Genomic DNA, 56,093 nt, shown 5'->3' with positions numbered 1-56,093 from the left:
TCGGCGACCTGTTCAAGAACGTGAAGGTGCTGGATTCCGGCGCCCGGGGCGCCACCACCAGCTTCATCGAGCGCGGCCTCGGCGACGTCTTGCTGGCCTGGGAAAACGAGGCCCTGCTGGTGCTAAATCAGCCGGGAACCAGCGACAAGTTCGAGCTCGTGGTGCCGTCTGTCTCCATCCTGGCCGAACCCCCCGTCGCCGTGGTGGACAAGGTTGCCAAGAAGCACGGCACCGAAGCGGCCGCCAAAGGCTATCTTGACTATCTCTATTCCGACGAGGGGCAGCGGATCATCGCCAAGTACCACTATCGCCCGAGCAACCCGGCGATCCTGAAGGAGACGGCGGCCCAGTTCCCGCAGCTGGCGCTCTTTACCGTCAAGGATCTGGAAGGGGATTGGGACAAGGCACAGAAGAAACACTTCGCCCAGGGCGGGCTGTTCGACCAGATCTACCAACCGGGCCGCTGACAGTGACTGGCCCCTGTGACAACAGATAGGAACACCATGATGAACAAGATCCTTCTGGTTCCCGGTCTGCACAACAGTGGGCCGGATCACTGGCAGAGTCGCTGGCACCAGCAATTTCCCCAGTGGCAGCGGATGCTGGGCCTGCCCTGGGACAAGCCGGACCTCACCGTCTGGAGTGCCAAGCTGGCGAGCAAGCTCAGAAGTCGACGCAGCCGTGTCCACCTTGTGGCCCACTCCTTCGGCGCCCTGACGGCGATTGCCGCAGCGAGGCTGCAACCGGACAAGGTTTCCTCCATCCTGATAGTGGCTCCCGCGGATCCGGCCCGCTTCGGCATCCCGGACGAGGCGCTGGCGGGATCCATCAAGGTGTCCGCCCAGCTCATCGCCAGCCGCAACGATCCCTGGATGAGCTTCGAACGTGCCGAGTATTGGAGTCGTCAGTGGCAGGTGCCGCTGTTCGATGCCGGCGAGGTGGGCCATATCAATGCCCAGTCCGGTCATGGGGAGTGGAGTCAGGGGCTCAAGCTGCTGAACACCCTTCATCACAGGGCCGAGATGGTAGTGGATCCCGTCTCGACCGAATGGGATAGGCGGGCGGCCCTCAGCTTCCGCTGATCCTAGACCCATATGACAAGGAGAGTTCCCGCAAGATATCAGACAGGCTCGCCACCCTGATCCCATAGTCACTGTCTTTGCAGCTCAGGTTTCACCGCTCCGTTTGTTAGGTCTTTTATTTATATAAAAGACCTTTTTTTATATTTATTGCTCTAAAAGCCCTGATTTGCCGTTGTTAGACAAAAAAGTGCTTAGCAAAGGCGTTATTGGTGTTTGTTGTCCCTGGCGGTCGTGAGCAGAATCAGCGTATCGAAAGTTTTATAACAAACGGATGTGTTATGCGATTAAGTTCTTATTCCGTCCTCCCTGGTCTGGGGCCGACCCTGGGCTTCAGCCTGCTCTACCTGAGCATACTGGTGCTGTTGCCCCTCTCGGCGCTGGTGCTGTTCGCGGTAAACAACCTGACGGCCGCCGAGTTCTGGCAGGTGATAGGCTCCCCCCGGGTGCTCGCCTCCTTTCGCCTCAGCTTCGGGGCCGCCTTTATCGCCGCCCTGCTCAACAGCCTGTTTGGGCTGATCCTGGCCTGGGTGCTGGTGCGTTACAGCTTCCCCGGTCGCCGCCTGGTGGATGCGCTCATCGACCTGCCGTTCGCCATGCCGACCGCCGTTTCCGGCATTGCCCTGTGCGCCATCTTCGCCCCCAACGGCTGGATAGGTCAGTGGGTTGCCCCCTTTGGCATCGAGCTCGCCTACAACCCCATAGGGGTGGTGATCGCCCTCACCTTCATCGGGCTGCCCTTCGTGGTGCGCACCCTGCAGCCGGTGCTGCGAGAGGCGGAGACCGAACAGGAGGAGGCCGCCGCCAGCCTGGGGGCCAATCGCTGGCAGACCTTCGTGCGAGTGTTGTGGCCTACCCTGATCCCGGCGCTGCTCACCGGCTTCGCCCTGGCCTTTGCCCGTGGGGTCGGGGAGTACGGCTCCGTCATCTTTATCGCCGGAAATTTGCCGATGGTTTCGGAAATCGCGCCGCTGATGATCATGAGTCACCTGGAGGAGTATGACTATGCCGGGGCCTCGGCCATCGCCTCCGTCATGCTGCTGATTTCGTTTGTTTTGCTGTTGATCATCAACAAGTTGCAGGCCTGGAGCTGGGCACGCATCGGAGGAAGCCGCATATGAACGCATCCAACGCCAGCCTGGACCTGGCCCTCGATGGGGCCCCTGTCACTCAGGTGCGCCAGCCTGCCGTGACCCGTGAGCCCGTCTGGGTCAAGTGGCTGCTGATCAGCGTCGGGCTGGGCTGGTTCGCCGCGCTTTTGCTGCTGCCGCTGGCGACCGTCTTTATCCAGGCCCTGAGTCCGGGCCTCGCCTTCTTCTGGCATGCCATCAGCGAGCCAGATGCCCTGAGCGCCCTCGGCCTGACCGCCCTGGTGACCCTCTGCTCTGTGCCCCTCAATCTGCTGTTCGGGCTGGCCGCCGCCTGGGCCATCGCCCGCTTCCGCTTCCCGGGCCGGCAACTGCTCATCACCCTCATCGATCTGCCGTTCTCGGTCTCACCGGTGATAGCGGGTCTGATGTTCGTGCTGATGTTCGGCAGTCGTGGCTGGTTCGGTGACTGGCTTAGCGAGCACGACATCAAGATCATCTTCGCCACCCCGGGGATCATATTGGCGACCACCTTCATTACCGTGCCCTTCGTGGTGCGCGAGCTGCTGCCCCAGATGGAGGCCCGTGGTCCGGAAGAGGAGGAAGCCGCCATCATGCTGGGGGCGAGCGGCCTGCAGATGTTCTGGCGGGTCACCCTGCCCGGCATCCGCTGGAGCCTGATGTATGGCTTGCTGCTCTGTACCGCCCGTGCCGTGGGGGAGTTCGGTGCCGTCTCCGTGGTTTCCGGCCATATTCGCGGTCAGACCAACACACTGCCGCTGCACATCGAGATCCTCTACAACGAGTACCAGACCGGCGCCGCCTTCGCGGTGGCGAGCCTGCTGGCCCTGTTCGGGATCTTCACCCTGCTGGGGGAGACCCTGCTGGCCCGGCTGCGCGCTCAGCCCACCCAGTCCCATTGATATGGCCTGGCCTGCCTGCCGGCAGGTCAGCCCGGATAACCATGAATCCGGTTTAACGGTTTAGAGAGGCAGCCATGAGCATTCAGGTTCAACGACTCAACAAGCATTTCAATCAGTACGCGGCCCTGGCCGACATCAACCTCGATTTTCACGACGGTGAACTGGTGGCGCTGCTCGGCCCCTCTGGCTGCGGCAAGACCACACTGCTGCGGATCATCGCCGGGCTGGAGCAGGCCGACAGTGGCAACGTCATCATCCGCGGCGAGGATGCCTCGGATCTCCACGTGCGCGAGCGCAACGTCGGCTTCGTGTTCCAGCACTATGCCCTGTTCAGGCACATGACGGTGTTCGAGAACGTGGCGTTTGGCTTGCGGGTCAAGCCGCGTTCCGATCGGCCGAATGAAGCCAGCATCCGCGCCCGGGTCAAGGAGCTGCTGGATCTGGTGCAGCTCAGTCACGTGGCCGCGCGCTATCCGACCCAGCTCTCCGGTGGCCAGCGCCAGCGGGTCGCCCTGGCGCGCGCCCTGGCGGTGCAGCCCAAGGTGCTGCTGCTGGACGAGCCCTTCGGCGCACTCGACGCCCAGGTGCGCAAGGAGCTGCGCCGCTGGCTGCGGGAGCTGCACGACGAGCTGCACGTCACCAGCCTGTTCGTGACCCACGATCAGGAGGAGGCGCTGGAGGTGGCGGATCGGGTGGTGCTGATGAACGCAGGGCGGGTCGAGCAGATCGGCACCCCGGCCGAGGTCTATGACCAGCCCGCCACCGCCTTTGTGCACAGCTTCCTCGGCAGCGTGAACCTGTTCCGCGGCCGGGTGGCCGGGCAGGGGCTCGGCATAGGTGAGCAGCAGCTGGGGGGGCCCATCAGCTCCCAGCTGGCACAGGGCAGTGCTGCCATTGCCTATGTGCGCCCCCACGAGCTGGAGATACTGCCGGCGGATGCACCGGGAGGCATCAGCGCCACCATCACCCGCTTGTTGCCCATGGGGCCGCGGATCCGGGTGGAGTTGCGCGGGGATGGCGAGACCAGAGGCGCTCACTACGAGGCCGAGCTGAGCAAGGAGGCCGCCCGTGCCTTCGCCCCCGGCCAGGGGGTGCGCCTGGTGGCCCGGCATGCGCAGCTCTATCCCGACTACCAGATTTGAAGACGAGCCCCCAAGGCGAGACCCCTTTTCAGGCTTGCAGCCGGACTCTGATCCGGTCGCCCAATAACAAGAGGACGGTGGCAGCATCCACCGCCACTCAGCGCAGGAGGCGATGAGGTGAATTTTCAGCAATTACGCATTATCCGGGAAGCGGCGCGGCGGGATTACAACCTGACCGAGGTGGCCAATGCCCTCTTTACCTCCCAGTCCGGGGTCAGCCGCCATATCCGCGAGCTGGAGGAGGAGCTTGGGCTCGCGCTCTTCATCCGTTACGGCAAACGGCTGCTCGGCATGACGGAGCCGGGCAAGGAGCTGCTGGTGATCGCCGAGCGTATCCTGGGGGACGCCGACAACATCCGCAAATTGGCCAGCACCTTTGCCAACCGGGATTCCGGGCGGCTGCTGGTAGCGACCACTCACACCCAGGCGCGCTATGCCCTGCCCCGTGTGGTGAAGGCGTTTCGCGAGCAGTTCCCGCTGGTGCAGCTGGAGCTGCGCCAGGGCAGTCCGGAGGAGATAGTGCGGCTGGTGCAGACCGGCGAGGTGGACATCGGCATCAGCAGCGAGCAGCTCGACAAGAGCGAAGGTGTGGTCGCGTTTCCCTACTATCGCTGGCACCACAACATAGTGGTGCCGGAGCAGCACCCGCTCACCGCCGAGCGGGAACTCACCCTGGCGGCGCTGGCCCACTGGCCCATAGTCACCTATCAGGCGGGCCTGACGGGCCGGGTGCGGGTGGATGAGGCCTTCGCCGAGGCGGGGATACATCCGCAGATCCTGCTGACCGCCCAGGATTCCGACGTCATCAAGACCTATGTCGAGCTGGAGATGGGAGTGGGGATACTGGCGGACATGGCGTTCGATCCCCAGCGGGACAAAGGGCTGGTGCAGCTCGACGGCAGCCGGCTGTTTGCGCCGCACACCGCCTGGATAGGTCTCAAGCAGGGGCAGTTCCAGCACAACTTCACCTGGCAGTTCATCCAGCTCTGCAACCCCGAGCTGGCGCTGGCGGAGATCCAGGCCAGGGCCATGAGCAACGAGCCTCTGCTCGACTACCAGATCTGAGCCGAGCGGCGCATGAGAAACGGGGAGCCATGGGCTCCCCGTTTTATTGATGTCACTGCGACCGCGTTATTGTGCGATCCAGGCTTCCTGCCAGTGGGAGCCTATGCCCGGCTCATACTGGGTGGCCGTGCTGGACCACTGGCTGCACCAACCGCTGTAGGGGAAGGGCTTGCACTGATAGATCTTGCCATTCTTCGGCTGCAATACCCTGGTGCCGGCCGTATAGGACTTGAGCCCTTCCGGGAAGCTGAACTGGTAGTCGCCACCGGCCGGCTCCTTGAACATCAGATCCAGGGTCTGCTGCACCACTTCCCCCCCAGCCTTGGGTTTGCCCTCTATCACCAGCTGGTGGTGGCCCGCGCTCAGACCCGTGGCCTCCATGGTGAAGCTCTGGCTGCTGTCCTTGATGTCGGCCCCGCTCTGGCCCTTGGCGACACCGCCATGGTCATACAGGGTATTGGTGACGGCGAGATCCCCTTGCGCCGTGACGGTGAAGCTCAGGGTGACCTTGCCGTTGTCGAGCTGGTAGTCGCTCGCCAGGCCGCTCACGTTGATGCTGTTGCCCACCGGCGGTTGCTGCTGCTCGAGCTGGATCTCGACCCGTTGCAGGTTGCTGCCCGCTTTCAGGTAGATGGGGTTCTGGCCGTAGACGGGGTTGAACTGGCCATCGGCCCCCTGCTGGCCGGCGCGGATCTGGGTCTGCTCGGCATTGATCTTGCCTGCCAGGGCGTGGGCCCAGTTGTTCTTCTGGCCTTGCTCGGCGATGGCTATGGTCAGCACCGTCTGCAGGTCGGCACGCTCGCCGCTGGCATCAAACACCCGGGTCTTGGCCTTGTCACCTGCCGCAAGATCGATGGAGGGGTAGATGGTCCCGCCCTGGCTCCAGGTCAGCGGGGGCTGGGTGCCACCGTCGAAGCGGGCGTCGATCAGGTTGTAGAAGCTGTTGGCGGTATCGCCCACCTCCCAGACCCCGAGGATGACCTGATAGCCGGTGCGTGCCGGCAGGGTGCACTGATGGGTGACCTGCTTGGGGGGCTGCACCATGTTGCCGTCGATCACGCAGAACGGGTTGAGATCGAAGGCGTCACGGGTCAGGGGCTGGTTCGGGTTCCAATCCTGCTTGGTGAGGTAGTAGCGCCAGTTGCGGGTCACGTGGTTGGCGGTGAAGGTCCAGCTGATGGCGAAGGGACCGGCCTGCACATTGCGCTTGGTCCAGCGATCGCTGGTCTGGGCATTGAGCTCACCGAATTGCGGATGCCCGGCCGAGGCGATCTGGCCGTCGGCGGGGCCGCCATCGGGGAAGCCGGACGGCGCCTCCAGGCTCTGGGGCTCCCATTGAATGGCGCCACACTGGCTGTTGCCGCCGGTCTTGCACAGATAGTTGCGCCCTTCCGGTTGGCTGATGTAACCGTGGGCGAGCACGCTGCCGCTGGCCAGCAGCGCCAGCGCCGCGGCCACATGATTGAGTTGGATTTTTGCTGCCATACATTCCTCTGTTCGGTGATGTGGGCAGTCAAGTTGGCAGGGGAGTTCCCCGTGACACACCTGGGTGTGGCAACCCCGCTATCCTGGACGACATGTCTTTAGACCGGAGGCTTTGCGTCCTGGCCTTTCAACCAGTTTGCCAAATGACTACATAAAGGGTCAGGGTGCCGCCCTTGAGGACGGCGCCACCATGATGGCTTCTTTTGATTAAATTATTAAGTGTAAAACTTAACAGCTTGACCTCATCGGAGTAGAGCAATCACTTAACTCTCTGTTTTTAAAATTATATTTAATTCATCAAGTTTGGTTTTACTTCGCCCGCTCCGTCAAAAGATGCAAAATCGCGACATTTTTCATCAATGAAAAAATCCCCTGTCGGCTAGGCCGGCAGGGGATGGGACTGTGTCAGACGGTCAGTGGTGCGGGTACTGGTCTGTGCGGCGGGAGGACGAGGGGCGCGGGGCCTGACCGGTCGCCAGATCCCGGGGGAGGGCATTTCCGAGCCTGAACACCGCCAGCCGTTCGTCCAGGCTGCGCGAAAGTCCGGCCAGCAGCTCGCTCTCCTGGGCCAGCTGGGAGGCGGCCTGGGACATCTCCAGGGCCGAGTCATTGATGCCGCTGACGTTGCGGTTCATCTCCTCGGCCACCATGCTCTGCTGTTCCGCCGCCGTGGCTATCTGGGTCGCCATGTCGCTCACGTGCTGGATGTGATTGACGATGAGAGAGAGATCCTGCCCCGCCTTCTCGGACTGGCCGACGCTGCTCTCCGCCAGCTTGCGGCTGGCATCCATGGCGCTGGCGGCGGTCACCGCCCGTTGCTGCAACTGGGTGATGGTGCTCTGGATCTCCTCGGTGGAGTGGCGGGTACGGCTCGCCAGCTGGCGCACCTCGTCGGCCACCACGGCGAAGCCGCGGCCCTGCTCGCCGGCTCTGGCCGCCTCTATGGCGGCGTTGAGAGCCAGCAGGTTGGTCTGATCCGAGATGGCGCTGATGACGGCGGTCACCTCCCCTATCTGCATCACCCCCTCCTTGAGCCGATTGACCTGATGGGTGGCCTGCTCCACCTCGGTGGCGAGCGCCTGGATGCCGTGCACGCTGGCGTGGACGTCCTGGTTGCCGAGCCCGGCCTCGCTGGTGGCGTCCTGGGTGTCGCGGGCCGTGTTCTCGGCGTGACCCGCCACATCCGAGATGGTGGCGCTCATCTCGTTCATGGCGGTGGCGAGCTGGGCCAGTTGATCCCGCTGACTGTTGACCGCCTGATTGGTCTGCTCGGCGGAGGCGGCGATGCGCAGGGCGGCATCCGCCACGTTGCGGGCCCCCTGGCTCGCCTCCAGCAGGGCGCGGCGAATGGCGTCCAGTCCCTGATTGGTACAGCGGGCGACGGCCCCCAGCTCATCCTTGCCATGCACGGGTATGCTGACCACCAGATCCCCGGCCGCCACCTGAGCCATGGCCCTGTTGATCTCCGCCAGCGGGTTGACGATGGAGCGGCTGATGGCCACCCCCAGCCACCCCATCAGCAGGATCGCCAGCAGGGTGGCGCCCCCCATCAGCTGGTACTGGGACCAGATGGTGGCCTCTATGTCCTGCAGCAAGAGGCCGGAGCCCAGGATCCAGCCCCAGGGCTGGTAGCCGGCCACTAGCGACATCTTCTGGGCCGCCTCGCCGGAGGGGGAGATCCACTGGTATTCCAGGCGACCCTGATGGCCGCCCTTGCCGAGATCCACCATGCGCTGCCAGTGGGATTCGGCGGGCGTCCCGCCCATCTGCTGGCCGACCAGCTCTGGCTTGGCGGGATGCACCACCACGTGGCGGTTTTCATCCAGCACGAACAGGTAGTTGTCCCCATCGAAGCGCATGCCGTCGAGCATGGCCTTGGCTTGCGCCTGGGCCTCTGGGGCGGGCAGGGTGGCGGCCAGGGTCTGGATCCGGCTCATGGCGAGATCCAGCACCGCCTGCAATCGGGCTTCCCGCTCACTCATCAGGTTGCGATGCAGGGCACTGGCGGAGATGAGCAGCAGTGCGATGAAGCCGACCAGCGCCACCGAGAGCAGCAGCATCAGTTTGCGACTCACGGCGATATCACCGAGCTTGAACATAGTCTTTTCCTTCTTTCCCGTACGGATCTGGTGAGGGCCAGTCAGCTGGCTGGCCTTGATTGTTTTATGTTTAACATTTATTTAACTTTCAAAGGGTTGTGATGGTTGGTTGCCAATTGAGTGTGTTGGCAACCAGTATAGCCAGCAGACAGAAACCCTCGCTTTTGGTAGCGTGGTCTGGCGCATCCCGGCGCACCATTTGACGGCTCTATTTGCAAGAAGTGTGGATGAGCTGGCATTTCACCAAAAAGGAGTGGGCGCCTTCGCGGCCGCCCCATAACAAGAGGGAATTTATGAGTTCCATTGCCAGGAATTACTTGAACCAGCTCAACGCCGACTACCTGCGGGTACACAGGCGAAAGGAGGATCTCTTCTGGTCCACCTACATGGGCACCAGTGACGATCAGGCCGGTTTCACCGCCGCCGAGCAGGCCTACAAGGCGTTTTGTGCCGATCCGGCCAGGCTGCCCGCATTGCGGGAGATGCTGGCCCAGGCCGAGGAGGCGGATCTGAAGCGGGGTCTGGCGGGCTGGGCTGCCTTCTTCGAGTGCAACGTCATCGAAGATCCGGCCGCCGCCGCCCTGATGGACGAGCTGGTGGCCGCCGAGGCGGATCTCTTCGCCTGCCGCAAGGGGCTCAAGCTGACTTTACTGGACGAGCAGGGCCAACAAGTGGCCGGCAGCCTGCCCGCCGCCAGCACGGCGCTGGCCGCCAGTAGCGACGAGGCGGTGCGCCAGAGTGCGCTCGCCATGTTCCACCGCCTGGAGCAGTGGGTGGTCGGCAACGGCTTTCTCGAGGTGGTGGCCCTGCGCAACCGCTTCGCCCGGGCCATGGGCTATAACGACTACTTCGACTATAAGGTGCACAAGAACGAGCAGATGAGCCCGGAGCAGCTGTTCGCCGTGCTCGACGACTTTATTGCCCGCACCGAGCAGCGGGTGCACCAGAGCCTGGCGGAGCTGAAAGCCGCCAAGGGGGAGGCGGCGCTGCTGCCCCACAACCTGCGCTACAGCGTGAGCGGCGACGTGACCCGCCAGCTCGACCCCTATGTGCCCTTCTCCCGGGCGCTGAAGGATTGGGTCCAGAGCTTCCGCCGCCTCGGCATCCAGTATCGCGGCGCCACCCTGACCCTGGATCTGCTGACCCGGGAGGGGAAATACGAGAACGGCTTCTGCCATGGCCCTGTGCCTAGCTTCTGGCAGGAGGGGGAGTGGGTGCCCGCCGTGGTCAACTTCACCAGTCTGGCCGATCCGGCCCAGGTGGGCAGCGGCTGGAGCGGCCTCAACACCCTGTTCCACGAAGGTGGCCATGCGGCCCACTTTGCCAACGTGACCGGCAACGCCCCCTGCTTCTCCCAAGAGTTTCCCCCCACCTCCATGGCCTATGCCGAGACCCAGTCGATGTTCTGCGACAGCCTGCTGGACGACGCCGACTGGCTCAAGCGCTACGCCAGAAACGCGGCGGGAGAGGCGATCCCCGATTCGCTCATCAGGGCCATGATAGAGGCGCGCCAGCCGTTTCGCGCCTTCAACGAGCGCCAGATAGCGCTGGTGGCCTACTTCGAGCGGGATCTCTACGCCATGGCAGACGCAGAGCGCACCCCAGAGGCTGTGCTGGCATTGGCCCGTCGCTGGGAGCGCACCATCCTCGGGGTGGAGAGCCCGCGCCCGCTGCTGGCCATTCCGCACCTGCTCAATCAGGAGTCGGCCTGCGCCTACCATGGCTACCTGCTGGCGTTGATGGCGGTGGAGCAGACCCGCGCCTACTTCCTTGCGCGCGACGGCTACCTCACCGACAACCCGCGCATAGGGCCGGATCTGGCCGCCCACTACTGGGGGCCGGGCAACGGCATGACCCATGACGAGACGCTACGCAGCCTCACTGGCGAAGGCTTCAGTGCCGCTCCCCTGGCCGAGGCGTGCAACCAGAGCGTGGCGCAGGCGTGGGCAACGGCCGAAGCCTGCATGACGGCGGCGAGCCAGCGCCCGTCGGCAGGAGAGGGGACGCCGCTCGACGCCCAGATCCGGGTGATGCACGGCGCCGAGCTGATTGCCGACAACAGCGAGTCGGAGGCCAGCATGCTGGCCGACTTCGAGGCCTGGATCCGCCAGCATTATCAGCGCGAGCCCGCCACCGCCCGGTGAGGCGCTCCTCGACCAGCAAGCCCTGCCCATCGGCAGGGCTTGCTCATGTCAGCGGTAAGCAAGCCTGCCGAGGCGGGACGGGATCTTTGCCGCAGTGTGAGCCGGGGCGCAAGATGCGCCTGTTTTTTGCGCCATCTATCTGTTTTGGCTATTAATTATGGTGATGCGCAGAGGCTTTGGCTGAGCGCTGGGGAGGCGGGCCACAGATATGTTTCTCTGGATATATTGAGTATTCACGGCGATCCCATATCATGGCGCTCGCTCGCCGCCAGAGAGTGGCGACATTCAGATGATTAGCTAAATACAAAGCCCTGAAGGCTTGTCGAGGGATGGAAATTGAGAGCCGTATTGTTGTGTTTGCTGGGGCTGTGGCCCGCATTGAGTTTTGCCACCCTGTCCGCCGACATGGTGGTGGTCAAGAAGTCGAGTTATAGCCTGACCCTGATGAAGGATGGCAAGCCGGTCAAGCGCTACTGGGTCGCCCTGGGTCCTGCACCCAAGGGGCACAAGCAGCAGGAAGGGGATCAGCGTACCCCGGAAGGGCGTTACACCCTCGACTACAAGAAGAGCAATTCCGGCTTCTACAAGGCTATCCACATCAACTACCCGAATCTGGACGACATCAAGCGTGCCAATGAGCTGGGAGTGCGTCCGGGCGGCATGATCATGATCCATGGTCAGCTCAACCGCATGGGGGATCGCAGGGTGCAGCCGTCCAACTGGACCAATGGCTGCATCGCCGTGCTCAACCACGAGATGGACGAGATCTGGAACGCCATCGAGCCTGGCACTCCCATCGTCATCGAGCCCTGATCCTCGCCGTTCACGCCCGCTGCCCAGCGGGCGTTTTATTTCCTCCCTGGATGGCGTGACAGCCCCTCCCGCGCCGTGCTAGTTTTTCCGGCTCGCGTTGGAAGTCACAAGGATGATCCCATGATGTCAGGAACCCACATCGCCGCGCCCGAGCACACGGGTGCGCTCTGGTGGCGCGCCACCCTGGATATTCTCCCCCTCTCCATTTCCGTCATCCCCTGGGGGATTTTGTGCGGCGCCCTGGCGTTGCAGGCGGGCTTGAGCCCGGTGCAGGCCCAGCTGATGTCGCTGCTGGTCTATGCCGGCGCCGCCCAGCTCTCGGCTACCACACTGTTCGGGGCGGGCACCCCCTTGCTGCCCATCATGGGCTCCACCATGGTGATCACCTCCCAGCACCTGCTCTATGGCTTCACCTTCCGCCGGGACGTGCTGCCGCTCTCCCTGCGCTGGCGTGCCAGCCTCGCCTTCTTCCTGACCGACGAGATGTTCGCGGTGGCACTCAAGGACAGGGAGCGCAGCGGCCTCTTCAACCCCGCCTATGCCCTGATCGCGGGCTTCGTGTTCTACCTGTTCTGGAACCTGGCGACCCTGCTCGGCATCGCCGCCGGCCAGTACATAGAGGGGCTGGACAAGATGGGGCTGGACTTTGCCATCGCCGCCACCTTCATCGCCATGACCATACCCGCCATGAAGAACCTGCCCATGGTGGCGGCGACTGTGGTGAGCGGCGGCACTGCGCTGCTCACCAAGCCGCTGCTGGCGGAGATCCACATCATCATCTCGGCCCTGGCTGGCATGGTGGTGGGTTATGTATTGCACCGGATGAGGAGATGACCATGGGCTGGCTGATGATTGGCCTGCTGGCCCTGATCACCTTCTTCAACCGCTTCGCCTTCTTCTCGCGGCTGACCCGCTATCAGCCCGGTGCCGAGATGGGGGCCTTCCTCAGCTTCTCTGCCCAGTCGGTGCTGACCGCCATCTGGCTGCCCATCGTCTTCAGCTATGAGCCGGGCAAGGGGTTGGAGTGGGATCCCGACTACCTGGCTGCCACCCTGCTGGTGACTGCCCTGACCCTGCTGCGGCTGCCGACCCTGGTGGTGGTGGTGGTCGGCATGGGGGGCTTCTTCCTGCTGCGCTGGCAGGGGGGGCTGGCGGCGCTGCTGCCCGGGTTGGGTTGAGCCGTGATCCCGCCTAACGGATGTCTCTATCAGACATCCGTTATGTTATGAATGTCACTTCAAAAAAGGCCTCTTAAGTGTGAGGATTTAGGAATCATCCGCCAAGGAGTTTCCCATGTCCCTCACCGCCAGCTGCCAGCGCATAGTGCGCGATCCTCTGCTCTCCCCGGCTCAGAAGAGTCATGCCCTGGCGCTCGCCGCCGAGAATGCGTTGCCCTATCCCGCGCTGCCTGCCGAGGTGGCCGAGGCGATGGCGCAAGGGGTGCTCTGCGACATGTTCGAGGGACATGCCCCCTACAAGCCGCGCTATGTGCTGCCGGACTATGAGAAGTTCCTGCGCCAAGGCTCCCCCTGGCTGGAGCTGGCGCCACCACGGGATTTCGACGAGGCCCTGGATGCCCTGCGCATCCTCTATCACCATGTGCCCTCGGTCACCGGCATGCCGGTCTGGCTGGGGCGCCTCGATCACCTGCTGCTGCCCTTCGTCGGGGAGCTGGATGACGAGACCCTCCATCGCAAGCTGAAAGGCTTCTGGATCTACCTGGACAGGGTGCTGCCGGACGCCTTCATGCACGTCAACATAGGCCCGGATGACAACAGGATCTGCCGCCTGATCCTGCGCATCGACGGCGAACTCAAGCAGGTGGCGCCGAACCTCAGCCTGTTTCACGATCCCGCATCGACCCCGGACAGCCTGCTGATGCAGGGGGTGCAGAACATAGCCCTGTGCGGCAAGCCCCACATAGTCAATTACCCGATCCACAGGGAGACCTTCGATGAGCGGGGCTTTGGCATCGTCAGCTGCTACAACGCACTGCCCCTGGGGGGCGGCGCCAACACCCTGGTGCGCCTCTCCCTCAAGGGGATGGCCGAGCAGAGTGCCGACCTTGAGGAGTTCATGACGCGCTGGCTGCCCCACTACTGCGAGCAGGCCTCCCGCCTCATCGAGGCAAGGGCCGCCTTCCTGCACGAAGAGTCCGGCTTCTTCGCCAGCTTCCTGGTGGAGGAGGGGTTGATCGAGGAGGGGCGTTTCGTGCCCATGTTCGGCATCCATGGCATGGCGGAGGCGGTGAACCTGCTGATGGATAAAGAGGGGCTGGCCGGGCGCTATGGTCACGACGAGGGGGCGAACCAGCTCGGCCATCGCATCTCGGCCCGGCTCTCGGCCTGGGTGACAGCCCGACCCCAGCCCCACGCCTGGGGCGGGCGTGCCCTGCTGCACTCCCAGGGCGGGCTCAGCCTGGACAAGGGAGTCACCCCAGGGGTGCGCATCCCTTATGGGGAGGAGCCGGATCCCGCCAGCCACCTGCTGGCCCTGGCCCCGCACCACGGCTACTACCACTCCGGGATCAGCGAGATCCTGACCCTGGATCCCACCATCCGTCAGAACCCGCAGGCGCTGCTGCAGCTCTGCAAGGGAGCCTTCGCCCTCGGCATGCGCGAATTCAGTGCCAACGTGGCGGACAGCGATCTGGTGCGGGTGACCGGCTACATGATCCGCAAGAGCGATGTGGCTCGCTTCGCCGTCGAAGGCTCGCGGTTGCAGACCACCTGCCTCGGTGCCGAGGCGAGCGAGCTGACCGGTATTCGCCAGCGGGCGCCGCGGGTGCTGGGCCTAGAGGCTAGCCTGTGTGACTACTGAGGATGACAAGGGAGGGCGCACCGCGACTGTCAGCCGCTGGTTGCCCTTCTCCTGCGTGGACGGGCCGGGCAATCGGCTGGTGCTCTTCCTGCAAGGGTGCAACTTTCGCTGCCCGGGCTGCCACAACCCCCACACCATAGGGCTGTGCGATCACTGTGGCGACTGCGTGCCCGGCTGCCCGAGCGGCGCCCTGACTCCCATTGATGGCAGTGTGCGTTGGCAGGCGTCTCTGTGCACCCACTGCGACCGCTGCCTGGATGCCTGTCCCCGCAGCGCCAGCCCCAAGACCCACCAGATGTCGGTGGCCGAGGTGCTGGCCCTGCTGCGCCGCTACGGCCCGCTGCTCACCGGCATCACAGTATCCGGCGGTGAGGCCACCACCCAGCTCCCCTTCGTGGTGGCGCTCTTTGCGGCCATCAAGGCCGCGCCCGACCTGACCCACCTGAGCTGCCTGCTCGACAGCAACGGCTCCCTTGGTGAAACGGGCTGGCAGCGGCTGCTGCCGGTGCTGGACGGCGCCATGATAGATCTCAAGGGGTGGCGCGAGTCGGTGCATCACTCGCTCACCGGTCAGGGCCGGGAGCGGGTGCTGGCCTCGCTGCAACTGCTCGCGCGGGCTGGCAAGCTGGCGGAGCTGCGGCTGCTCCAGGTGCCGGGGCGCAGCGACTTTCTGGACGTCGGAGGGGAGCTGGACGCCGGGCTCGCTGCCTTCTTGCAGACCCTTGGGCCTGTGCCCATTCGTCTCAACGGCTTTCGCCATCACGGGGTGCGCGGGGAGGCGATGGGCTGGCAGGAGGCCGCCATGGAGGAGCTTGATAGGTTGTCCAACGCATTGAAGGTGAAAGGATTTGGCCCAATCGCCCTGCCGGCGCTGTGACGGGCCCGACATGTTCTGCCTCCTGAGACTCGATATGACGCAACTGTGATGTCTGTCTATTTGGTGCGCGGAAAGTGGCGGCTAGAATGGGAAAACCGCCCATCACCAACAGATACCCATGAGTGAAGCCAACGCCTTATATCGAGTGCAGTTTATTTGCCACAACGAGCGTTACGAGGTCTATGTCAGGGACGTGAATCAGGGCCAGCTGTTCGGCTTCATCGAGATCGCGAACTTCGTATGGGACAACCACACTGCGCTCATCGTCGATCCCAGCCACGAGAAGCTCAAGAGTGAGTTTGCCGACGTCAACCGCACCCTGATCCCCATGCACCAGGTGCTGCGCATCGATCAGGTGCGCAAGCAGGGGGCGGCCCGCATCACTGAGCTGGGCAACAACGTCGCCTCCTTCCCGAGCCCCATCTACACCAAGAAGCCCTGAGCCCCCCGGGCACTCTCAGGCACCCAGCTCCCGGGCGAGCTGCAGGATCCGCTGGCGGAACCAGTGCAGGGCGGGATCTTCCCCCAGGGGGCCGTACCACACCAGGCTGTGGGTCACTGCGCCATAGTCGAACGGGACGGGCCGCCTCACCAGCCCGGACGGCTCGGCCTGCCCGGCCCAGCCCTCGATGGCGGTGAGGATGAAATCGCTCTGACGCAGCAGGGCGGTGGCACTGCCAAAGTCCGGCAGGGTAGCTCCTATCTGGCGCCTTACCTGGCGCTGGGCCAGGCTCTGCTCGAAGAAGGGGTCGGCCAGCTCGCTGTCACGAATGACGATATGGCGCCAGCTTAAATAGGCATCCAGATCCCAGGGCTGATCCTGCGCCGGATGCTCCGCGCGCAGCAGGCAGACCAGCTTGTCTTCCCGCAGCGTCTCCCATACCAGGCCAGGCTGGCTGGGCAGGGGCTGGCTCTGATCGTGGGGCAGGATCACGAAGTCGAGCTTGCCCGCCGCCAGCGCAGCCAGTCCCTGCTGATCCTTGTTCCAGATGACGGGCACCAGCCCGGGTACCTCCCGCATCAACGTCCCCAGCACGGGCCCCATGGGCCAGATCATGCTGCTCTCGCGCATCGCCAGATTCAGCTCCCCCTGCCAGCTGGCGGGGTTGAAGCCCTCCGGACTGGTGAGGCCGTTCAGTTCGCTCAGCAGTCGGCGCAGGCTGGGGCCGAGCCGCTCGGCAAAGGGGGTGAGCAGCAACTGGTTGCCCTGACGGTAGAGCAGTTGATCCCCCAGCAGATCCCGCAGCTGGTTGAGGGTCTTGCTGACGGTGGAGGGAGTGGTGCAGAGGCGCTCGGCGCTGCGGGTGACGCTCTGGGTGTCCAGCAGCAGGTGCAGGGTCACCAGATGACGACCGCCCAGGCGGGAAAGCGCGATGAGATCCATAAAACCTCCCGGGATGAAGCCCGTGCGGGCGAGGATGAGGGGAGCGTCTGGCAGCCGGTATTGCCCCTCCAGACGGAGCAAACAAAAAGCCCCGCCTGAGCGGGGCATGGGGATTAACCCTTGAGCACGGCGGCCATGGCGTCCGCTACGTAGTCGACGTTGCGGCTGTTGAGACCCGCCACGCACATGCGGCCCGAGCGCACCAGGTAGACGGCGAACTCTTCGCGCAGGCGGTCCACCTGCTCCGGCGTGAAGCCGGTGTAGCTGAACATGCCGCGCTGGCTGATGAAGTAGCCAAAATCGCGGCCCGGCACCTTGGCGCTCAGCACCTCGAACAGCTTCTGGCGCATGGCCTTGATGCGGGTGCGCATCTCGGTCACCTCGCCGACCCAGAGGGCGTGCAGGCTGGCATCGTTCATCACGGCCGCGGTGATCTGGCCGCCGTGGGTGGGCGGGCTGGAGTAGTTGCGACGCACGGTCGCCTTCATCTGGCCCAGTACCCGGCTCGCCTCTTCCGCATCCTGGCAGATGACCGACAGGCCGCCGCAGCGCTCGCCGTAGAAGGAGAGGTTCTTGGAGAAGGAGTTGCTGACGAAGAAGCTGACACCGGCGGCCACCATGGCGCGGATGGCGTAGGCATCCTCTTCCAGCCCGTCACCGAAGCCCTGATAGGCGATGTCCATAAAGGGGATCAGGTTCTTCTCGACCACCAGCGCGATCACCTGGTCCCACTGGGCGCGGGAGAGATCCACCCCGGTCGGGTTGTGACAGCAGGGGTGCAGCAGCACTATGCTCTTGGCCGGCAGGGTGCTCAGGCAGTCGATCATGGCGTCGAACTGCACGCCGCCGGTGGCCGCGTCGTAGTAGGGGTAGTCGTGCACCTTGATGCCGGCTCCCTCGAACATGGCCTTGTGGTTGTCCCAGGTCGGATTGCTGACCCACACCTCCGAGGTCGGGAAGTAGCGCTTGAGCAGATCGGCACCGATCTTCAGGGCGCCGGAGCCACCTATGGTCTGGATGGTGGCGATGCGACCGGCCTTGACCGCCTCGTGATCGGCGCCAAACAGCAGGTGCTGCACCGCGGTGCGGTAGTTGGCGGCCCCTTCCATCGGCTGATAGGGGCGCGGCGCCGGCGCGGCGGCGCGCTGGGCTTCGGCCTGCTGTACCGAGGGCAGCAGCGGAATGCGGCCCTGCTCGTCGTAATAGAGGCCGATCCCCAGGTTCACCTTCTGCTCGCGGGTGTCTTTGTGGAAGGTCTCGACGAGCGTGAGTATGGGGTCGCCAGCATAGGCATCGACGTGTTCAAACATGGGGGGTCCTTGCGAAGTGGAATCCAGATGACAGAGATAAACGATCGGCGGTCATGATGGCGTAAAGCGGGCGAGGGCTCAAGTCTGAAACGGTTCCGCCCAGCCTGCTCGACGACAGTATCCTATGGCAAGCAGGCAGGGGAGCCCTTACTTCAGGTAGGAGCGCAGCACCCTCACCACCTGATCCAGATCCTCCAGCCGCTCGGCCGGGGTCGCCTCCGGCGCCCCCAGATGCTCGCGCATATGGCCTTCCAGCACCTCCAGCATCAGGCCGTTGACGGCGCCGCGGATGGCGGCTATCTGCTGCAAGATGGCGGCGCAGTCTGTCTCCTGCTCCAGGGCGTTTTCCAGGGCACCGGCTTGTCCCTTGATGCGCCTGACCCTGGCCAGCAGCTTCTTCTTGTCGTGAACCGTGTGTGACATGGGATCCTCTCGCACAATAAAACTATACTAGGGTATAGTATATTTCATCGTGGCCCACAGGAGAAATCCATGTCATCCCTGCTCTCATTCCACTGCCATCAACCCGTCGTTCATGAAGGGAATCCGCTGGCGGAGCGCAAGACCCGCTGGGCCGTGCTGCTCACCCTCATCATGATGGTGGCGGAAATCGGTGGCGGCTGGTTCTACAACTCCATGGCGCTGCTGGCGGATGGCTGGCACATGAGCTCCCATGCCCTGGCGCTCGGCCTCTCCGTCGTGGCCTATCGCGCCGCCCGCCACTTCGCCCGGGATCACAGATTCAGCTTCGGTACCTGGAAGATAGAGGTGCTGGGAGGTTTCAGCAGCGCACTGTTGCTGGTGGGAGTGGCGGGCCTGATGCTGTTCGAGTCGGTGGCCCGGCTGCTGGATCCCAGCCCTATCCATTATCAGCAGGCCATCGGCATCGCCCTGCTCGGCCTGCTGGTGAACCTGGCCTGCGCCTGGCTGCTCAAGGATGATCATGACCATCATCACGGTCACGCTCATCATCACGACCATGACCATGACCATCACCACGGCCACGCTCATCATCACGATCATCACCAGGGTCACGACCATGATGCTTACCCCCACGGCCATCAGGATCTGAACCTGCGCGCCGCCTACCTCCACGTGCTGGCGGATGCGGCCACCTCTGTGCTGGCCATCATCGCCCTGGTGGGGGGCATGCTGTGGGGGGCCGACTGGCTGGATCCCCTGATGGGCATAGTGGGGGCCGTGCTGGTGGCGGTCTGGGCCAGGGGATTGCTGTGGGACACGGGGCGGGTGCTGCTGGATGCGGAGATGGACGCTCCCCTGGTGGCGGAGATCCGCGAGGTGATAGCCGAGCTGCCTGACGCCGAGATCCGCGATCTGCACGTCTGGCGGGTGGGACAGGTGCAGTATGCGGCCGTGCTCTCCCTGCGGATGGCGGTCCCCATTCCGGCCCAGGCGATCCGCGAACGGCTCGCCATCCACGAGGAGCTGGTGCACCTGACCATAGAGATAGCGCAGGGATGAGGCCAGCCAGGGCCCCGGCGCCTGACCTCAGTGTGGCGGGCGTTCGTTTTCCCCCTTGGCCTGATCCTGCCAGAGCGAGCCCAGCATCAGCTTGAGCAGCAACCCAGGGGGATCATCCAGCAGTCGACCCGGCTCCAGCAGCAGGTGGCCGTCGGCGCGAAAGCCCAGGCTGGCGTGGGTCTTTCCCTCGTCATCCAGGATCTGGATGATGCCGACCAGGGTTCCCCGCTCACCGGGCTGACAGCGCAGCCGCAGCTCGCGCGGCTCACCCAGCAGGGTGAAGGCCCTGCAGAGGGGCGGCGTCTCTTCGTAATCGGGCCAGCTGAAGAAGTGATACTGCTCGGCGAGCCCCCCGGCCTGCTGGCAAAATTGGTGGAACAGCTGGGCAATCCCCTGATACTCCTGATCCAGCCGTTTTGCCTGCTCCTCGATCCGTTTCATAGGCCATGACTCCTTGCTATCCATTTGAACGGAAATTGATTTTTCCGGCATGAACCCCTCTCTCTGCTGGTATGGGCCCAAAGCCGGGGCGGGTCTGTGAGCGCGATCCAATTTTCGTTATGAAAACGTTATCTTGTTGAAACGGATTGGTTTTTTTTGCCTTGTTGCTCACATTTACAACAATCTCCGCTGATTAATATGGCATCGCTCGGCTACGACCGGGTACCTCGAGTATCGAGACCAACTACAGCGGGAATTATAAAAAAATGGATATGAAAAAGACCAAAGTGGCGCTGGTAACAGCCTCACTGCTCGCGCTTTTGTCAGGCTGTAACGACAACAGTTCTTCGACTCCTACCCCCACCCCTCAGGATGAGCCCGTTGCTCGTCTTCCCAACGTCCAGCCCCCGGCCGAGCTGCTGGTGGCCGGTCCCGATGAGGCCGTGATCGCCCTGGTGGATACCCAGAGCAGCGCGGCGCGCGGGATCACAGGGCCCTTCGCCAACCACAGCCTGCACCTGTGGAACAACGATGCCTGCAGCGCCATCGATAAGACCAAGGTTCCCAGCTATGACGATTGGGACAGCAAGGCGAATGTTCCAGCCGATGCGGACAGCTTCGGCCCGGCCTGGGTGGTGCCGCTGGCCAAGATGGAGGGCTGCATCAACTTCATCGCGCGCAACGGCGATCTGGCCAACCTGACAGGTGCCAACATGGAGGTCATCTTCAGCGATCACCCGGATCGCACAGTGGCCATAGTCGCGGGCAAGAACGAGATCTTCGGCAGCCGTGCCGAGGCCTTCACCGCCGCCTTCGGTGTGGCGGGGGCCAGTGCCCACCTCATCGACGGTAACACCCTGATCTGGCAAGGGGGCAAGGACAAGCCCTATGTGCGCCTCTACCACACCGAATCAGGCACCATCACCGCCAATGCCGAAGGGGTATTCGACTTCCCCTATATCAAGCTGACCCCGACCAGCCTCTCGGCCTCGCAGCAGGCCAAATACCCGCACCTCAAGGATGCCGCCGCCTTTGCCCTGCCATCGGGCGCGGATCTCAAGCCCCTGCTCAAGGGGGAACTGGTGGCCATAGGCACGGATGACGAGGGCGTGTTGCAGGGGGCTACCCTGGTGCAGAGCGCCGGTGCCCTCGATGCCCTCTATGCCGAGGCCGCCACCAAGCTGGCCTATGGCGCCATAGTGGAAGGGGGCAACGTCACCTTCCGGCTCTGGGCACCGACCGCGAAGTCGGTCAAGCTGGCGCTCTTTGACGAGCAACACAAAGCCCTCGGCGAGCGCGCCATGACACAAGACGAGGCCAGCGGCAGCTGGAGCCTGCAGGGCGGCAGCGACCTGGTGGGCAAGTACTATCGCTATGCCGTCGAGGTCTATCATCCGGTCAGCCGCAAGCTGGAATCCTACCAGGTGACAGACCCCTACTCCCTGAGCCTGGCGATGAACTCCGAGTTCAGTCAGGTGGTGGATCTCGACGATCCTGCCCTCAAACCCGAGGGCTGGGACAGCCTCAAGGCCCCCCACAGCCAGGCCAATCCTGCCGACATCACCATCTATGAGGCCCATGTCAGGGACTTGACCGGCAATGACGACTCCACTCCGGCCGAGCACCGCGGCAAGTTCCTGGGGCTGACCGACACGGACAGCGTCCCCGTCACCCACCTGAAATCCCTGGCCAAGAGCGGCGTCAGCCACCTGCATCTGCTGCCGGTGTTCGACATCGCCACCGTCAACGAGGATCCGGCCAAGGTGGCCAACATCGGCGATGACTTCAGCAAGCTGTGTGAGGTCAATGCCGAGGTCAAGAACTCCAGGTTCGCCAGCCACTGCGGCGGCGGTGAGACCATTGCGGCGGTGCTGGAAGATCTGCAAGCCAGCGACAGCAAGGAGAATCCTGTAGTGCAGGAGCTGTATGGCTATCTGCGCGGGGTGGACTCCTTCAACTGGGGTTATGACCCCTACCACTACAGCACCCCGGAAGGTTCCTACGCCACCAATGCGGAGGGGACGGCCCGGATCAAGGAGTTCCGCGAGATGGTCATGGCCATCAAGCAGAACATCGGCATGAACGTGGTGATGGACGTGGTCTACAACCACACCAACGAAGCTGGCCTCGGGCCCAAATCCGTGCTCGACAAGATAGTGCCCTGGTACTACCAGCGCCTCAATCCCGAGACAGGTTCGGTCGAGAACTCCACCTGCTGCTCCAACACGGCGCCTGAACACGCCATGTTCGCCAAGCTGATGGACGACTCCCTGGTGACCTGGGCGCGGGACTACAAGATCGATGCTTTCCGCTTCGATCTCATGGGTCATCACCCGAAAGATCAGATGGTGCAGGCCCTGGCCGAGGTGAAGAAGGTCAATCCCGAGATGTACTTCTACGGCGAGGGCTGGAACTTCGGCGAAGTGCAGGATGACAAGCGCTTCGTGCAGGCGACCCAGAAACACCTGGCCGGCACCGGCATCGGCTCCTTCTCCGATCGACTGCGGGATGCGGTGCGCGGCGGCAGCCCGTTCGACGGTGGCGAGGCCATTCGCAAGACCCAGGGCTTCGGCAACGGCGCCCTGGTGGATGCCAACGAGCTGGACGGCGTGGATCTCGCCACCGCCCTGCATCAGTCAGACCTGGTGCGCCTCGGCATGGCGGGCAACCTCAAGGAGTTCGTGCTGACCGACAAGGACGGCGTGCCGAAGAAGGGCGCCGACATCGACTACAACGGTCAGGCCGCAGGTTATGCCCAGGATCCGACCGAAGTTCAGAACTACGTCGACAAGCACGACAACCAGACCCTGTTCGACAACCTGGTCTACAAGGCGCGGGGAGGGGCCGATCTGGTGCGGATGCAGGGGGTGTCGCTGGCCACCGCCATGCTGGGTCAGGGGATTCCCTTCACTCACGCCGGGGTCGAGCTGCTGCGCTCCAAGTCCATGGAGCGTGACAGCTACGACTCCGGCGACTGGTACAACCGAGTCGATTACACCCTCGGCGACAACAACTTCGACAAGGGGTTGCCGCGCAAGGACAAGGACGAGGCCAACTACGCGCTGATCGAGCAGGTGCTCGGCCAGCACGCCAAACCGGGGTCGGCCGAGATGGCGCAGATGGTGAGCTTCTACCAGGAGCTGTCCGAGCTGCGTCAATCCTCCCGTCTGCTGCGTCTTGGCAGCGGGGCTGAGGTGATCAAGCGGGTCGACTTCCGCAACACCGGGCCGGATCAGGTGCCGGGTCTCATCGTGATGAGCGTGGACGACGGTGCGAGCGCGGGTGCGGATCTGGATACCGCCATCGACGGCCTGGTGGTGATGATCAACGCCACCAATGCCCCCCAGAGCATCGGCGACTTCCGTGACGGCAACGATCAGCCCATCGATCTCTCCGGCATGGTGCTGAGTGGCAAGCATCGCGGGGTCGACAGCATCGCCAGTGGCGCCGGCTATGACAACGGCCAGCTGACCCTCGGAGCCTGGTCCGCCGCCGTCTTCGTCAAACCGCAGAGTGGCGCCCAGGGCGCGGGTCTGCCGGTGGGCAAGAAAACGGACCTGAGCACCCTGCCCCCCTTCGGTGACACTGCGCTCTTCATGAAGGGCTTCCTGGATACCAGCTTCGGGGAGAAGAACCCGCTGACCTTCACCAGCAACTTCATGTACGAGTTCAGCGCTGAAGTGACGGCGGATCAGCTTGGCAACACCGAGCTGAAGGTGGCCGACGCTGGCTGGAACATCAACTACGGCAGCTGCAACGCCGGTGACAAGCTGGTGGTGGGCACGCCGCTGACCCTGTGTGCCGGTGGTTCAACGGGCAACGTCGGGTTGGCGCTGGACAAGGCGGGCAGCTACAAGTTCGTCTTCACCGCCATGAACAAGGAGAAGCCGACCTTGAGCGTCAGCTACACAGAGCCGGTGCAGGGCTGCAAGGTGCTGGACACGGTGGCGGGCAATCCGCTGGAACATAACCTGTTCGTCAAAGGCGGCTTGAATGAGTGGGGCGTTAAGCCTGAACACCAGCTCTCCTACAAAGGAATGGATGGGGACCTGGCCATTTATCAAGTGGTGTTTAACTACAGCGGTACTACAGAGTTCAAACTTGCCGATGAGGATTGGAAGTTTGAGTACCTGTACAACGGTGGTGGTGCCATTGAACCGGAAGTGGGTTATGCATTCGCTTATGCCAAACCCGGCTCTGGCGCAAAGAACAATAGCCTGACTCTCCCGCAGGGTTACTGGAGTTTCTTGGTGAAAGTCGATCCAACCGGTGCCAAGCCAGGGACTGGTATTGTTCAGGAGTGCACACCCAAGTAAGCCTTCTCATCGAGTCCGGGGCTGGCTCGGCAGCCCCGGGTTGAATTCCACCTCGCCAAGGGTGGGATAAACCGAGAGAGTAAGAACAAGGCGCGGACTGCCATCATCAGCCGCGCTTTGATTTTTTGGGCAAAGCCTCGGTGCCCGCATAAAGAAAAGCCGCAACCCAGGGTTGCGGCTTTTTGTTTGCGCCTGTCCGGGCCAAGTGCCTCAGCGCTTGCGCAGCAGTCGCAGAGCGTTGGCCGTCACCAGGGCGGTGGCGCCGGTATCGGCGAGCACGGCAATCCACAGACCCGTGATGCCGAGCAGGCTGGTGACCAGGAAGATGGCCTTGAGCCCCAGCGCCAGGGCTATGTTCTGGTGGATGTTGGCGAGCGCGGCGCGGGACAACCGGATCATGGCGGCCAGGCCGCCGAGCTGGTTGTGGGTCAGGGCCGCATCGGCGGTCTCCAGCGCCACGTCTGTGCCGCCCCCCATGGCGATGCCGATGCTGGCACGCTTCATGGCGGGGGCGTCGTTGATGCCATCCCCTATCATGGCCACCTTGCGGGTCTTTGCGAGCCTGGCTATCTCCTCCACCTTGTCCTGGGGCAGCAGGCTGGCCCGCCACTCCATACCGAGCTCACCGGCGATGGCCTCGGCGGCGCGCGGGTTGTCCCCGGTCAGCATGATGCTTTGCAGCCCAAGCGCCTTGAGCTCACGCAGCGCCGCGGCGGCGTCTGGCCGGATCTGGTCCCGCAGCGCCAGCAGGGCGCTGGGCGCCTCTCCCATCCGGCAGAGTAAAATCACCGTCTTGCCCTGGCGCTCCAAGGCGGCGATCTGCCCCTCGAGCGCCTCGCCTAGAGCGGGAACCCGGCTCGGGGCCAGCAGTTGCCAGAGGGCGCCGTCGATGCGCCCCTCCACCCCCATGCCGGGGAGGGCGCGCAGATCCCGGGCGTTGGCCAGGGCCAGCCCCTGCTCGCTCGCGGCAGCCACCACGGCGCGGGCCAGGGGGTGGTGGGAACCCTGCTCTATGGCGGCGGCCAGAGCCAGCAGTTCGGCCTCCGGTCGGCCATCCAGGCTTGTCAGCTCGGTCAGCTGGGGCTTGCCCAGGGTCAGGGTGCCTGTCTTGTCAAAGGCGACTGTGTCTATATGGGCCAGTCGCTCCAGGGCCGCACCGCCCTTGATCAGGGCTCCTTGGCGGGTTGCGGCGGCCAGGGCCGAGGTGACCGCCGCCGGGGTGGAGATCACCAGGGCGCAGGGGCAGCCGATGAGCAGCAGCGCCAGGGCGCGGTAGATCCACTCGTCCCAGCCCTGGCCGAAGGCGAGCGGCGGTACCAGCATCACCAGCAGGGCGACCAGCATCATGGCCGGGGTGTACCAGCGGCTGAAGCGGTCGATGAAGCGCTCTATGGGGGCGCGCTGGCTCTCGGCCTCCTCGATGAGGTGCAGGATGCGGTCGATGGCGTTGTTGCCGGGCTCGGAGACCACCTCGAGGCGCAGCACTCTATCCGCCGCCAGACTGCCGGCGGGCACCTTGTCACCCTGGCGGCGTTCCACCGGGATGGACTCGCCGGTCAGGGCGCTCTCATCAAAGGCCCCGAGGGCGTCCAGCAAATGGGCGTCCGCAGGCAGGCGGGCACCGGGGGCGATTTCGATGATGTCGCCCGGGCGCAGCTCGTCGGCCGCCACCTCTTCCCGTCTTTCACCTTCTGCGGTGGTACGAATGCGCAGCGCCTTGTCGGGCACCAGGGCCATCAGGGCGGTGACCCCGGCGCGGGCACGACCGGCGGCGTAGGCCTCCAGGTGTTCCCCCAGCATGAAGAGCAGCAGCACCATGGCCGCCTCTGCTGTCTCCCCGAGGAAGAGGGCGCCGAGCGCCGCCACCGTCATCAGGGTCTCGATGGCGAAGGGGGAGCCGCTTCTGGTCAATGCCCAGGCCTTGCGGGCGACGGGCCAGAGCCCCCAGAGTGTCGCCAGGGTAAAGAGTGGCTGGCCAAACTGGGCCGGCAGCAGGGCCGCCACCAACATCAGGGCGGCCAGGGAGAGGGGTTGTCCATATTTGCCGAACAAGTTGCTCAGTGTCGTCAGCCAGGGGCTGCGATGCTTGTCATCGGCGGCCTTGGCTCTGGCCTCGCCCTTGAGCCGGAAGCCAGCGGCAAGCACGGCGGCGGTGATGGGGTCGGGGGAGAGGTCGGGGGCGAGATCCACCACCAGCTTCTCGGTGGCAAACAGCACGCGGGCCTGCTGCACGCCGGCCACCCGACCGACGGCGGTCTCTATCTTGCGGGCGCAGCTGGGACAGTCCATGCCCAGCACCTGCCAGCTATGGCGGCGACTGTTCTGAGTCGGCGAAGCCAGGGGCTCGGGGCTGTCGGCGACCGACTGATGATCATGACCAGCATGGTCGCTATGGTCATGAGCCGGCTGCGAGTCACAGCAACCCTGACTCTGGCAACTTCCTCTGGGGGGCTCTTCATCCCCTGGCGGGTCGTTCTCGCTATGCGCCTGGTGGTCATGGGGGGCCTGGTTGGTGCAGCCAGTGACGGGCGCCGCATTATCGCAGCAGTGGCTGTCGTGCCCGTGTTCGTGTTGATGGGGTGCGGCCTTGCCGATGGCCTTGATGGGGGCGGCATGGGAATGGCTGCAGCAGGATTTGCTCATGATGAGTCCCTCTTGAGTGGATCCCGCCCCTGCGGGATCCCTATTGTCTGAGCCCAGTGTAAACCTTGGTGTTAAGTCCAAGGTCAAGCCCCTCTTTGCACCATCTCAGCGGGACGGGCGAGACAGGGCGGCAACAAATCCCTCTTGTTAGCGGGTGTTTGTCCCCTGCCGCTGGGCCTATACTGGGAACCCTGGATCCCCCATCGATAATCAAGGACCTAACATGAGCAATACCGTCACCCTGCAAGGCAACCCCGTCTCCGTCTCCGGCCATTTCCCCGTTGCCGGTGAGCAGGCCAAGCCCTTCTCCCTGGTTGCTGGCGATCTGTCCGATGCGACCCTGGCGACCTTCGCCGGAAAGCGCAAGATCCTGAACATCTTCCCGAGCGTCGATACCCCGACCTGCGCCACCTCTGTGCGCAAGTTCAACGAGCAGGCCAGCGCCCTGAACAACACAGTGGTGCTGTGCATCTCCGCCGATCTGCCGTTCGCCCAGGCGCGTTTCTGCGGCGCCGAGGGTCTGGACAAGGTGGTGAACCTCTCCACCCTGCGTGGCGTCTCCTTCCTGCAGGACTACGGCGTGGCCTTCTCCTCCGGTCCCCTGGTGGGCCTGGCTGCCCGTGCCATCGTGGTACTGGATGAGCACGACAAGGTGCTGCACAGCGAGCTGGTGGCCGAAGTGGCCGACGAGCCGAACTACGCCGCCGCCCTGGCCGCCCTGTAAGTTTCGTCTTGCCCTGATTGCCGACGGCCTGCTGATGCAGGCCGTTTTTATTGCGGGCGCCGTGGCCCTCAGGGTTGAGGTGAACAGACTGGCTGGCCCATATACCCCCACTTCTTCTCACCGACCTTTTACTTATGGGGTCAGGCTGGCTAGACTTCGCCTCCCACTTCTTCCTGCCGCGTAGCCCCATGACCTTTAACGAACTCCACCTCGATCCCGCCCTGCTGGCCGCCTTGCCTGCCGAATTGCACACCCCGACCCGCATCCAGCAGCTTGCCATTCCGGCGGCGCTGAAGGGCCAGGATCTGCTGGCGCTGGCCCAGACCGGCAGCGGCAAGACACTGGCGTTCGGCCTGCCGCTGCTGCAGGGGCTGGACTCGGCCTCCGATCGGGTGCAGGGGCTGGTGCTGGTGCCGACCCGGGAGCTGGCGACCCAGGTGAGCGCCGCGCTGCAGGGCGGTGCCGAGGCGTTGGGGCTGCGTCTCCTGACCCTGTGCGGCGGCGTGGCCCAGGAGCAGCAACAGAGCGAGCTGGCCCTGGGGCCCCAACTGCTGGTGGCGACCCCGGGGCGGCTGCGGGACTTGCTGGCCCAGCGGCTGCTGGGACTGAGCCACCTGCGCACCCTTGTGCTGGATGAGGCGGATCGCCTGCTGGAGATGGGCTTCTGGCCCGATATCCAGTGGCTGATGAACGCCATGCCGACCGAGCGGCAGAACCTGCTCTTCTCCGCCACCCTGCCAACCGAGCTCGAGACCCTGGCCACAGATCTGCTGACGAACCCGGTGCGCATCGAGGCAACCCCCCTCAACAGCCTGGTAAGCGAGATCGAGGAGCGGCTCCATCTGGTCAACAAAAGCAGCAAGGTGCCGGCGCTGATCGGCTTGCTCAAGGAACAGGAGTGGCCTCAGGTGCTGGTGTTTATCAGCGCGCGGGACGATGCCGACGCCGTGGCCAGAAAGCTCGCCAAGGCGGGCATAGCGGTGGCGGCCCTGCACGGGGAGAAGGATCAGGTGGTGCGGGAGCAGGCGCTTGCCGATTTCAAGGCGGGCAAAGTGCGGGTGCTGGTGGCCACGGATCTGATGGCGCGCGGCATCCACGTGGAGGCGTTGCCTGTGGTGATCAACCTGGACCTGCCCGCCAATGCCCCCGTCTATGTGCATCGCATCGGCCGCACCGCCCGCGCCGGACAGAAAGGCCTCGCCCTCTCCCTGGTCTGCCATGGGGAGGACGAGACCCTCGCCGCCATCCGCACCTTGACCGGTCGTGCGCTGCCGCTGGCCGAGCTTGAAGGCTTCCCGGTCACCGACCAGCCTGCGAGCGGGGAAGGCAAGCGAGCCCCCAGGGACAAGCAGGCGAATCGCCGCACCGCCAACAAGCGCAGCGTCAAGCAGTTCAAGGGCAAGGCCTGACGAACAGACCTCTTCCATGAGCCGACAGTGAACCCGGCTCATGAGGGCTCACTCAGCGCTGGTCCTGCTCCTGGCCGAAGAAGTCCCGTCGCCACTGGCCGAGCACCGCCGCCCTGTGCTGCAGCCAGCGTGCGGCACCCATGGTGTCCCGGCTTGCCGCCAACTGCTGCTCCAGCTCGGCCAACTGCTGCTGATAGCGGGCACCTTGCTCCGCTGGCAGCCACTGCGCCATGCTGACCTCGGCCCGGGGGAAGTGGCGGCTCAGGCTTCCCCGCATCGCCTCTTCCCACCCTTGCCATACCCCGCCGGGAGAGGGCTCCTGCCAGGTCAGATGGAGCAGCAACAGCATACTCAGCAGGGCGGCATAACCGAGAGGCTTGGGCATCATAAGATCCTTGTCGAGGCTCGCCGGGAGCTGGGGAACGGGATCCATTCACCCAGATTTTCGTGACAAGGAGATGAAGGGGTCAGCGGCGTGTCGGGAGGGGAAAGGGCAGCGCGTCCAGAGACGCGCCAGGCTACACGGGGGGCAATCTCAGTCGTGGAACTGATTGATCAGGCGGGAGAGGTTTTGCAGCCGCTCCACCAGCAGGGTGATGCCATCGAGGGCCTGCCTGCTGTTGTCGGCGGTGTGGCTGGCCAGCTGATGGATCTGGTGAATGCCCTGGTCCAGGGTGCTGGTCACATCCGCCTGCTGGCTGACGGCCTGGGCTATCTCGTCACTGGTGTGGGTCACCTGGGCCAGCATCTGGTTGATCTGGTCGAGCACCTCGGCGGTGGCGCCCATGTGCTGCTGGCAGAGGACAGAGGTCTGGGCCCCCTGGGTCATGCCATCGGAGAGCTGCCGTGTACTCTGCTGCAGCGCCCCTATCATGTCGCTGATCTCGCCGGTGGAGCTGCGGGTCTTCTGGGCCAGCGCCCGGATCTCGTCTGCCACCACAGCAAAGCCGTGCCCCTGCTCGCCGGCCCGTGCCGCCTCTATGGCCGCGTTGAGGGAGAGCAGGTTGGTCTGATCCGCGATCTGCCCGATCACCTCCAGGATCCCGCTGATCTTCTGGCTGTCCTGGGTCAGGCGCGCCAACACCCCCTGACTGGCATCCAGCTCCTGGTGGAGCTGGTTGACCGAGGCGCGGGTGGTCGCCAGCGCCTGCTGGCCGCTGGCTGACACCTGCTGCACCTCGCTCACCAGGGCGTTGGCCTGATGGGCGTTGTCGGCCACGTCGCGGATCGACTGGCTCATCTGGGTGATGGCGGCGGCCAGCTGTTCGCTCTGGGCCCGCTGCTGCTGCAGGTGGGTGTCTATGGTCTGAATATGTCCCCTGTCATCTTCCGCCGCCTGCAGTATCTGCTGGTTGGTGTCGGCACTGCGCCCCACCACTGCCCTGAGCTCCGCCTTCTTCATGCGCAGCAAGAGTTCGATGGCCGCCAGGCTGTCCCGCCGCCTGGCATAGAGCACCTGACAGAGGGGCGTGCCCAGCTCCTCCCCCGCCATGGCCAGCAGCCGGGCCAGCCGCTGTTGCAGGTGCCAGCCATGCCCCATCTGGGCCAGCAGGCAGAGCAGGGTGAGGCCGCCCCAGGCGGCCTGGCCCGTGATCAGGCTGGCCCCCATGCCGACCAGGGCGGTGCCCGAGAGCAGCAGGCTGAGTTGCCCCGGCTCCAGGGTGAAGCGACTCTGCCAGGGCAGCGTCTTGCCTGCCCGGATCCGGGCATAGAGCCGCTCCGCCCAGGCGATGTCGTGATCCTGGGGGCGGGTGCGCACCGACTGGTATTCGATGATCTGCTGACGTTCGTTGAGGATGGGGGTGACATAGGCATTGACCCAGTAGAACTGGCCGCTCTTGGCGCGGTTCTTCACCAGCCCCATCCAGCTCTTGCCTTGCTGCAGCCGCTGCCACATGTCGGCGAAGGCGGCCCTGGGCATGTCGGGGTGGCGTACCAGGTTGTGGGGAACCCCTTCCATCTCGGTGGCGCTGTAGCCGGCCACGTCGCAGAAGTGCTGGTTGGCATAGGTGATGTGGCTGCTGGGGTCCGTGGTCGAAATCAATGATATGTGATCGGGGAAACGGATCTCCCCTTCTTGCCGGGTGGTGGTCATTTGCGCATCCTGAATGAGCCAAGTAACTGATAAATTTGTTTTTATTGTGTGTTGTTGTTACGGCTTCATTGTAGGGGCGACCCAAGTGGCCATCTTGGCTTGGGTCAATAAATCAACACTATGACGACTGAAAAAAGTAGTAGATGAAGGGCGACTTCAGGGCGGGCTCAACTGCGGGGGGTGAAGTCGTGGATCTCCCCCGTCCGGGGCTTGAAGCGGGGATCCTGACTCTGATCGCGGGAGACCCAGGCCATGGCCTGGCAGAAGCTCTCCTGCTTGGCGAACTCGTCACGGGCCTGATCGATGGCCCGCTCGGCGTTGCGGCGCTCCATCTTGCTGGCCTTGCGATCGCTGAACTGCTTCTGCTGGCTCAGCATCCATTCGAGGAAGGCCTGGCGGCATTGGCTTTCATCGGCGGCCTTGGCGGGGAGGGCAAACAACAGGGCAAGCAGGAGCAGACAACGCATAGGGAGATCTATCTAACGGACTGATGGACGAAGAGAGGCGGCATTTTATGCCGGGAACTTGAATGGGTACAGTGCGAAGAGGGGGCCAGCCGGGCTGGCCCCCGAGGGATCAGTGTTTGACCAGGTAGAGCTGGCGGCTGTAGGCCACGTCTTCCGGGTTGTTGATGGGATAGCCCTTGAGCCAGGGCTTGATCAGACGGGCGTTGGTGTACTGGTAGATGGGGGCGATGGGCGCCTCCTCCTGCAATATGGTCTCGGCCTCGTCGAACAGGCGTGCCCGCTCGGCGGGATCCTGGCTGCTGGCCGCCCGGGTCAGCAGGGCGTCGTAACCGGGGTTGGCGAAGCGGGCCATGTTGCCGCTGTGGTGGGATCCCCACAGACCGAGGAAGGCGGAAGGGTCGTTGTAATCGGCGACCCAGGAGGAGCGGATCACCTCGAACTGGCCGCTCTGGCGGCTGTCGAGGTAAGTCTTCCACTCCTGATTGGTGAGCTCGACCCGGGCCCCCAGCTTCTGCTTCCACAGGTTGGCGATGGCCAGCGCCATCTTCTTGTGAATTTCAGCCGTGTTGTAGAGCAGGGTGAGCTTGAGGGGGTTGCCTGGGCCATAGCCCGCCTCTGTCAGCAGCGCCCTGGCCTTCTCGTCCAGCGCCTGCTGGCTGCTGGTGGAGAGCAGGTTGGGCTTGGGGACGAACCCGGCGGTCACATCCGGGGTGAAGTGGTAGGCGGGTTTTTCACCCGTGCCTAGCACTTTGTCGGCGATGAGCGCCCGATCGATGGTGTAGGAGAGCGCCTGACGCACCCGCACGTCGTTCAGGGGAGCCCGCTGGGTGTTGAAGGCGTAGTAATAGGTGCCGAGCTGCTCCGGTGTATAAACCTCCCCCGGGATCTGCTTCATCAGCTTGTGGTACTGCTCCTTGGGGAAGGATTCGGTGATGTGCAGATCCCCCGCCAGATAGCGGTTGGTGGCGGCACTCTCCTGATTGATGGGGACGAAGGTGACCCGGGTCAGCACCGTATGGGCGCGATCCCAGTAATAGGGATTCGGGGTCAGCTCCAGCTTCTCGTTCACCACCCTGTGGCTCAGGACGAAGGCACCGTTGCCGACCAGCTTGCCCGGCTGGGTCCACTGGTTGCCATATTGCTCCATGCTGGCCCTGTGCAGGGGGGAGAGGCTGGGGTGGGTCAGCAGGCTCAGGAAGTAGGGCACCGGCTGGGAGAGGGTCACCTGCAGGGTGTGGTCATCCAGGGCTTGCACCCCGAGCGCCTCGGGAGGCAGCTTGCCCTCGACTATCTCGTCCACCTTGTCGAAGTGGGCCAGCTGGGCAAACCAGGCGAAGGTGGCCGCCTCTTCGGGATCCACCAGCTTGCGCCAGCCATAGACGAAGTCGCTGGCGCGCACCGGATCCCCGTTGGACCAGCGGGCATCCGGCCTCAGGTGGAAGGTGAATTTCTGGTTCCCCTCGTTATCCCAGCGAGATGCCACACCGGGCAGCACCTTGCCGTCCGCTCCCTGGGTCAAGAGCCCCTCATAGAGATCTCTGAGCACTTGCAGCTCGGGCAGCCCGACCAGTTTGAGGGGGCTCAGGCTGGCCGGTTCGTCCTTGAGATGACGCACGACGGCCTGTTCGGCGGCGAGTTGGGTACCGGCCGGCACATTGGCGGCCTGGACACAGACACAGCCCAGCAGGGCCAGCAGGGGGCTCCATCCTTTCATGGCGAATCCTTCAAATTGTGTGAAGCGAGGAGAAAACTCGGCGAGAATTCATCGCCGGCAGACGGGGAATCATGATATCCCCTTTGCTGGTCAGACCGCCAGCGTGAGTCCCATGATATCCGGGGCTGCAACCCTATGTACGCCCGACCCGAGTGCGGGCAAGAGGAGCAAACGATGAGAGTATGGATGTTATTGGCCTGTGTGCTGAGCCAGGGTGCCTGGGCTCTGGCCCCTTGCGAGAAGACCAGTCAGGTGGGGAGCTGGTGCGAGGTGAGCATAGATCAACTGCATCCGACTCAGGGCGGGGTGGGGCAGTTGCAGGTCGACACCACAGTGGCTGAACTGGCGGACAAGAGCGAGAAGCAACTCGACAAGCTGATGAAAAAGAAAGAGATACCCGTGGTCATCGCCCCCGATGGCGGCTACTGGCTGGTGGACAGGCACCACCTGACCAAGGCGCTGTGGCAACAGGGGGTGAAGGAGGCGAGGGTCAAGGTGATCGCCCGCTTGCAGGACAGGGCCAGTTTCTGGAGCCAGATGCAGAACAACCACTGGGCCTGGCTCAAGGATGAGCGGGGCCAGCCGCTCACCCCGGAACAGCTGCCCGGCCACATCAGGGATCTGCCGGATTATCCCTACCGCACCCTGGCGGGCCTGCTGCAGGATGCGGGCTACTTCAGCAAGCAGGATCAGGTCTACTTCGTCGAGTTCGCCTGGGCCAGCTGGCTCGGCCAGCAGATGGCGTGGCAGCCGGTCAATGCCGCCAATCTGGCGGAGCGCCTCGCCGAGGCCAAGCGGCTGGCCTGCAACAGCAAGGCCAGTGCCTTGCCCGGCTATCCCGGCAAGCAGTGTCGCCTCAACCCGCCACGCAGTGGCAGCTGACGCGGGATCAAGAAGGGGCGCCCAGGCGCCCCCTCGTCACAATCCCTGGCAGGCACCTTGCCAGCGGGCGGCGGCCTGTTCCAGCAGGGCCACCTCTCCTTGCTGGATCAGCGGCAGCAGGGCCTGTACCTTGTCATCCGGCCAATCCCACCAGGCGAGCGCCTGCAGCCGGGCAATATCATCGTCGCCAAAGCGCATCCGCACCACCCTGGCCGGGGTACCCGCCACCATGGCATAGGGCGGCACATCCTGATTGACCAGGGCCCGGGCGGCTATGATGGCGCCATCCCCTATGGTGACGCCCGGCATTATCATGGCCTCCATGCCGATCCAGACGTCATTGCCGATGCGGGTATCGCCAGCGGGTCTGTAGCTGCGCTTGAGCGCCGCCACCTCGGCGAACGGGTAGGTGCTGATAAAGGCCGGGTTGTGGGTGTGGTTGCCCCCCATGATGATCTTCACCCCGGCGGCTATCTGCACGTAGTCGCCGAGATGGAGCCTGTCTATATGCCAGAGCGGCTCCCAGCCGGTGTCGGCTGAGCGGCTCCAGCTGTCGCCGTGCAGGTAACGTACGGCTTCCTCTTCGAAGGGGCCATCCCAGGCGCCCGAGTAGTAGCTGTGTCGCCCCTTGAGGCAGATGTTGGGATTGGTCACCGTCAGGTGCAGGTACTCGACCTGCGACCAATGTTGGCAGATGGTCATGGCTGTGTTCCTCGTTGAATGGATAGGTATTGGGTGCGCGATTCGGCGCAGCTAATAGATCCAGACCAGCAGGCGGGGCACACACAGGGTGGAGCAGCCCAGCGCCTGGGATGAACGGGGTCGTTGCATGAGGAAGGGCTCCCGACAGAAGAGGCCAGATGGTAAGGGATGGGGAGGGCGATGCCAAGGAGCAGGGGGAGGGGGTGGTCAAAACCTGCACAAAGGGTCTGGTTGATATTTATTCTCGATTAGCCATGATACAGGCTCCACTCGTATAGGCAGGAGAGAGGACAATGACGAATCAGAACTGGCAGCGTTACATGCTGGAGGCGGAGAATGCCCTTGGCATGGGGGCACTCGGCACGGCCATCTGCCTCTATCAGCAGGCCCTGGGGGAGGTGTACGAGCTGGCGTCCGGGGATCTGGACGAACTGGCCAGCATGCGGGTCGCCACCTGTCACCGCATGGCCGACTTCTGGCGCGCCATGGAAGAGCCCGCCTATGAGCTGCGCTACCTCAAGCTCGCCTCCGAGCTGGTCACCGCCCTGGTGCCCCAGTGCCCGAATCGGGAGTGCGAGTCTCTCATCAGCGAGCTGGGCTGCTGCCGCGCCGCCCTGCTCTCCTTCTTGAAGCGCCACCCCAACCCCGAGATCGCCAGGTTGATCCAGGTGCAGGACAAGGTGCAGGGCTGCGAACTGATAGGCCGCTTCCGCCTCAACTAGCGGTTGTGCGCCCGAGCCGCCGTGCGATGCGGCTCTGGGCTTCCTCCCCTTGCAGGGCGAGGGAGAAGGCGCGGGCCTCCAGATCGATGACGAAATGCACCGCCTGCCTGAGCTCCTGCTTGAGCAGTGCCTTGCTCTTTTGCAGTGCCTTGGGCGGCTTGGCCGCGAGCTTCACCCCCTGGGCCCGGGCGAAGGGGAGCAGTTCCTCCACCGCCAGCACCCGGTTGGCCAGCCCGAGCCGCAGCGCCTCCCCGGCGTCTATGGCCTCCGCCAGCAACAGCAGCTCAGCCGCCTTCAGGTGGCCCACGGCGCGGGGCAGCAAGAGGCTTGAGGCAAACTCCGGCACCAGCCCCAGCTCGACGAAGGGCAGTTGCAGCCGGGCGTTCTCCCCCAGATAGACCAGATCGCAGTGCAGCAGCAGCGTGGTGCCTATGCCCACCGCCGGGCCGCCCACGGCGGCGATCACCGGTTTGGGGAAGTCGGCCAGGGTGTGGAGGAACTGCAAGATGGGGTCATCCGCGTCCAGACTGCTCTTGCCCATGAAGTCCGCGAGATCATTACCCGCGGTGAAGCACTCCTGCTGCCCTTGCAGCAACACCACATGCACGCTCTCGTCCAGGGCAGCCTGCTGAAAGGCCAGGGTGAGGGCCAGGTACATCTCGGTGTTGAGGGCATTGCGCTTGTCCGGCCGGTTGAGGGTCAGGAGGAGCAAGCCATCCTGCTGCTCGGCCAGAATTGTGAGGGCCATGTCTGAATCCTTGTGTTCGGGGGCTGCCAAAAGCTTGCCACAGGGGTAAGCTTTGCTTCGTTTAACAACATCATAAAAGGATTTCAACCATGTTTAAACGTGCGTTTTATTCCAGCCTGGCCCTGCTCCTGGCTGCTCCCGCACTGGCCAAGGTCGAGGCCGTCGACGGTTATGTGCGCCTGCTCCCCCCGGGGTCGCCCAACACGGCGGCCTTCATGGTGCTCAAGAATGACGCGGACAAACCTGTGACCCTGACTGCGGCAGCCTCTCCTGACGCGGGCCGTGCCGAGCTGCACACCCATCTGCACGAGAACGGCGTCATGAAGATGCGCCAGGTGGAGAGCATCGAAATCCCGGCCAGGGGGGAAGCCGTCCTCAAACCCGGCAGCCTCCACATCATGCTGTTCGAGGTGGGGGCTCTCTCAGAGGACAAACCCTTCCCCCTGACCCTGACCCTGGACGATGGTCAAACCCTGAGCCTGAGCCTGCCGGTGAAGCCGGTCGAGCCGATGAAGGGCATGCAGCACTGACATTAATGGACGCTTGTTCAGCTTTTTACTCTAGGTATTCCTTGCTCACCGGGTAAAATGATGGTCTTTCCAGTCCATAATGGAGCTATGTAATGAAGAAGACCCTGATTGCCGGCACCCTGATTGCCCTGTTCAGCCATGCAGCCATGGCCGCCGATGACTGGCGTTTCGCGGCGGGTGCCGATATGTGGAACTCCCAGGGGGGCGGCCAGGTCAGCGGCGTCGGTGCCGATGGCAGCTACGACGACAACTACAACTGGAGCGGCTACCTGCAACTGGAGCACGGCATCTTCCTGCTGCCGAATGCCAAGTTCGAGATGTCCGATTTCAGCACCAGCGGCGGCTCCTTCAGCAACGATCTGCTGGCCTATGATCTGAGCCTCTACTACCGCCTGATGAACAACGATCTGTTCCAGCTCGATCTGGGTCTGACCGGTCGTCGCTACGATGGCGATTTCAACACCCAGCACTACTCCTACGACAAGGATGTGCTGATGGCCTACACCGGTGGTGAAGTGCGCATCCCGGGTACCGGCTTTGCCGCCTTTGGTGATCTGCGGGTGCAGGATGCCGACAACTATGACTACCGCCTGGGCGGTTCCTACAAGTTCTCCACAGTGCCGCTCAAGATCCGTGCCGGCTGGCGTGAAGCCGAGATGGACTTCGACCGCGTCGACCAGACCATCGACGGCTGGTTCATCGGTGGCGAATTCACCTTCTAATCTGACGAAGGGTGGCGATGCGCCACCCGGGCGTGTTTGACGGGCAAGGGTGAGGAGGAGAGATAATGGGCCATATCATAGTGACTGGCGCGGGCTCCGGCCTTGGGCGCGCTCTGACAATCGGACTGGTTGAGCGCGGTCATAGGGTCTCCATGATGGGGCGCCGTTATCACAAGTTGCAGGAGCAGGAGCAGCGGCTCGGCAGCGCCGTGGTCGGCATCGCCGCCGATCTGGCCCACCACGAAGAGGTGGAGATGGCCTTCGGTGCCGCCGTGGCCTGGGGCGGCTTGCCTTCCCTTGTGATCCATTGCGCCGGCGTCGGGGAATTCGGCCCTGTCGGTGTCTACACCGCCGAGCAGGTGCGCCGGGTGGTGGAGAGCAATCTGGTCTCTACCATACTGGTGGCCCAGCAGACGGTGCGCCTCATCGGCGAACAAGGCGGGGTGCTGGCCAATGTGCTTTCCTCCGCGGCCCAGACCGGCAAGGCCAACGAGAGCCTCTACTGCGCCTCCAAATGGGGGATGCGCGGCTTTCTGGAGTCTCTGCGGGCCGAGCTCAAGGGCTCGCCCCTGCGGCTGGTGAACCTCTACCCGAGCGGGATCCGCAGCGAATTCTGGGACAACTCGGATCATGTGGACCCGAGCAGCTTCATGACCCCGGAAGACGCGGCGGCCTACATGCTGGATGCACTGGAGGCGAGAAGCAGCTGCCACGTGACCGATCTCTTTATCGGTCGCAACGCCTGAGGCAGTGTCCTGCCATCCGGCTCCCGTCGTTCACGAAAGCAGAAACAAAAAGCGCGCCATCAGGCGCGCTTTTTTATGGTGGCAAGGGGGTAATTAGCGGCCCAGCTTGGCCTTGAGCATGGCGATAATCTCTTTGATCGCTACTTCCTGTTTCTCGCCGGTGCGGCGGCACTTGTACTCCACCACGCGGTTGTCCAGACCCCGGTCGCCGATGCTCTGGGGCATCGCCAGCGGGATATGGGTAATATGTTGTGCAATGGGATGTGGGAATGATTGATATATTTTAAGGCCGGCATTGTAATGTATTAATTAAGGTTGGCATTATCAAAGTGTAAAAATAAACGTTTAGAGTGAAATGACAAAGCACCTGTTTTTATAATGCGCCATCGCAACTTACCACTCCAGTGTTTAATGTTTAGAATATAACAAATGTATATCCAGCCCCCATACGGAATCATATTTAAATTCTGGAAGGGGTTAATCGTACCTGAGTGACTCATTTTTTAGTCGCATATCCCTGCAGGAAAGACTGAACTGCATGCTTTGATTTTTTGCCAAGGGTTAGCAGCAATTCAAAATCAGGGTTGAAAATGCCATGCCGGCACTCTAATTCCTTTAACAGAGCGAGCCACAGATGCGCCGTCACTTCGGCATCGGCCAAGGCGCGGTGAAATACCCCGTCATTGGGTAAATTCTGGTATTGCACCAAGGTAGCCAACTTATGGTTCGGCGCCTCGGGGAATAACCGTCTCGACAGCAGCAAGGAGCAGGCGAACTGCCCAGGATAGTGCGCCGACAGTCGCTCTATTTCAGCATCCAGAAAGCGCTTGTCGAAGGAGGCATTATGGGCAACCAGATTATCATCACCGATAAACTCGACGAAGTCCGCCATCACCTCGCAGCAAGGTGGCGCCTGTTTCAGCATGGCATTGCTGATCCCGGTATATTGCTCAATAAAGCTGCTTACGTTAAAGCCAGGATTCATCAACGCCGAAAAACGTTCACTGATGTGGCCGTTTTCAATCCGGACGGCGCCAATTTCGATCGCTCTATCACCTTGTCCTGGTGAGAGCCCGGTAGTCTCGAAATCGAGCACGACGACGGTATTGGCTAAGGCAGTGGACATAATCTCTCGGGCAATCTGGATAAAGAACGTCAGTCTAGAAAATCTGCTACTTCATGTACAGCGCAATATCGAGATGCTGCTGGCCCCTTGCTTTTGTGATGAGCAGCAGAGACAGGCAACATATAAAAAGCCCCGAGTGCAATTCACACCCGGGGCCTTTTTATCGAAAACGAAAAGCAGAATTAGCAGGCGCTATTAGCGACCCAGCTTGGCCTTGAGCATGGCGATAATCTCGCCAATGGCCACTTCCTGCTTCTCGCCGGTGCGGCGGCACTTGTACTCCACCACGCCGTTGTCCAGACCCCGGTCGCCGATGACGATGGCGTGCGGGATACCGATCAGCTCCATGTCGGCGAACATCACGCCCGGGCGCTCTTTACGGTCGTCGAACAAGACGTCCACACCGGCGGCTTTCAGCTCTGCGTAGAACTGCTGTGCCTGCTCGGCGACGCGCTCGGACTTGTGCATGTTCATCGGCACTATGGCCACTTCGAACGGGGCTATGGCTTCCGGCCAGATGATGCCGTACTGGTCGTTGTTCTGCTCGATGGCGGCCGCCACCAGACGGGACACACCTATGCCGTAGCAACCCATCTCCATGGTGACGGACTTGCCGCCCTCGTTCAGCACGCTGGCCTTCATGGCTTCGGAGTACTTGGTACCCAGCTGGAAGATGTGGCCCACTTCGATGCCGCGCTTGAGCAGCAGCTTGCCCTGACCGCAGGGGCTGGGGTCGCCTTCCACCACGTTGCGCAGGTCGGCCACTTCATAAGTGGCGATGTCGCGATCCCAGTTGGCACCTGTCAGGTGGAAGCCGGTCTCGTTGGCGCCGCAGACAAAATCGCTCAGCTGGGCAGCGCTGCGATCGACTATGATGCGACCGGCAAAGCCGACCGGGCCTATGGAGCCTGCATCGCAACCGGCGGCAGCCTTGATCTGCTCGTCGTTGGCGAAGGTCAGCGGGTTGGCAACACCCGGAAGCTTCTCGGCCTTGATTTCGTTCAGCTCGTGGTCGCCACGCAGCACCAGGGCGATGACGGCCTGCTTGCCGTGCTCGTCCGTTTCCGCCAGTACCAGCAGGGTCTTGGCGATGGCGGTCGGGGCCACGCTCAGGAAGGCGGCCACTTCGTCTATGGTATGGACGGCCGGGGTGGCGACCTTGGTCAGAGCTTTGGTTGCTGCAGCGCGCTCGCCAGCCGGCGCCAGGGCTTCGGCCATCTCTATGTTGGCGGCGTAGTCGGAGCTGTCGGAGAAGGCGATCAAGTCTTCACCGCTCTCGGCCAGCACCTGGAATTCGTGGGAGCCAGTACCGCCGATGGAGCCGGTATCGGCCTGCACCGGACGGAAGTTCAGACCCATGCGGGTGAAGGCGGCGCAGTAGGCGGCGTGCATCTTCTCGTAGGTCTCGATCAGCGAGGCCTTGTCGATGTGGAAGGAGTAGGCATCCTTCATCAGGAACTCGCGGCCGCGCATCACGCCGAAACGGGGACGCACCTCGTCACGGAACTTGGTCTGGATCTGGTAGAGGTTGAGCGGCAGCTGCTTGTAGCTGTTCACTTCGTAACGGACCAGGGCGGTGATCACCTCTTCGTGGGTCGGGCCCAGCACGAAGGGGCGGTTGTGGCGGTCGGTCAGGCGGCACAGCTCGGGACCGTAGTCATCCCAGCGGCCGGACTCCTGCCACAGCTCGGCGGGTTGCACCACCGGCATGGAGACTTCGATGGCACCAGCATTGTTCATCTCTTCGCGAACAATGTTCTCGATCTTTTTCAGTACCCGCAGACCGGTTGGCAGCCAGGCGTACATGCCGGAGGCCAGTTTACGGATCATCCCGGCACGCAGCATCAGCTGGTGGCTGATGACTTCAGCGTCGGAGGGGGTTTCCTTGAGAGTGGAAAGCAGATATTGGCTGGTACGCATCGCGGTAGACCTTAGCTAGAACGGGCGCGGGGCCCTGGAAAATTTCAAGTGCGGAATTTTAACAGGCCGGGCGTTGCTGCCCAAGGGCTAAATTTGCACAGCGGGAGAAAGCGGGGGCAGGCCCCCGCCTGCGCTAGACCCGAAACTGCGACAGCAGTCGCTGCTGCTGCAAGCTGGCCTGATGGAGGGAGGAGGCGAGCTGCAGGCACTCCTGCGCCTCCTGCTCACCGGTCTGGGCCTGCAGGCTGATGTCCGAGACCTTGTCGGTGGTGTGGCTAAGGGTGTGGGAGAGCTGGCTGGTGGCATCCGCTACCTGTTGCACCATGTCGGCTAGCTGGTCGATGGCCTCCTCTACCTTGAACAGGATCTGCTTGGTGTTGTCGGAATCCGCCATGCCTGATTCCACGGTTTTCAGGTTGCGTTGCATCATCAGATAGGCCTGCTCGGTCTGCTGCTGGATGCTGCTGATCACCTCGGTTATCTCGGCGCTGGAGGCGGCGGTGCGGTTGGCCAGGGTGCGCACCTCGTCGGCCACCACGGCAAAACCGCGACCCATCTCACCAGCCCGGGCGGCTTCGATGGCGGCGTTGAGGGCCAGCAGGTTGGTTTGCTCCGAGATGTTGCTGATGGTGGAGATGATCTGGCCAATCTGGCCAGCCTGCTCCTTGAGGGCATTGATGGCGGTGGCGCACTCGCCCACTTCCACCACCACGCGCTGCATGCCGTTGCTGGCGGAGGTCACGTACTGACTGCTTTCTGCGGTGAGCTGGCGGACCTCGTTGGCATTGTGCGCGGCCAGGCCGCAGTTGTCAGAGATGGAGGTGGCGACCCGCACCATCTGCTCGCTGTCATGGTGTAGCGCCTGGGCATGCTTGGCGGTTTGACGGCTGCTCTGGCTGATGGCCTCGACTCGGTTGACCGAGGTGTGCACGTGGTCGCTGATGTGCTGGTTGTTATCCATGGTGGAGCTGATCATCTTTTGCAGCTTCCCGATGAAGCGGTCCACGCTGCCCGCCAGCGAACCTATCTCATCGTCCCGCTTGAGATTGATCCGCGCGTTGAGATCGCCCTCTCCGGCGGCTATGTCCTGCATGCGCTGATCAACCCGCAGCAGGGGCCTGACTATGGTGCGAACCAGCCAGAAACCGCAGAGGGCGACGATCAGCAGGCTCAGTATCAGGCCACCCAGGATCAGGTTCCTGGTCTGGCCGATGATGGTATTGAGCTGGTTTACCTGATCCTCGACCGTGGCATCCCCCTTGGCCTCGACCTCCACCAGTACCTGCTTGAGCGGTTGGGCGCTGCTCTCGTACCGCACCAGCTGGCTCTGGTAATCGGTCAGGGCCGAGATCCATTCACGGGTCAGGCGACTGTTTTCGGCCAGCAGGGCACGATACTGGGTGGAGAGCGACTGGCCGGCAAACTCCCCCTCACCGGGCACATCGAACAAACCGGTTGCCAGCATGCCGTCGACCGCCTCCTGGTAGAAGCGGCTGGCCTCCGCCAGTTCTGTCTGGATGGCGGGAGTAGGGCCTTCGCTCTGCATCTTCTCCAGGGCATAGAGCCGGCGCAGGAAGCCGATGTTGGCCTCCATGCCGCCGTCGGCGGCATGCCAGCGGGTGGCGAGGCCACCGTTCCAGCTGATGGCCTGATCCGGTGACTGGGTGAGGCTCTCGACTGCGCCATCGCCGACCACTTCCAGCTGGGTGGAGAGGCGGGACATGCGCTCCGAGCTGGCGCGTAGCGCCTGATCGATCCCCGTGAAGGTGCGGTAGAGCGTCAGCAGTATCTCCTGCTGTTGCTGATAGGCCTTTTCCTGCTGTTTCAGGGTCGTGATCGCCGCCGCATCGATGAGCTTGCCTTGCTCCACCCGTTGCAAGGCGTCGGTGGCCGCACGCTTGGCCCGTTGCAGCTCGGGCTCGTCAAGGGGCATGCCTCTGAGCATTTTCTGGATATAGAGCGACTGATTGCCCAGCTCGATGGATCCCTCCATGGCGCCATCGGCCGTTTGCCAGGCTGCACCCAGCACATAGGAGAGCAAATCGGCCAGCCGCTGGCTGCCATACCAGCCGATCACCCCCATGCCCAGTGTGCAGCCGAGCAAGATAGTGAGCCCAAGATTCGATGTCGTGACAATTTTCATGATGCAGGACCTTCCATGGTTCCGAACAAGCCCACTGAGTGTTCGCTCAATGGCCAAGATGCGCCATTCCCGGTGGAAAATAAAGTGACTGCCCATATCTGCGCAGAGAGTATCAGGGTAGGCAGCCTCCCTTGCTGTCCTCCATGGCCCTATGCTGGATACTTATCCAGTTATTCTTTATGCTATGACCCAATTTGCAAGAGTCTGCGTGGCGAGGAAGAGAACATGATCGGTCGCTTGAGAGGCGTCATCATCGAGAAACAACCCCCTGAGGTGCTGATCGAAGTAGGGGGCCTGGGTTATGAAGTGCACATGCCCATGAGCTGCTTCTATGATCTGCCCGAGCTCGGGAAGGAAGCTGTCATTCACACCCACTTCGTGGTGCGCGAAGATGCCCAGCTGCTCTATGGCTTCAACCACAAGCAGGAGCGGGCGCTGTTTCGCGAGCTGATCAAGACCAACGGGGTCGGCCCCAAACTGGCGCTGGCCATCCTCTCCGGCATGACGGCCACCCAGTTCGTGATGAGCGTCGAGCGCGAGGAGATAAGTTCTCTGGTCAAGCTGCCCGGCGTGGGCAAGAAGACCGCCGAGCGGCTGGTGGTGGAGATGAAGGACCGCCTCAAGGGTTGGGTCAGTCACGATCTCTTCTCCCCTGCCGCCATCAGCCTGCCCGCCCAGGAGAGCCAGCTGCGCGCCCCCGATGCCAGTGAAGAGGCAGCCAGCGCCCTGGTGGCGCTCGGTTACAAGCCGCAGCAGGCGAGCCAGATCGTGGCCAAGGTGGCCAGCGAGGGCATGTCGGTGGAAGCCATCATCCGTGAATCCCTGCGCAGCCTGGTGTGAGGATGACAATGAAGCAAGCGGACCATCCCGGGTCACTCTACTGTGACCACGGGGATGCAGAGCGTGAGGTAGTGCATGATTGAAGCGGATCGTCTCATCTCGGCCGGTGCCGCCCGCGAGGACGAGGTCATCGACAGGGCCATCCGGCCCAAGAAGCTGGCGGATTACACCGGGCAGGATCATGTCTGCGACCAGATGGAGATCTTCATCGAGGCCGCCCGCCAGCGCGGTGAGGCCCTCGATCATCTGCTGATCTTCGGCCCGCCCGGGCTCGGCAAGACCACGCTGGCCAACATAGTGGCCAACGAGATGGGGGTCAACATCAAGACTACCTCGGGCCCCGTGCTGGAGAAGGCGGGGGATCTCGCCGCGCTGCTCACCAACCTCGAACCGAACGATGTGCTCTTCATCGACGAGATCCACCGTCTCAGCCCTGTGGTGGAGGAGGTGCTCTATCCGGCCATGGAGGATTACCAGCTCGACATCATGATAGGAGAGGGGCCTGCCGCCCGCTCCATCAAGCTCGATCTGCCTCCCTTCACCCTGATCGGGGCCACCACCCGGGCTGGCTCCCTGACCAGCCCCCTGCGTGACCGTTTCGGGATCGTCCAACGTCTCGAGTTCTACAACGTCAAGGATCTCACCGACATCGTCTCCCGCAGCGCCCGCTGCCTCGGGCTCGACATGTCGGGGGACGGTGCGCTGGAGGTGGCTCGCCGCTCCCGGGGGACCCCGCGGATTGCTAACCGTCTGTTAAGACGGGTGCGGGATTTCGCCCAGGTGAAATCCGATGGCCGCATTGATGGACCCATAGCGGCCCGTGCCATGGACATGCTGGATGTGGACAACGAGGGGTTCGACTTCATGGACCGCAAGCTATTGTTGGCCGTCATCGACAAGTTTATGGGGGGCCCCGTGGGGCTCGACAACCTGGCCGCCGCCATAGGGGAAGAGAAGGACACCATAGAGGACGTGCTGGAGCCTTATCTGATCCAGCAAGGCTATCTGCAACGTACACCCAGAGGGCGGATCGCGACACCGAGAGCTTATGCGCACTTTGGCCTGCAACGGCCAGATGAGCAGTAAAAGCAGCCTTTGAACGACAAACCGCCCCCAAGGGCGGTTTTTTATTGTCCGGGCAAAAAAAAGCCCACGGCGGATGCGGTGGGCAAAGACAATTCAGGATGGATGTTCACAGACAGTGAGTGCGTCTGCAGACCGGTCGGGAAAACACAAAGGAGCCGTCGCGAGGCCTCAGAGTCGGTTCATTTGATAGAGTTGAACGAACGAAAGCTTGTAGTAACGGATGGTCTTGGCAACAAACTTTTTCATCATTAATCCCAACAAACAGGTTCGAAATGTTCATCGAATACGTACCGGGAACCCGGAATGACCGGCCTGTATCCAGAGGTGTGCCCTCACTGCGAGGCGCATTGTAGGAGCTCTTGCCGGGCCGGACAAACAAGAAAATCTATGTGTTTCGGATTAGATAAATTAATGAATTTGCGAGGCGAGTCAATCCGCATAAACATGTGTTTTTGCTGGTTTTAAATTGATTTCATGATGGCCTGCATCATTCTTGAAATACCGGATTGATAAGGGTGAGCCTGCTCATCTCGTCTATTTGATTAACAGAATTGAAACTATTTTGACGAGAGTTAAAATTGATTTAAATCAAGTATTTACGGTTTAATGTTTTTTGTGAGCAAGCTCCCAAAATTAATGGGGAACGGCTTGTAAGTTGCCTTGAAAAGGCATGTATTGATGATGGGTTTACATTGATTTCAATCAAATAAAGATGATATAAAACAGCCATCATTATAGGCGAGAATAGAACTGCAGTTAATGTTTACCAGATGTTAAACATTAGCTTTTTTTGTTCCTCTATATTGCCTTGTTGTTAATGTGGTGGCAGTCGAATCCGGTCAGTCCGCGAGGGGTGATCGACCATTCGGGGACTTCCAATGGAAGCTTTGTCCTTAAAACTTAAAATAGCCGTGCCAATAATCGGTGAGGAAACATCATGATTGCTGAGCATGTGGTAGACCTATCGCGGTTCCAATTCGCTGCGACGGCCCTTTATCACTTCCTGTTTGTACCCCTGACGCTGGGAATGGCCTTCATTCTGGCGATCATGGAGTCTGTCTATGTGATGACCAACAACACAGTGTACCGGGACATGACCAAGTTCTGGGGCAAGTTGTTTGGTATCAACTTCGCCCTTGGGGTTACCACCGGGCTCACCATGGAGTTTCAGTTCGGTACCAACTGGGCTTACTACTCCCACTATGTCGGCGATATCTTCGGGGCCCCGCTGGCCATCGAAGGCTTGATGGCCTTCTTCCTGGAGTCCACCTTCGTCGGCATGTTCTTCTTCGGTTGGGATCGCCTCACCAAGCGCCAGCATCTGGCGGCAACCTGGCTGATGGCTCTTGGGACCAACCTCTCCGCCCTCTGGATCCTGGTCGCCAACGGCTGGATGCAGAACCCGGTCGGTGCCGAATTCAACTTCGAATCCATGCGGATGGAGATGGTGAGCTTCGCCGATCTGGTGTTCAACCCTGTTGCTCAGGTCAAGTTCGTCCACACAGTGGCGGCGGGCTATACCACGGGCGCCATGTTCGTGTTGGGCATCTCCTCCTACTACCTGCTGAAGAATCGTGATGTGGCCTTCGCCCGTCGCTCCTTCGCCATCGCGGCCGCGTTCGGCATGGCCTCCATCCTCTCCGTGCTGGTGCTGGGTGACGAGTCCGGCTACGAGACCGGGGAAGTGCAGAAGGTGAAACTGGCGGCCATCGAGGCCGAGTGGAACACAGAGCCGGCTCCTGCGTCCTTCACCCTGTTCGGCATTCCGAACCAGGAAGAGATGCGCACCGACTACGCCATCAAGATCCCTTATGCCCTCGGCATCATAGCGACCCGTTCCCTGGACGGTCAGGTGACCGGTCTCAAGGATCTGAAGAGCGAGCATGAAGTGCGCGTGCGCAGCGGCATGACCGCCTACGATCTGCTGACCAAGCTGCAATCCGGCGACAAGTCAGACGAGACCCGCGCTCGCTTCGACGAAGTGAAGCAGGATCTGGGCTACGGTCTGCTGCTCAAGCGTTACACCGCCAACGTGACCGACGCGACCGACGATCAGATCAAGGCCGCCGTGGATGACTCCATCCCGCAGGTACTGCCGCTGTTCTTCGCCTTCCGCATCATGGTTGCCTGCGGCATGTTGATGCTGGTGCTGATCGGTCTGGCCTTCTATGACAGCACTCGCCACAAGATCGGTGAGCGCAAGTGGTTGCTCAAGGCGCTGCTGTACGGCATCCCGCTGCCCTGGATCGCCATCGAGGCGGGCTGGTTTGTCGCCGAGTACGGTCGCCAACCCTGGACCATAGCCGAGATGCTGCCGACCTCAGTCTCCGCATCCAATATCCCTGCGTCCGAGATCTGGTTCTCCCTGATCGGGATCTGCCTGTTCTACACCGTACTGCTGATCATCGAGATGTACCTGATGTTCAAGTATGCGCGTCTGGGCCCAAGCAGCCTGAAGACGGGCAAGTACCACTTCGAACAGAGCAAGGCATAAGGAGAGTAACCCATGTTTGATTACGAAATGTTGCGTCTGGTCTGGTGGGTCTTGGTCGGCGTGCTGCTGATCGGCTTCGCCATCACCGACGGCTTCGATATGGGGGTCGGTGCCCTGCTCCCCTTCGTCGGCAAGAAGGATGTGGAGCGTCGGGTGATGCTCAACACCATGGGGCCGCACTGGGAAGGCAACCAGGTCTGGCTGGTCACCGCGGGCGGTGCCCTGTTCGCGGCCTGGCCCATGGTCTATGCGGCGGCCTTCTCCGGCTTCTACATCGCCATGATCCTGACCCTGATGGCGCTCTTCTTCCGTCCGGTCGGCTTCAAGTACCGCTCCCTGCAGGAAGGCGCCCAGTGGCGCACCAGCTGGGACTGGGCGCTGTTCGCCGGTAGTGCCATTCCCCCCGTCATCTTCGGGGTAGCCTTCGGCAACCTGCTGCAAGGGGTACCGTTCAGCTTCAACCAGTTCCTGATGCTGACCTACCACGGCAACTTCTTCGGCCTGCTCAACCCGTTCGGCTTGCTGGCTGGTCTGGTGAGCCTGTTCATGATAGTGACCCAGGGCGCTGCCTGGCTGATGATGAAGACCGAAGGTGAAGTGCTGGCTCGCTCCCGTACCGCCGCCATGATCTTCTCCCTGCTGACCCTGGTGCTGTTTGCCCTGGCCGGTGTCTGGGTGAGCGGCATGGATGGCTATGTGATCGTGGGCGCTGTCGCCACCGACGCCGTCACCAACCCGCTTCACAAGGAAGTGGTGGTGCAGGCCGGTGCCTGGATGCAGAACTACAACCTCTATCCCTGGATGATTGCAGCCCCCGTGCTGGGTCTGGTGATGAGCCTGCTGACCGCGCTTGCGGCCAAGCTGGGCAAGGGCTGGATGGCGTTCCTGTTCTCCTCCCTGGCCATTGCCGGCATCATACTGACCGCGGGCTTCTCCATGTTCCCGTTCGTGATGCCCTCCAGCCTGGAGCCGTCCCAGAGCCTGACCATGTGGGATGCCACCGCCTCCTTCAACACCCTCAAGGTGATGACGGTAGTCGCAGTCGTCTTCGTACCGACAGTGCTGGCTTACACCATCTGGACCTACATCAAGATGTTTGGCCGGGTGAGTAACAAGCACATCGAAGACAACCAACAATCGCTCTACTAAGAAGGTGCCCTGATATGTGGTATTTCACCTGGATCCTGGGGCTGTTGCTGGCCTGTGCGTTTGGGATCATCAATGCGCTCTGGCTGGAGCACACCGAGAACCTGGATCGTCAGATCGATGAAGACAAGTGACAGGCTCGCCCGGCTGGCCGCTCCTCTGGAGCGCCAGCCATGGCAAGGTCTGATGTTGCTGGCGGCGGCCCTGCTGGGCGTCGCCATCTTGCAGGCACCGAATCTGGTGGCCGCCAACACCAGTGACCACGGTCTCTGGCTGGCCCCTTGGCTGATGTGGGCGGTCTGCTGCGGCGTCATGCACGGACTGGGGTTCCACCCCCGCAGCCTGGTTGGCCGCGTGCTGTTTTTCCCCTGGCTCGCCTTGCCAAGCCTGTTGTACGGGCTCTGGCTGACCAGCGGGTATTACCTGCCATAAACACTGAGGGAGGCCAGACATTTTCTGCCTCCCTCTGCTTTTGTACCCCGCAGTGCGGCCGTGGTTTTGCCCCCGGCGGATCGGCCGTTATTGCCTGCCATAAAAAACAGGGGGAGATGGGATTTCCCTGTCTCCCCCTGCTTCTTTCCTATTCAGCCCTGCGCTATGATAGCCCCCCATCTGACTGTCGAATGGATCACAGATTTTTATGGGGGAAGTCTCTGAGTTTCCGGTACGTGTCTACTACGAAGACACAGACGCCGGAGGCATCGTCTACAACGCCAATTATCTCAAGTTTATGGAACGGGCTCGCACCGAGTTCCTGCGCGCCGGCGACATCGAGCAAGATGTCCTGTTGCAGGCGGGGATCGCCTTCGTGGTGAGTCGCACCGAGATCGATTTCCGCTCCGCGGCCCGCTTCAATGAACTGCTGACCGTATTGACGCAAGTGACTGAAGTGAAACGTGCTTCCATGCGCTTTTCACAGCAGATCCTGGCGGCTGATGGACGACTGATCACCCAGGCCATGGTACAGATTGCCTGTGTCAGTCATCCGCAAATGAAACCTGTTGCAATACCTGAAAAAATCAAGGGAGTGCTGTTAAGTGCACGCTGAAATTTCGTTTATTGGTCTGTTCTGGCAAGCCAGTCTGCTGGTGAAACTGGTCATGATGACCCTGATGGGCATGTCGGTCGTCTCCTGGGCGCTGATCATCCAGCGTTCCAAGGTCATCAAGGCGGCCAACCTCGCCTCGGAGCAGTTTGAAGACAGATTCTGGTCCGGCGTCGACCTCAACCGTCTCTATCAGGAGTCCTCTTCCCGCCGCGATGACATCGAAGGCATGGAAGACATCTTCTATTCCGGCTTCAAGGAGTATGCCCGCCTGCTCAAGGCCGGCGCCCGTGGCCAGGATGCGGTGATGGACGGTACCTATCGTGCCATGCGCGTTTCGCTGTCCCGTGCGGTGGACGAACTGGAATCCAACCTGCCAGTGCTGGCGACCGTCGGCTCCATCAGCCCCTATATCGGCCTGTTTGGTACCGTATGGGGCATCATGAACGCCTTTATCGCCCTGGGTCAGGTGCAGCAGGCGACCCTGCAGATGGTGGCACCGGGCATCGCGGAGGCGCTGATCGCCACCGCCATGGGTCTGTTCGCGGCCATTCCAGCGGTTATTTTCTATAACAGATTCACCAACAAGGTAGAGAAGCTGGAGAACGCCTACGCCAACTTCATGGACGAGTTCACCACCATACTGAACCGTCAGATTGCACAGCAGCAGGGTGACAAGTAAATGCAAACCTATCAGCGGATCCGGCGCAAGAAGGTCGCCGAGATCAACGTGGTGCCCTATATCGACGTCATGCTGGTGCTGCTCATCATCTTCATGGCGGTGACGCCGGTGATCACGCAAGGGGTCAAGGTGGATCTGCCCCAGGCGGAGTCCGAGCAGTTGCCCGAGGACGCCAAGCCCCCCTTCATCGTCAGCGTCAACACCGAGGGTGAGTACGTCATCAAGGCCGGTGAGGCGGATGACGAGCCAGTGCCAACTGGCACGCCCGAGGCGATGCAGCAATACATCACCGAGAAGGCCATGGGTTATCTGGCCATCAACCAGAACGCTCCCGTGGTGGTGGCGGGTGACAAGTCCGTGCGTTACGAAGAGGTGATCCTGCTGATGGTGGCCCTCAAGAAAGCCGGTGTGCCTCAGGTTGGCCTGATGACGGATCCGGTGAACTGACGGAGATGGATGTGAAGCGTGGTATTTCCGGTTATCTCGTCGCGTCGCTGCTGCTGCATCTGATCATCGGCATCATACTGCTGGTCGGTGTCGACTTCAGCAAGCCCAAGCGCCCCGAGTCGAAGGGACAGATCGTCAATGCGGTGATGCTGGACAGCGAGTTCCTGGAGCAACAGGCACAGCAGATCCAGCAGCAGAAAGCTCAGCCCAAGGCTGCCCAGCAGCAGAAAGAGAAGGACAAGGAAGACGCCGATCAGGCCCGGCGCGAGCTGGCGAAGGAGCAGGAGCGTCTGCGCATCGCCGAGACCAAGCGCAAGGAGGCCGAGGAGGCCACCCGCAAGGCCGAGACCGAGAAGCAGAAGAAGGTAGCCGAGCAGAAGCAGGCGGAAGAGCAGGCCCAGAAGGCCGAGGAAGCCCGCAAGCTGGAGGCGCAGAAGACCAAGCAGGCCGAAGCCAAGCGCCAGGAAGAGGAACTCGCCAAGGCGCTGGCGCTCAAGAAAAAGAAAGAAGAGCTGGAGAAGAAGCAGGCCGAAGAGAAAGCCAAGGCGAAGGCGGATGCGGCCAAGAAGGCTGAAGCCGACAAGAAGGCCAAGGCCGAGGCTGAGAAGAAAGCCAAGGCGGAAGCCGAGAAGAATGCCAAGGCTGAGGCAGAGAAAAAGGCTGCAGATGAAGCCGCCAAGAAGGCAAAAGCTGACGCAGACAAGAAGGCGAAGGCCGAGGCTGACAAGAAGGCCAAGATAGAGGCGGAGCGCAAGCGCAAGGCGGCCGAGGAGGCCAAGTTGCAGAAAGAGATGGAAGCCATGATGCAGCAGCAGCTGGAGGCCGAGGCCAATTCCCGCAGCCAGGCCGCATCGGCTGCGGCTCAGGGGGAAGCCCAGAAATATGCCGCCCTCATCGCCGCCACGGTGGAGCGCTATATGATTTTGGATCCCACCATGCGGGGCAAAACCTGTACTATCGGTGTCAAATTGGCCAGTACCGGCTTTGTCATCTCGGTGGACAACGGTCAGGGTGACCCGGCGGTCTGCCGCTCCGGCAAGGCTGCTGTGCTGAAGGCGAATCAGTTGCCGGTGCCGAAGGATCCTGCGGTATTCGAGCAGTTGAAGGAACTTAACCTCAAGTTAGAACCTAGCATCTAGACGTGATAAAACGGGGTCATTGACCGTGGTTGGCAGCATCTGCTGATAAAGGAATTTCACCTCTCATTTTTATTGGAACAGAGTATTTAAGCCATGATAAGAAAAGTGTTTTTTGCTTTGGTTGGCTGCCTTCTGCTAGGCCAGAGCGCTCAGGCGGCCTTGGACATCGTCATCACCGGCGGTATTGACAGTGCTCGCCCCATCGCCATAGCCCCCTTCAAGTGGGAGGGCAATGGTCAACTGCCACAGGACATCGCCGAGGTGGTCTCCAACGACCTGATGCGCAGCGGCAAGTTCAAGCCGCTGGCCCGTGGCCAGATGCCGCAGACCCCGAGCAGCAGTGGCGAGATCAACTTCGCCCCCTGGGCGTCCCAGGGTGTGGAGGCCGTGGTGGTCGGTTCCATCGCGGCGGTGGGTGATGGCACCTACAAGATCAACTTCGAGCTGGTCGACGTTCTGAAGGGCCAGCTGGCCAAGACCCAGGGCGGCGAAGCGAATGGTTACATCCTCGACAGCCGCATGGCGACCATACCGGGTGCCCAGATGCGCCAGTTCGCCCACCGCATCTCCGACATTGTCTACGAGCGCCTGACCGGTGAGCGTGGTGCCTTCCTGACCCGACTGGCCTATGTCTCCGTCCAGCAGGGCACCCAGTTCCCGTACCAGCTGCGTATCTCCGATTACGATGGCTACAACGAGAAGACCCTGCTGCGCTCCCGCGAGCCGTTGATGTCACCGGCTTGGTCGCCGGATGGCAGCAAGCTGGCCTATGTGAGTTTCGAGAACCAGAAGTCCGAGATCTATGTGCAGGACATCTATACCCAGCAACGCAGTCTGATCACCAGTTTCCGTGGCATCAACGGTGCCCCCGAGTGGTCACCAGATGGTCGCCGTTTGGCTATTGTTTTGTCCAAAGATGGGCAGCCTGATCTCTATGTTGTTGATGTTGCTAGCAAGCAACTCACTCGAGTCACAAATAACCGTACCATAGACACCGAACCCTCCTGGATGCCGGACGGTCAAACTTTGCTGTTCACCTCTGAACGTGGTGGCAAACCCCAGATTTATAGCGTAAATTTGGCGACTGGCGTCACTCGCCGGATGACCTGGGAAGGGGATTCCAACCAGGGTGCATCCATCACGCCGGACGGCAAGTCCATGGTGGTGGTGACCCGGGTTCAGGGACAATATCGCATCGCTCGCCAGGATATGGAAAACGGAGCCATGTTGGTACTGACCCAGAGTGCTCTCGATGAGTCGCCAAGTGTGGCTCCCAATGGCAGCATGATCATTTATGCCACCATCTATCAGGGTCGTAAGAGTCTTGCGTTGGTGTCGACCGATGGTCGCTTCAAGGCAGTGCTTCCGACCAGTAGCGGTGAAATTCGTGCACCAGCTTGGTCGCCCTTCTTGAATTGATAAAAAAATCGATTGTTTTTTGTTTTGTTATAAAGGTTTAAGGAAATAGCATGCAACTCAATAAACTGCTCAAGGGTCTGGCCATCGCACTGCCACTGTTCACCCTGGCTGCCTGTAGTTCTTCTTCCGACTCCGACGCCGCTGGCGCCGAGTCTGGCATGACCGACGGCATGGGCGGTGTACAAACCGGTGGCGCCAACGGCATGTTGTCCCCGGAAGAGCAGATGCGTCAGAAGTTCGAAGCTCTGCAGCGCGATAACGTGATCTACTTCCCGTACGATGGTTACGACATTCAGGGTCAGTACGCCGACCTGCTGGATGCCCATGCCAGCTACCTGCGTGAGCGTCCGAGCGTCAAGGTGTTGATCGAAGGCCACGCCGATGAGCGCGGTACTCCGGAATACAACATCGCCCTGGGCGAGCGTCGTGCCAAGGCCGTTGCCAAGTATCTGCAAACCCTGGGTGTGCAGGCCGAGCAGCTCTCCATCGTCAGCTATGGCGAAGAGAAGCCGCTGGATCTGTCCCACACCGAGGATGCCTTTGCCAAAAACCGCCGTGCGGTTCTGGTTTACTAAGGTTTGAATCGAACGAAGTTCGTTTATATGCAAGCGGCCATTTCGATGGCCGTTTTATTTGCACTAAACGCCAAGGTTTGATCCGAATGAAATCTGTATAAGCGAGCGACTATGGCGCTGGCCGTTTTATTTGCACTAAACGCTAAGGTTTGATCCGAATGAAATCTGTGTACAAGCAAGCTGTTGTTGCGCTGGCCGTATTGGTTGCTCTGAATGCGCATGCGGCGGCTCCTGTCAGCGATCTGGGCGGTGACTCGGGTGGTGGGGTTGTCCTTAGCGGCAACAACGGTGCCATAGTGCCCACGGGCAGCCTGGAAGACAGGGTCGCCCTGCTGGAGCGCACCCTGAACGCCCGTCTGCGCCTGCAGGCCGAGCTGCAACAACAGGTCGACTCCCTGCAAGGGGAAGTCTCCGAACTGCGTGGTCAGCTGGAGCAGCAGACTTACCAGATGGAGCAGTCGCAAGAGCGTCAGCGCCAGCTCTATCAGGAGCTCGACAAGGTGGCCAACAGCCAGCCTGCCGCCGCAGCGCCCGCGACTCCTGCAGCCGGCGCCACGACGCCTGCCGCCGCGGCCAACTACTCGACCAATCAGGACGAGAACCAGGCCTATGACGCAGCCGTGAACATGGTGCTCAAGGAGAAGAACTACGACAAGGCCATTCCTGCCTTCGAAGGGTTCATCAAACAGTTCCCGAGCTCCAGCTATGTTCCCAATGCGCATTACTGGCTCGGCCAGCTGATGTTCAACAAGGGTGACAGAGCCGGTGCAGCCAGCCAGTTCTCCACTGTGGCGAACAAGTACAGCAAGTCGCCCAAGCGGGCCGATGCCCTGCTGAAACTCGGCATGCTGGCGCAGCTCGATGGCAAGAAAGCAGAAGCCAAGACCTTCTATGAGCAGGTGATCAAGGGTTACCCCAATACCTCGCCAGCCCAGTTGGCCAAGCAGAGCCTCGGCAAGCTGTAACATTGCTGCATGTCACTGTTTTCGTAACAGTCTTGTAAATGCGGCTCTGCTTTGTATGCGCAGTGAGCAAACAGATTTAATTTAAGATTTTTCTATTGCGCCAGGATGATAAATCCGTAATATAGGCCGCCGTCAGAGCCGGTGCAGCAGTGCGCTCGGAACTGGTCGTGGTGAGGGTCGTTAGCTCAGTCGGTAGAGCAGTTGACTTTTAATCAATTGGTCGCTGGTTCGAATCCAGCACGACCCACCATTTCTTCACAACGGGTGAAGACAGAATTCCCAGGTCGTTTAGCTCAGCTGGGAGAGCACCTCCCTTACAAGGAGGGGGTCACTGGTTCGAGCCCAGTAACGACCACCAGTTTTAACGCGGTCTGCCACAGCAGGCGGTGACAGGTTCAAGGTGTGGGTCGTTAGCTCAGTTGGTAGAGCAGTTGACTCTTAATCAATTGGTCGCTGGTTCGAACCCAGCACGACCCACCAATCTTGACCACAGA

The 56,093-nt window shown here is 62.1% G+C and carries 51 protein-coding genes, 3 tRNA genes, 1 pseudogene and 1 riboswitch (1 of these 56 running past the window's edge); of the genes and pseudogenes, 38 read left to right on the top strand and 17 right to left on the bottom strand.

Features of this window, described 5'->3' with window-relative positions; translation table 11 throughout:
• The 6 genes from G4923_RS21070 to cbl form a co-directional block, all read left to right on the top strand.
• Positions 1–467, top strand: partial view of a sulfate ABC transporter substrate-binding protein gene (locus G4923_RS21070; protein WP_163138198.1) — the end only. Its footprint begins 535 nt before the window's first position; 467 of the gene's 1,002 nt are visible here — the last part of the coding sequence; its start codon lies off the left edge, out of view; its stop codon occupies positions 465–467.
• Positions 468–506: 39 nt separating this feature from the next.
• A complete protein-coding gene (locus G4923_RS21065) occupies positions 507–1,082 on the top strand; it encodes an RBBP9/YdeN family alpha/beta hydrolase (RefSeq protein ID WP_163138197.1) in 576 nt (191 codons plus the stop codon).
• A 278-nt stretch (positions 1,083–1,360) separates the two neighbouring features.
• Positions 1,361–2,200: a sulfate ABC transporter permease subunit CysT gene (gene cysT, locus G4923_RS21060; RefSeq protein WP_163138196.1), complete on the top strand. Its 840-nt coding sequence runs from the start codon at positions 1,361–1,363 to the stop codon at positions 2,198–2,200.
• On the top strand, positions 2,197–3,090 hold the full coding sequence (gene cysW, locus G4923_RS21055; RefSeq protein ID WP_111913669.1) for a sulfate ABC transporter permease subunit CysW: 894 nt from the start codon (positions 2,197–2,199) through the stop codon (positions 3,088–3,090). The genes cysT and cysW overlap by 4 nt, the downstream gene beginning before the upstream one ends.
• A gap of 74 nt (positions 3,091–3,164) precedes the next feature.
• Positions 3,165–4,232, top strand: coding sequence for a sulfate/molybdate ABC transporter ATP-binding protein (locus tag G4923_RS21050; RefSeq protein ID WP_163138195.1), 1,068 nt, complete (start codon positions 3,165–3,167; stop codon positions 4,230–4,232).
• Between the two features lie 117 nt (positions 4,233–4,349).
• The gene (gene cbl, locus G4923_RS21045; protein WP_025325756.1) at positions 4,350–5,297 is read left to right on the top strand and encodes an HTH-type transcriptional regulator Cbl; all 948 of its coding nucleotides are present in this window, start codon (positions 4,350–4,352) and stop codon (positions 5,295–5,297) included.
• Between the two features lie 66 nt (positions 5,298–5,363).
• Here the strand turns inward: cbl and gbpA are convergent, their stop codons facing one another.
• Positions 5,364–6,782, bottom strand: a complete 1,419-nt coding sequence (gene gbpA, locus G4923_RS21040; protein ID WP_163138194.1) for an N-acetylglucosamine-binding protein GbpA — start codon at positions 6,780–6,782, stop codon at positions 5,364–5,366.
• Between the two features lie 65 nt (positions 6,783–6,847).
• A riboswitch (cyclic di-GMP riboswitch) is annotated at positions 6,848–6,933 on the bottom strand.
• Between the two features lie 262 nt (positions 6,934–7,195).
• A complete protein-coding gene (locus G4923_RS21035; protein WP_163138193.1) occupies positions 7,196–8,881 on the bottom strand; it encodes a methyl-accepting chemotaxis protein in 1,686 nt (561 codons plus the stop codon).
• Positions 8,882–9,174: 293 nt separating this feature from the next.
• On the opposite strand from G4923_RS21035, the gene G4923_RS21030 reads away from it, so the two are divergent.
• The 7 genes from G4923_RS21030 (at position 9,175) to G4923_RS21000 (ending at position 15,977) form a co-directional block, all read left to right on the top strand.
• Positions 9,175–11,025, top strand: coding sequence for a M3 family metallopeptidase (locus tag G4923_RS21030; protein ID WP_163138192.1), 1,851 nt, complete (start codon positions 9,175–9,177; stop codon positions 11,023–11,025).
• A gap of 336 nt (positions 11,026–11,361) precedes the next feature.
• Positions 11,362–11,838, top strand: a complete 477-nt coding sequence (locus tag G4923_RS21025) for a L,D-transpeptidase family protein (RefSeq protein ID WP_106884950.1) — start codon at positions 11,362–11,364, stop codon at positions 11,836–11,838.
• A gap of 120 nt (positions 11,839–11,958) precedes the next feature.
• Positions 11,959–12,672 carry an AzlC family ABC transporter permease gene (locus G4923_RS21020; RefSeq protein WP_163138191.1) on the top strand — a complete coding sequence of 238 codons (714 nt, stop codon included), beginning with the start codon at positions 11,959–11,961 and terminating at the stop codon, positions 12,670–12,672.
• A gap of 2 nt (positions 12,673–12,674) precedes the next feature.
• Positions 12,675–13,016: an AzlD domain-containing protein gene (locus tag G4923_RS21015; protein WP_111913663.1), complete on the top strand. Its 342-nt coding sequence runs from the start codon at positions 12,675–12,677 to the stop codon at positions 13,014–13,016.
• 115 nt (positions 13,017–13,131) lie between these two features.
• Positions 13,132–14,658 (top strand): YjjI family glycine radical enzyme, encoded by a 1,527-nt coding sequence (locus tag G4923_RS21010; protein WP_163138190.1) that lies wholly within the window; start codon positions 13,132–13,134, stop codon positions 14,656–14,658.
• Positions 14,648–15,535, top strand: a complete 888-nt coding sequence (locus G4923_RS21005; protein WP_163138189.1) for a YjjW family glycine radical enzyme activase — start codon at positions 14,648–14,650, stop codon at positions 15,533–15,535. Before G4923_RS21010 ends, G4923_RS21005 begins: the two co-directional genes overlap by 11 nt.
• A gap of 118 nt (positions 15,536–15,653) precedes the next feature.
• Positions 15,654–15,977 (top strand): DUF1820 family protein, encoded by a 324-nt coding sequence (locus G4923_RS21000; RefSeq protein ID WP_106884945.1) that lies wholly within the window; start codon positions 15,654–15,656, stop codon positions 15,975–15,977.
• 15 nt (positions 15,978–15,992) lie between these two features.
• Here G4923_RS21000 and G4923_RS20995 read toward each other — a convergent pair whose 3' ends face one another.
• The 3 genes from G4923_RS20995 to G4923_RS20985 form a co-directional block, all read right to left on the bottom strand.
• Complete coding sequence (locus G4923_RS20995) at positions 15,993–16,919, bottom strand: LysR family transcriptional regulator (protein ID WP_163138188.1); 927 nt, start codon at positions 16,917–16,919, stop codon at positions 15,993–15,995.
• A gap of 113 nt (positions 16,920–17,032) precedes the next feature.
• Positions 17,033–18,229 (bottom strand): amino acid aminotransferase, encoded by a 1,197-nt coding sequence (locus tag G4923_RS20990; protein WP_163138187.1) that lies wholly within the window; start codon positions 18,227–18,229, stop codon positions 17,033–17,035.
• Between the two features lie 147 nt (positions 18,230–18,376).
• Positions 18,377–18,652, bottom strand: coding sequence for a metal/formaldehyde-sensitive transcriptional repressor (locus tag G4923_RS20985; RefSeq protein ID WP_025325776.1), 276 nt, complete (start codon positions 18,650–18,652; stop codon positions 18,377–18,379).
• Positions 18,653–18,721: 69 nt separating this feature from the next.
• On the opposite strand from G4923_RS20985, the gene dmeF reads away from it, so the two are divergent.
• A complete protein-coding gene (gene dmeF, locus G4923_RS20980; RefSeq protein ID WP_163138186.1) occupies positions 18,722–19,711 on the top strand; it encodes a CDF family Co(II)/Ni(II) efflux transporter DmeF in 990 nt (329 codons plus the stop codon).
• A 27-nt stretch (positions 19,712–19,738) separates the two neighbouring features.
• Here dmeF and G4923_RS20975 read toward each other — a convergent pair whose 3' ends face one another.
• The gene (locus G4923_RS20975) at positions 19,739–20,152 is read right to left on the bottom strand and encodes a hypothetical protein (protein ID WP_111913645.1); all 414 of its coding nucleotides are present in this window, start codon (positions 20,150–20,152) and stop codon (positions 19,739–19,741) included.
• Positions 20,153–20,418: 266 nt separating this feature from the next.
• Here G4923_RS20975 and pulA point away from each other — a divergent pair, with 266 nt between their 5' ends.
• Complete coding sequence (gene pulA, locus G4923_RS20970; protein ID WP_163138185.1) at positions 20,419–24,468, top strand: pullulanase-type alpha-1,6-glucosidase; 4,050 nt, start codon at positions 20,419–20,421, stop codon at positions 24,466–24,468.
• A 210-nt stretch (positions 24,469–24,678) separates the two neighbouring features.
• Here the strand turns inward: pulA and G4923_RS20965 are convergent, their stop codons facing one another.
• Positions 24,679–27,111 (bottom strand): zinc/cadmium/mercury/lead-transporting ATPase, encoded by a 2,433-nt coding sequence (locus tag G4923_RS20965; protein ID WP_163138184.1) that lies wholly within the window; start codon positions 27,109–27,111, stop codon positions 24,679–24,681.
• A 223-nt stretch (positions 27,112–27,334) separates the two neighbouring features.
• On the opposite strand from G4923_RS20965, the gene tpx reads away from it, so the two are divergent.
• Positions 27,335–27,835: a thiol peroxidase gene (gene tpx, locus G4923_RS20960; RefSeq protein WP_025325781.1), complete on the top strand. Its 501-nt coding sequence runs from the start codon at positions 27,335–27,337 to the stop codon at positions 27,833–27,835.
• A 188-nt stretch (positions 27,836–28,023) separates the two neighbouring features.
• On the top strand, positions 28,024–29,244 hold the full coding sequence (locus G4923_RS20955; RefSeq protein WP_163138183.1) for a DEAD/DEAH box helicase: 1,221 nt from the start codon (positions 28,024–28,026) through the stop codon (positions 29,242–29,244).
• A gap of 52 nt (positions 29,245–29,296) precedes the next feature.
• On the opposite strand, the gene G4923_RS20950 is transcribed toward G4923_RS20955, so the two are convergent.
• From G4923_RS20950 to G4923_RS20935, 4 genes are all read right to left on the bottom strand, one after another.
• On the bottom strand, positions 29,297–29,629 hold the full coding sequence (locus tag G4923_RS20950; protein WP_163138173.1) for a hypothetical protein: 333 nt from the start codon (positions 29,627–29,629) through the stop codon (positions 29,297–29,299).
• 150 nt (positions 29,630–29,779) lie between these two features.
• Entirely contained in the window at positions 29,780–31,339 is a 1,560-nt protein-coding gene (locus G4923_RS20945; protein WP_163138182.1) for a methyl-accepting chemotaxis protein, read from the bottom strand.
• Positions 31,340–31,506: 167 nt separating this feature from the next.
• Positions 31,507–31,806 carry a hypothetical protein gene (locus tag G4923_RS20940; protein WP_025325786.1) on the bottom strand — a complete coding sequence of 100 codons (300 nt, stop codon included), beginning with the start codon at positions 31,804–31,806 and terminating at the stop codon, positions 31,507–31,509.
• A gap of 109 nt (positions 31,807–31,915) precedes the next feature.
• Positions 31,916–33,520, bottom strand: a complete 1,605-nt coding sequence (locus G4923_RS20935) for a peptide ABC transporter substrate-binding protein (protein ID WP_163138181.1) — start codon at positions 33,518–33,520, stop codon at positions 31,916–31,918.
• Positions 33,521–33,694: 174 nt separating this feature from the next.
• On the opposite strand from G4923_RS20935, the gene G4923_RS20930 reads away from it, so the two are divergent.
• Complete coding sequence (locus G4923_RS20930; RefSeq protein ID WP_163138180.1) at positions 33,695–34,402, top strand: ParB-like protein; 708 nt, start codon at positions 33,695–33,697, stop codon at positions 34,400–34,402.
• Between the two features lie 36 nt (positions 34,403–34,438).
• On the opposite strand, the gene G4923_RS20925 is transcribed toward G4923_RS20930, so the two are convergent.
• Positions 34,439–35,104, bottom strand: coding sequence for a CatB-related O-acetyltransferase (locus G4923_RS20925; protein WP_163138179.1), 666 nt, complete (start codon positions 35,102–35,104; stop codon positions 34,439–34,441).
• Positions 35,105–35,397: 293 nt separating this feature from the next.
• Between G4923_RS20925 and G4923_RS20920 the strand changes: the two genes are divergently transcribed.
• Positions 35,398–35,826, top strand: coding sequence for a DUF2753 family protein (locus G4923_RS20920; protein WP_106884927.1), 429 nt, complete (start codon positions 35,398–35,400; stop codon positions 35,824–35,826).
• Here the strand turns inward: G4923_RS20920 and G4923_RS20915 are convergent.
• Positions 35,819–36,574, bottom strand: a complete 756-nt coding sequence (locus G4923_RS20915) for an enoyl-CoA hydratase-related protein (protein WP_163138178.1) — start codon at positions 36,572–36,574, stop codon at positions 35,819–35,821. The genes G4923_RS20920 and G4923_RS20915 overlap by 8 nt on opposite strands.
• An 89-nt stretch (positions 36,575–36,663) precedes the next feature.
• Here G4923_RS20915 and G4923_RS20910 point away from each other — a divergent pair, with 89 nt between their 5' ends.
• From G4923_RS20910 to G4923_RS20900, 3 genes are all read left to right on the top strand, one after another.
• Positions 36,664–37,104 (top strand): copper chaperone PCu(A)C, encoded by a 441-nt coding sequence (locus tag G4923_RS20910; RefSeq protein ID WP_111913303.1) that lies wholly within the window; start codon positions 36,664–36,666, stop codon positions 37,102–37,104.
• A gap of 92 nt (positions 37,105–37,196) precedes the next feature.
• A complete protein-coding gene (locus G4923_RS20905) occupies positions 37,197–37,826 on the top strand; it encodes a TIGR04219 family outer membrane beta-barrel protein (RefSeq protein ID WP_106884924.1) in 630 nt (209 codons plus the stop codon).
• 65 nt (positions 37,827–37,891) lie between these two features.
• Positions 37,892–38,572 carry an SDR family oxidoreductase gene (locus G4923_RS20900; RefSeq protein ID WP_106884923.1) on the top strand — a complete coding sequence of 227 codons (681 nt, stop codon included), beginning with the start codon at positions 37,892–37,894 and terminating at the stop codon, positions 38,570–38,572.
• A 93-nt stretch (positions 38,573–38,665) separates the two neighbouring features.
• Here G4923_RS20900 and G4923_RS21395 read toward each other — a convergent pair.
• The 4 genes and pseudogenes from G4923_RS21395 to G4923_RS20885 all read right to left on the bottom strand — a co-directional run.
• Positions 38,666–38,785, bottom strand: a pseudogene (locus G4923_RS21395) (His/Gly/Thr/Pro-type tRNA ligase C-terminal domain-containing protein); the annotation flags it as partial.
• Positions 38,786–39,068: 283 nt separating this feature from the next.
• Complete coding sequence (locus tag G4923_RS20895) at positions 39,069–39,698, bottom strand: 3'-5' exonuclease (RefSeq protein WP_163138177.1); 630 nt, start codon at positions 39,696–39,698, stop codon at positions 39,069–39,071.
• Between the two features lie 195 nt (positions 39,699–39,893).
• Complete coding sequence (locus G4923_RS20890) at positions 39,894–41,618, bottom strand: proline--tRNA ligase (protein WP_163138176.1); 1,725 nt, start codon at positions 41,616–41,618, stop codon at positions 39,894–39,896.
• Between the two features lie 133 nt (positions 41,619–41,751).
• Entirely contained in the window at positions 41,752–43,761 is a 2,010-nt protein-coding gene (locus G4923_RS20885) for a methyl-accepting chemotaxis protein (RefSeq protein WP_163138175.1), read from the bottom strand.
• 225 nt (positions 43,762–43,986) lie between these two features.
• On the opposite strand from G4923_RS20885, the gene ruvA reads away from it, so the two are divergent.
• The 16 genes from ruvA to G4923_RS20805 all read left to right on the top strand — a co-directional run bounded on the left by ruvA (position 43,987) and on the right by G4923_RS20805 (position 56,079).
• On the top strand, positions 43,987–44,601 hold the full coding sequence (ruvA, locus tag G4923_RS20880) for a Holliday junction branch migration protein RuvA (protein ID WP_043128860.1): 615 nt from the start codon (positions 43,987–43,989) through the stop codon (positions 44,599–44,601).
• Positions 44,602–44,676: 75 nt separating this feature from the next.
• Entirely contained in the window at positions 44,677–45,687 is a 1,011-nt protein-coding gene (gene ruvB / locus G4923_RS20875; protein ID WP_025325798.1) for a Holliday junction branch migration DNA helicase RuvB, read from the top strand.
• 937 nt (positions 45,688–46,624) lie between these two features.
• Positions 46,625–48,181: a cytochrome ubiquinol oxidase subunit I gene (gene cydA / locus G4923_RS20870; protein WP_111913293.1), complete on the top strand. Its 1,557-nt coding sequence runs from the start codon at positions 46,625–46,627 to the stop codon at positions 48,179–48,181.
• A gap of 12 nt (positions 48,182–48,193) precedes the next feature.
• Entirely contained in the window at positions 48,194–49,330 is a 1,137-nt protein-coding gene (gene cydB, locus G4923_RS20865; protein WP_042650005.1) for a cytochrome d ubiquinol oxidase subunit II, read from the top strand.
• A gap of 14 nt (positions 49,331–49,344) precedes the next feature.
• Positions 49,345–49,461: a cytochrome bd-I oxidase subunit CydX gene (gene cydX, locus G4923_RS20860; RefSeq protein WP_005331536.1), complete on the top strand. Its 117-nt coding sequence runs from the start codon at positions 49,345–49,347 to the stop codon at positions 49,459–49,461.
• A complete protein-coding gene (locus tag G4923_RS20855) occupies positions 49,448–49,759 on the top strand; it encodes a cyd operon YbgE family protein (protein ID WP_041204185.1) in 312 nt (103 codons plus the stop codon). The genes cydX and G4923_RS20855 overlap by 14 nt, the downstream gene beginning before the upstream one ends.
• 208 nt (positions 49,760–49,967) lie before the next feature.
• The gene (gene ybgC / locus G4923_RS20850; RefSeq protein ID WP_005331541.1) at positions 49,968–50,375 is read left to right on the top strand and encodes a tol-pal system-associated acyl-CoA thioesterase; all 408 of its coding nucleotides are present in this window, start codon (positions 49,968–49,970) and stop codon (positions 50,373–50,375) included.
• Positions 50,365–51,054 (top strand): protein TolQ, encoded by a 690-nt coding sequence (gene tolQ, locus G4923_RS20845; protein ID WP_025325802.1) that lies wholly within the window; start codon positions 50,365–50,367, stop codon positions 51,052–51,054. Before ybgC ends, tolQ begins: the two co-directional genes overlap by 11 nt.
• A complete protein-coding gene (gene tolR / locus G4923_RS20840; RefSeq protein WP_042064656.1) occupies positions 51,055–51,501 on the top strand; it encodes a protein TolR in 447 nt (148 codons plus the stop codon).
• 5 nt (positions 51,502–51,506) lie between these two features.
• Entirely contained in the window at positions 51,507–52,640 is a 1,134-nt protein-coding gene (gene tolA, locus G4923_RS20835) for a cell envelope integrity protein TolA (RefSeq protein ID WP_163138174.1), read from the top strand.
• A 93-nt stretch (positions 52,641–52,733) separates the two neighbouring features.
• Positions 52,734–54,059 (top strand): Tol-Pal system beta propeller repeat protein TolB, encoded by a 1,326-nt coding sequence (tolB, locus tag G4923_RS20830; protein ID WP_041206742.1) that lies wholly within the window; start codon positions 52,734–52,736, stop codon positions 54,057–54,059.
• Between the two features lie 50 nt (positions 54,060–54,109).
• Positions 54,110–54,634 (top strand): peptidoglycan-associated lipoprotein Pal, encoded by a 525-nt coding sequence (gene pal, locus G4923_RS20825; protein ID WP_005331552.1) that lies wholly within the window; start codon positions 54,110–54,112, stop codon positions 54,632–54,634.
• A 158-nt stretch (positions 54,635–54,792) separates the two neighbouring features.
• Complete coding sequence (ybgF, locus tag G4923_RS20820) at positions 54,793–55,599, top strand: tol-pal system protein YbgF (protein WP_162520034.1); 807 nt, start codon at positions 54,793–54,795, stop codon at positions 55,597–55,599.
• 174 nt (positions 55,600–55,773) lie between these two features.
• Positions 55,774–55,849 (top strand) — tRNA-Lys (locus tag G4923_RS20815).
• 32 nt (positions 55,850–55,881) lie between these two features.
• Positions 55,882–55,957 (top strand) — tRNA-Val (locus tag G4923_RS20810).
• A gap of 46 nt (positions 55,958–56,003) precedes the next feature.
• Positions 56,004–56,079: transfer RNA gene (locus G4923_RS20805), tRNA-Lys, on the top strand.
• The last annotated feature ends 14 nt before the right edge of the window (positions 56,080–56,093 follow it).

The organism is Aeromonas rivipollensis (assembly GCF_010974825.1).
Classification (GTDB): Bacteria; Pseudomonadota; Gammaproteobacteria; order Enterobacterales; family Aeromonadaceae; genus Aeromonas; species Aeromonas rivipollensis.
The sequence above is the reverse complement of the archived record's forward strand: the minus strand, read 5'-3'. Positions and strand labels throughout refer to the sequence as shown.

What these genes read in the sequence shown, in the direction of transcription:
- G4923_RS21065 (WP_163138197.1), top strand. Translation starts at nt 507, where the DNA reads ATGAACAAGATCCTTCTGGTTCCCGGTCTGCACAACAGTGGGCCGGAT.
- cysT (WP_163138196.1), top strand. Translation starts at nt 1,361, where the DNA reads ATGCGATTAAGTTCTTATTCCGTCCTCCCTGGTCTGGGGCCGACCCTG.
- cysW (WP_111913669.1), top strand. Translation starts at nt 2,197, where the DNA reads ATGAACGCATCCAACGCCAGCCTGGACCTGGCCCTCGATGGGGCCCCT.
- G4923_RS21050 (WP_163138195.1), top strand. Translation starts at nt 3,165, where the DNA reads ATGAGCATTCAGGTTCAACGACTCAACAAGCATTTCAATCAGTACGCG.
- gbpA (WP_163138194.1), bottom strand. Translation starts at nt 6,782, where the DNA reads ATGGCAGCAAAAATCCAACTCAATCATGTGGCCGCGGCGCTGGCGCTG.
- G4923_RS21035 (WP_163138193.1), bottom strand. Translation starts at nt 8,881, where the DNA reads ATGTTCAAGCTCGGTGATATCGCCGTGAGTCGCAAACTGATGCTGCTG.
- G4923_RS21030 (WP_163138192.1), top strand. Translation starts at nt 9,175, where the DNA reads ATGAGTTCCATTGCCAGGAATTACTTGAACCAGCTCAACGCCGACTAC.
- G4923_RS21020 (WP_163138191.1), top strand. Translation starts at nt 11,959, where the DNA reads ATGATGTCAGGAACCCACATCGCCGCGCCCGAGCACACGGGTGCGCTC.
- G4923_RS21015 (WP_111913663.1), top strand. Translation starts at nt 12,675, where the DNA reads ATGGGCTGGCTGATGATTGGCCTGCTGGCCCTGATCACCTTCTTCAAC.
- G4923_RS21010 (WP_163138190.1), top strand. Translation starts at nt 13,132, where the DNA reads ATGTCCCTCACCGCCAGCTGCCAGCGCATAGTGCGCGATCCTCTGCTC.
- G4923_RS21000 (WP_106884945.1), top strand. Translation starts at nt 15,654, where the DNA reads ATGAGTGAAGCCAACGCCTTATATCGAGTGCAGTTTATTTGCCACAAC.
- G4923_RS20995 (WP_163138188.1), bottom strand. Translation starts at nt 16,919, where the DNA reads ATGGATCTCATCGCGCTTTCCCGCCTGGGCGGTCGTCATCTGGTGACC.
- G4923_RS20990 (WP_163138187.1), bottom strand. Translation starts at nt 18,229, where the DNA reads ATGTTTGAACACGTCGATGCCTATGCTGGCGACCCCATACTCACGCTC.
- G4923_RS20985 (WP_025325776.1), bottom strand. Translation starts at nt 18,652, where the DNA reads ATGTCACACACGGTTCACGACAAGAAGAAGCTGCTGGCCAGGGTCAGG.
- dmeF (WP_163138186.1), top strand. Translation starts at nt 18,722, where the DNA reads ATGTCATCCCTGCTCTCATTCCACTGCCATCAACCCGTCGTTCATGAA.
- G4923_RS20975 (WP_111913645.1), bottom strand. Translation starts at nt 20,152, where the DNA reads ATGAAACGGATCGAGGAGCAGGCAAAACGGCTGGATCAGGAGTATCAG.
- pulA (WP_163138185.1), top strand. Translation starts at nt 20,419, where the DNA reads ATGGATATGAAAAAGACCAAAGTGGCGCTGGTAACAGCCTCACTGCTC.
- G4923_RS20965 (WP_163138184.1), bottom strand. Translation starts at nt 27,111, where the DNA reads ATGAGCAAATCCTGCTGCAGCCATTCCCATGCCGCCCCCATCAAGGCC.
- tpx (WP_025325781.1), top strand. Translation starts at nt 27,335, where the DNA reads ATGAGCAATACCGTCACCCTGCAAGGCAACCCCGTCTCCGTCTCCGGC.
- G4923_RS20955 (WP_163138183.1), top strand. Translation starts at nt 28,024, where the DNA reads ATGACCTTTAACGAACTCCACCTCGATCCCGCCCTGCTGGCCGCCTTG.
- G4923_RS20950 (WP_163138173.1), bottom strand. Translation starts at nt 29,629, where the DNA reads ATGCCCAAGCCTCTCGGTTATGCCGCCCTGCTGAGTATGCTGTTGCTG.
- G4923_RS20945 (WP_163138182.1), bottom strand. Translation starts at nt 31,339, where the DNA reads ATGACCACCACCCGGCAAGAAGGGGAGATCCGTTTCCCCGATCACATA.
- G4923_RS20940 (WP_025325786.1), bottom strand. Translation starts at nt 31,806, where the DNA reads ATGCGTTGTCTGCTCCTGCTTGCCCTGTTGTTTGCCCTCCCCGCCAAG.
- G4923_RS20935 (WP_163138181.1), bottom strand. Translation starts at nt 33,520, where the DNA reads ATGAAAGGATGGAGCCCCCTGCTGGCCCTGCTGGGCTGTGTCTGTGTC.
- G4923_RS20930 (WP_163138180.1), top strand. Translation starts at nt 33,695, where the DNA reads ATGAGAGTATGGATGTTATTGGCCTGTGTGCTGAGCCAGGGTGCCTGG.
- G4923_RS20925 (WP_163138179.1), bottom strand. Translation starts at nt 35,104, where the DNA reads ATGACCATCTGCCAACATTGGTCGCAGGTCGAGTACCTGCACCTGACG.
- G4923_RS20920 (WP_106884927.1), top strand. Translation starts at nt 35,398, where the DNA reads ATGACGAATCAGAACTGGCAGCGTTACATGCTGGAGGCGGAGAATGCC.
- G4923_RS20915 (WP_163138178.1), bottom strand. Translation starts at nt 36,574, where the DNA reads ATGGCCCTCACAATTCTGGCCGAGCAGCAGGATGGCTTGCTCCTCCTG.
- G4923_RS20910 (WP_111913303.1), top strand. Translation starts at nt 36,664, where the DNA reads ATGTTTAAACGTGCGTTTTATTCCAGCCTGGCCCTGCTCCTGGCTGCT.
- G4923_RS20905 (WP_106884924.1), top strand. Translation starts at nt 37,197, where the DNA reads ATGAAGAAGACCCTGATTGCCGGCACCCTGATTGCCCTGTTCAGCCAT.
- G4923_RS20900 (WP_106884923.1), top strand. Translation starts at nt 37,892, where the DNA reads ATGGGCCATATCATAGTGACTGGCGCGGGCTCCGGCCTTGGGCGCGCT.
- G4923_RS20895 (WP_163138177.1), bottom strand. Translation starts at nt 39,698, where the DNA reads ATGTCCACTGCCTTAGCCAATACCGTCGTCGTGCTCGATTTCGAGACT.
- G4923_RS20890 (WP_163138176.1), bottom strand. Translation starts at nt 41,618, where the DNA reads ATGCGTACCAGCCAATATCTGCTTTCCACTCTCAAGGAAACCCCCTCC.
- G4923_RS20885 (WP_163138175.1), bottom strand. Translation starts at nt 43,761, where the DNA reads ATGAAAATTGTCACGACATCGAATCTTGGGCTCACTATCTTGCTCGGC.
- ruvA (WP_043128860.1), top strand. Translation starts at nt 43,987, where the DNA reads ATGATCGGTCGCTTGAGAGGCGTCATCATCGAGAAACAACCCCCTGAG.
- ruvB (WP_025325798.1), top strand. Translation starts at nt 44,677, where the DNA reads ATGATTGAAGCGGATCGTCTCATCTCGGCCGGTGCCGCCCGCGAGGAC.
- cydA (WP_111913293.1), top strand. Translation starts at nt 46,625, where the DNA reads ATGATTGCTGAGCATGTGGTAGACCTATCGCGGTTCCAATTCGCTGCG.
- cydB (WP_042650005.1), top strand. Translation starts at nt 48,194, where the DNA reads ATGTTTGATTACGAAATGTTGCGTCTGGTCTGGTGGGTCTTGGTCGGC.
- cydX (WP_005331536.1), top strand. Translation starts at nt 49,345, where the DNA reads ATGTGGTATTTCACCTGGATCCTGGGGCTGTTGCTGGCCTGTGCGTTT.
- G4923_RS20855 (WP_041204185.1), top strand. Translation starts at nt 49,448, where the DNA reads ATGAAGACAAGTGACAGGCTCGCCCGGCTGGCCGCTCCTCTGGAGCGC.
- ybgC (WP_005331541.1), top strand. Translation starts at nt 49,968, where the DNA reads ATGGGGGAAGTCTCTGAGTTTCCGGTACGTGTCTACTACGAAGACACA.
- tolR (WP_042064656.1), top strand. Translation starts at nt 51,055, where the DNA reads ATGCAAACCTATCAGCGGATCCGGCGCAAGAAGGTCGCCGAGATCAAC.
- tolA (WP_163138174.1), top strand. Translation starts at nt 51,507, where the DNA reads ATGGATGTGAAGCGTGGTATTTCCGGTTATCTCGTCGCGTCGCTGCTG.
- tolB (WP_041206742.1), top strand. Translation starts at nt 52,734, where the DNA reads ATGATAAGAAAAGTGTTTTTTGCTTTGGTTGGCTGCCTTCTGCTAGGC.
- pal (WP_005331552.1), top strand. Translation starts at nt 54,110, where the DNA reads ATGCAACTCAATAAACTGCTCAAGGGTCTGGCCATCGCACTGCCACTG.
- ybgF (WP_162520034.1), top strand. Translation starts at nt 54,793, where the DNA reads ATGAAATCTGTGTACAAGCAAGCTGTTGTTGCGCTGGCCGTATTGGTT.